The 42,498-nt window shown below is 33.1% G+C and carries 32 protein-coding genes and 1 pseudogene; 14 read left to right on the plus strand and 19 right to left on the minus strand.

Annotated elements, in window-relative coordinates:
• Positions 1–83 precede the first annotated feature (83 nt).
• The 4 genes from FOF46_RS22585 to FOF46_RS22600 all read right to left on the minus strand — a co-directional run bounded on the left by FOF46_RS22585 (position 84) and on the right by FOF46_RS22600 (position 2,030).
• Positions 84–431 carry a glycine-rich domain-containing protein gene (locus FOF46_RS22585; RefSeq protein WP_143918019.1) on the minus strand — a complete coding sequence of 116 codons (348 nt, stop codon included), beginning with the start codon at positions 429–431 and terminating at the stop codon, positions 84–86.
• Positions 432–566: 135 nt separating this feature from the next.
• Positions 567–884: a YbjQ family protein gene (locus tag FOF46_RS22590; RefSeq protein WP_109435680.1), complete on the minus strand. Its 318-nt coding sequence runs from the start codon at positions 882–884 to the stop codon at positions 567–569.
• Between the two features lie 32 nt (positions 885–916).
• Positions 917–1,630, minus strand: coding sequence for a PspA/IM30 family protein (locus FOF46_RS22595; RefSeq protein WP_109435679.1), 714 nt, complete (start codon positions 1,628–1,630; stop codon positions 917–919).
• Between the two features lie 4 nt (positions 1,631–1,634).
• Positions 1,635–2,030, minus strand: a complete 396-nt coding sequence (locus FOF46_RS22600) for a type III secretion system chaperone family protein (protein WP_109435678.1) — start codon at positions 2,028–2,030, stop codon at positions 1,635–1,637.
• Between the two features lie 325 nt (positions 2,031–2,355).
• Here FOF46_RS22600 and FOF46_RS22605 point away from each other — a divergent pair, with 325 nt between their 5' ends.
• Positions 2,356–3,114 (plus strand): helix-turn-helix domain-containing protein, encoded by a 759-nt coding sequence (locus FOF46_RS22605; RefSeq protein WP_109435677.1) that lies wholly within the window; start codon positions 2,356–2,358, stop codon positions 3,112–3,114.
• Between the two features lie 66 nt (positions 3,115–3,180).
• On the opposite strand, the gene FOF46_RS22610 is transcribed toward FOF46_RS22605, so the two are convergent.
• Complete coding sequence (locus FOF46_RS22610; RefSeq protein ID WP_244299719.1) at positions 3,181–5,304, minus strand: cellulase family glycosylhydrolase; 2,124 nt, start codon at positions 5,302–5,304, stop codon at positions 3,181–3,183.
• Between the two features lie 676 nt (positions 5,305–5,980).
• Here FOF46_RS22610 and katG point away from each other — a divergent pair.
• The 8 genes from katG to FOF46_RS22650 all read left to right on the plus strand — a co-directional run bounded on the left by katG (position 5,981) and on the right by FOF46_RS22650 (position 15,534).
• Positions 5,981–8,233: a catalase/peroxidase HPI gene (gene katG, locus FOF46_RS22615; protein ID WP_143918020.1), complete on the plus strand. Its 2,253-nt coding sequence runs from the start codon at positions 5,981–5,983 to the stop codon at positions 8,231–8,233.
• 192 nt (positions 8,234–8,425) lie between these two features.
• Positions 8,426–8,884: an ankyrin repeat domain-containing protein gene (locus FOF46_RS22620; RefSeq protein ID WP_109435674.1), complete on the plus strand. Its 459-nt coding sequence runs from the start codon at positions 8,426–8,428 to the stop codon at positions 8,882–8,884.
• A gap of 5 nt (positions 8,885–8,889) precedes the next feature.
• Positions 8,890–9,471, plus strand: a complete 582-nt coding sequence (locus tag FOF46_RS22625) for a hypothetical protein (RefSeq protein WP_143918021.1) — start codon at positions 8,890–8,892, stop codon at positions 9,469–9,471.
• 926 nt (positions 9,472–10,397) lie between these two features.
• Positions 10,398–11,015 (plus strand): matrixin family metalloprotease, encoded by a 618-nt coding sequence (locus FOF46_RS22630; protein ID WP_109435672.1) that lies wholly within the window; start codon positions 10,398–10,400, stop codon positions 11,013–11,015.
• Positions 11,016–11,216: 201 nt separating this feature from the next.
• Complete coding sequence (locus tag FOF46_RS22635) at positions 11,217–12,671, plus strand: hypothetical protein (RefSeq protein ID WP_109435671.1); 1,455 nt, start codon at positions 11,217–11,219, stop codon at positions 12,669–12,671.
• 91 nt (positions 12,672–12,762) lie between these two features.
• Positions 12,763–13,764 (plus strand): sensor histidine kinase, encoded by a 1,002-nt coding sequence (locus FOF46_RS22640; protein ID WP_167571916.1) that lies wholly within the window; start codon positions 12,763–12,765, stop codon positions 13,762–13,764.
• Entirely contained in the window at positions 13,761–14,795 is a 1,035-nt protein-coding gene (locus tag FOF46_RS22645; protein WP_109435669.1) for a histidine kinase, read from the plus strand. Before FOF46_RS22640 ends, FOF46_RS22645 begins: the two co-directional genes overlap by 4 nt.
• Positions 14,776–15,534, plus strand: coding sequence for a LytR/AlgR family response regulator transcription factor (locus tag FOF46_RS22650; protein ID WP_208746809.1), 759 nt, complete (start codon positions 14,776–14,778; stop codon positions 15,532–15,534). The genes FOF46_RS22645 and FOF46_RS22650 overlap by 20 nt, the downstream gene beginning before the upstream one ends.
• Positions 15,535–15,612: 78 nt before the next feature.
• Here FOF46_RS22650 and asnS read toward each other — a convergent pair whose 3' ends face one another.
• The 9 genes from asnS to rplM form a co-directional block, all read right to left on the minus strand.
• On the minus strand, positions 15,613–17,055 hold the full coding sequence (asnS, locus tag FOF46_RS22655) for an asparagine--tRNA ligase (protein ID WP_143918024.1): 1,443 nt from the start codon (positions 17,053–17,055) through the stop codon (positions 15,613–15,615).
• A gap of 790 nt (positions 17,056–17,845) precedes the next feature.
• The gene (locus tag FOF46_RS22660; RefSeq protein WP_143918025.1) at positions 17,846–20,263 is read right to left on the minus strand and encodes an efflux RND transporter permease subunit; all 2,418 of its coding nucleotides are present in this window, start codon (positions 20,261–20,263) and stop codon (positions 17,846–17,848) included.
• 85 nt (positions 20,264–20,348) lie between these two features.
• A complete protein-coding gene (locus tag FOF46_RS22665; protein WP_143918026.1) occupies positions 20,349–22,790 on the minus strand; it encodes a DUF5686 family protein in 2,442 nt (813 codons plus the stop codon).
• 90 nt (positions 22,791–22,880) lie between these two features.
• The gene (gene frr / locus FOF46_RS22670; RefSeq protein WP_109435664.1) at positions 22,881–23,444 is read right to left on the minus strand and encodes a ribosome recycling factor; all 564 of its coding nucleotides are present in this window, start codon (positions 23,442–23,444) and stop codon (positions 22,881–22,883) included.
• Between the two features lie 46 nt (positions 23,445–23,490).
• Positions 23,491–24,198, minus strand: a complete 708-nt coding sequence (gene pyrH / locus FOF46_RS22675; RefSeq protein WP_109435663.1) for a UMP kinase — start codon at positions 24,196–24,198, stop codon at positions 23,491–23,493.
• 459 nt (positions 24,199–24,657) lie between these two features.
• Positions 24,658–25,623 carry a translation elongation factor Ts gene (tsf, locus tag FOF46_RS22680; protein ID WP_109435662.1) on the minus strand — a complete coding sequence of 322 codons (966 nt, stop codon included), beginning with the start codon at positions 25,621–25,623 and terminating at the stop codon, positions 24,658–24,660.
• 170 nt (positions 25,624–25,793) lie between these two features.
• The gene (rpsB, locus tag FOF46_RS22685) at positions 25,794–26,621 is read right to left on the minus strand and encodes a 30S ribosomal protein S2 (RefSeq protein ID WP_143918027.1); all 828 of its coding nucleotides are present in this window, start codon (positions 26,619–26,621) and stop codon (positions 25,794–25,796) included.
• 128 nt (positions 26,622–26,749) lie between these two features.
• On the minus strand, positions 26,750–27,136 hold the full coding sequence (gene rpsI / locus FOF46_RS22690) for a 30S ribosomal protein S9 (RefSeq protein WP_109435660.1): 387 nt from the start codon (positions 27,134–27,136) through the stop codon (positions 26,750–26,752).
• On the minus strand, positions 27,136–27,591 hold the full coding sequence (gene rplM, locus FOF46_RS22695) for a 50S ribosomal protein L13 (protein ID WP_109435659.1): 456 nt from the start codon (positions 27,589–27,591) through the stop codon (positions 27,136–27,138). Before rplM ends, rpsI begins: the two co-directional genes overlap by 1 nt.
• Before the next feature lie 282 nt (positions 27,592–27,873).
• Here rplM and FOF46_RS22700 point away from each other — a divergent pair, with 282 nt between their 5' ends.
• Positions 27,874–30,567 (plus strand): DUF5916 domain-containing protein, encoded by a 2,694-nt coding sequence (locus FOF46_RS22700; RefSeq protein ID WP_143918028.1) that lies wholly within the window; start codon positions 27,874–27,876, stop codon positions 30,565–30,567.
• Positions 30,568–30,700: 133 nt separating this feature from the next.
• The gene (locus FOF46_RS22705) at positions 30,701–31,891 is read left to right on the plus strand and encodes a serine hydrolase domain-containing protein (protein WP_143918029.1); all 1,191 of its coding nucleotides are present in this window, start codon (positions 30,701–30,703) and stop codon (positions 31,889–31,891) included.
• Between the two features lie 59 nt (positions 31,892–31,950).
• Here FOF46_RS22705 and FOF46_RS22710 read toward each other — a convergent pair whose 3' ends face one another.
• The gene (locus tag FOF46_RS22710) at positions 31,951–32,634 is read right to left on the minus strand and encodes a hypothetical protein (protein WP_143918030.1); all 684 of its coding nucleotides are present in this window, start codon (positions 32,632–32,634) and stop codon (positions 31,951–31,953) included.
• Positions 32,635–32,836: 202 nt separating this feature from the next.
• Between FOF46_RS22710 and FOF46_RS22715 the strand changes: the two genes are divergently transcribed.
• Positions 32,837–33,307 (plus strand): lipocalin family protein, encoded by a 471-nt coding sequence (locus tag FOF46_RS22715; RefSeq protein ID WP_143918031.1) that lies wholly within the window; start codon positions 32,837–32,839, stop codon positions 33,305–33,307.
• 51 nt (positions 33,308–33,358) lie between these two features.
• Here FOF46_RS22715 and polA read toward each other — a convergent pair whose 3' ends face one another.
• Entirely contained in the window at positions 33,359–36,187 is a 2,829-nt protein-coding gene (gene polA, locus FOF46_RS22720; protein WP_143918032.1) for a DNA polymerase I, read from the minus strand.
• A gap of 445 nt (positions 36,188–36,632) precedes the next feature.
• Here polA and FOF46_RS22725 point away from each other — a divergent pair, with 445 nt between their 5' ends.
• Together FOF46_RS22725 and FOF46_RS22730 are read left to right on the plus strand one after the other, a co-directional pair.
• Positions 36,633–37,841, plus strand: a complete 1,209-nt coding sequence (locus tag FOF46_RS22725) for a metallophosphoesterase (RefSeq protein ID WP_244299721.1) — start codon at positions 36,633–36,635, stop codon at positions 37,839–37,841.
• A gap of 84 nt (positions 37,842–37,925) precedes the next feature.
• Complete coding sequence (locus tag FOF46_RS22730) at positions 37,926–38,222, plus strand: thioredoxin family protein (RefSeq protein WP_109435652.1); 297 nt, start codon at positions 37,926–37,928, stop codon at positions 38,220–38,222.
• On the opposite strand, the gene FOF46_RS22735 is transcribed toward FOF46_RS22730, so the two are convergent.
• The 3 genes and pseudogenes from FOF46_RS22735 to FOF46_RS32675 form a co-directional block, all read right to left on the minus strand.
• Positions 38,219–38,872 carry a polysaccharide deacetylase family protein gene (locus FOF46_RS22735; RefSeq protein WP_143918034.1) on the minus strand — a complete coding sequence of 218 codons (654 nt, stop codon included), beginning with the start codon at positions 38,870–38,872 and terminating at the stop codon, positions 38,219–38,221. The two genes, FOF46_RS22730 and FOF46_RS22735, sit on opposite strands and share 4 nt — an antisense overlap.
• Before the next feature lie 52 nt (positions 38,873–38,924).
• The gene (locus tag FOF46_RS22740) at positions 38,925–42,233 is read right to left on the minus strand and encodes a glycosyltransferase family 117 protein (RefSeq protein WP_143918035.1); all 3,309 of its coding nucleotides are present in this window, start codon (positions 42,231–42,233) and stop codon (positions 38,925–38,927) included.
• Positions 42,234–42,386: 153 nt separating this feature from the next.
• Positions 42,387–42,498 (minus strand): annotated as a pseudogene (locus FOF46_RS32675) (IS982 family transposase); the annotation flags it as partial.

The raw sequence follows: 42,498 nt of genomic DNA on the forward strand, positions 1-42,498 counted from the left end.
TTTAAAACCTTGAGTATTTTATCGTAATTTGCTTGAAAGTTGTGCATATGAATTATAGTGTCGTAACTACAATTTACTGCCTTTTAGCAGTTTGCGCAACTTTTTCTAAATGCACAACGGGTTATATATAGTTTAATTGTTCTTTTAAAAACGTTAGCATCTTCCCTTTTACCAGGAGTGTGATGAATAAAACGAGTATAATGTTTTAAACAAAATTGCTCATAAAACCTTGTAAATAAAATGAACTCATGCCATACCAAATTAACAAGGTATGAAGGGCTCAGTTTTTGATCTGTTATGTGAATTAAATCCAAAAAGCGAACTAGTTCAAGAATTAATTCATCAGAAGTCAACTCGTACTGTTTACAGATATTGTCAATCTTATCTATTATTAAAGGAATTTCTCTTTTTATTTCATTGACTTTTTTCACGATCAGTTATTTCGTTTTTCAAAATTTTCTATCTTTTTGATCTTAACTCTTCTTAAAATCAAATAGATAAGAAGTCCTAAGACTACTGCCCAGAATAAAATTTGTATAATTCCCAGTGATGTCATTATAGTCATTTTACAATTTTAATTTTACGGCAGTACCATACGCCAAAATTTCTGAAGCTCCTTGCATTACCATTGATGTCGTAAGTCTAACATTTGTTACCGCATCTGCACCTAATTTTTGTGCATCGTGTACCATTCTTTGCATAGCTTGCTCTCTGGATTGCGCTTGTAATTTTGTGTATTCTTCAATTTCTCCTCCAACAATGTTTTTGAGACCAGCAAAAACATCTCGTCCTATATTTCTTGCTCTTACGGTACTACCCCTGGCAATACCCAGAATTTCTGTTGTTTCCTTGCCAGGGATATTCTCTGTTGTTGAAATTATCATGATTTGACTTTTTTAGTTAAAATGCGTTGACCTTATTCTTTGTCATCGCTCATACCTAACTGCTCTTTGAGTTTTGCAAGGTCATCATCAGCATTAGCTTTGGTTACATCAACAGCTTTATCCAATTCTTCGTCAATTGATTTAGAAGAATTAGCGATATCTCCATAAGCCTCTGCAAGTGCTTCTTCCTGATTCACTTTGTCTTTCATACGCTCTAGCATAGAAACAGTACTTGAACTATCTATTTCTGCCATTTGTTTATTTACATTTTTGGTAGCTGTAGATACTTTTACACGAGCTTTAAGGGTTTTTAGTTCATTCTCCCATTTGCTTATGTTTTGTTTTATCTCCTGAATGCTTTTTTCTAATTGAGCGACAGAAGTATTAAATTTTTCAGATTCACCCTGGCTTCGTGTTTGATGTTGTTGTGATTCTTCTTTTTTGATTAATGCTTCTTTTGCCAATCGATCAGCTTCTGTACTATCCATATCTCCTTTTTGTGCTTTTTTAAGGATTAACATGGCTTTTTGCTGATAATCTTCTGCTTTTGAAGCGTATTCTTCAGTATCATTTTTTGCTCTAATAGCTAATGCCTTTACTTGAGCAAGTGCTTCCAGGCTTTTTTCAAGATCAGTTTTCATATCACGAATCCCTTGTTCGGTCATCTTGATAGGATCTTCCATTTTATCAATTGCAGAATGTGCTTCTGCTTCACCTATTTTAAATAGTCGTCTAAAAAAGTTCATAGTATTAGTATTTTGAATAATTTATAATTTGATCTGAATATTCGCTTAATAACAGCCCTAAGGAGTTTAAAGATCCTTCAAGCTCATTAAGATCCAGATGCTCTACCTGTAATGTGTCCCTAAAAATTACTTTTTCTCCGGTATCGTCCAGAACAAAAGCTCCATGTACGATATCTCGGTTTTTTTGAAGTAAATTGCGATACACTACTTCATTTTTATTTTTGATGTTGAAAATATGTTGCTCCATTATTAAAATAGGCGGGGCTATACCAAGAATCATATTTTTGATCCCTTCATTTTCTTTGCTAATCATAATAATTCCCTCTCTTGTGTTTTCATGTGTTATATTATAATTGAGCTGAAGCAAATAATTTTTTACTAGTTGAAAATGATCTTGCATGTGATGGTTGTTTTGATGGATAATTAAGTGATTTATTTCGTATTGTTTGACTACGTATCAATATTACAAAAAGTCGCATAACTTTTCTACAATATCTACAGCTAAATTAGCTAGATAATATACAATGAGTATCATGGGTATGAATGATTTAAGTTAATGATTACATGTTTTGCTAAAATTTTTAGTATAACCCCCGTTACTTCTTAAGAAAAGAATAAAATACTGAAGTATTTCTACTAAAATTAGCATTTTTAAAAAGTATTAGCTAATATTGTTAGTGTAAATGTACAATAAATTTTTATAATTGCAAATAAAATTAGCAAAAATGTCATTTTTTGGAAAAAATATAAAAAAGATACGAAGCATAAAAGGATTAAGTCAGCAGGCGTTTGCTGAGCTTTTTGAGCTGAAACGAGGGACTTTGGGAGCTTACGAAGAAGGTAGGAGTGAACCTAAGATTGAGACCTTAATAAAAATAGCTAATTATTTTAGCATAGCAATAGATGATCTGCTAACAAATGAACTTACTGTGAATCAGTTATTAAAGTTTAAGGGAGATTTGACTACCTATGCAGAAAACGTTAAACGCGAACAGTTTGCTCTGATCCCTTGTATTACAGAAAGTACTTCGAATGATTATGCCCTTTTATATAATCAAGAATCATTTATAAAGGAACTACCAACCATGCAACTACCTGTAAATCTTACAAAAGATTTTCGTGGTTATACCGTGAGCAACCTAGAAATGTCTTCGCATGATAAAGGCTTTTATCCAAAAGATATTGTAGTAGGAGAAAAAGTTCCTTCGACTGTAATGAAGAAATTAAATAATGGGACGCTCGTTTTTGTGGTTGTTGATGGGAAATTAATTTTTAGAAGATTATATATTACTAAAGACAAAGTAGTGCTAAGAGCCGATCATAAAAATATTGAGGATGCATCTTATCCTTTGTCTGATATAAAAGAAATGTGGAGAGTACGATATGTATTTTGCAGACGTATACCAGAATTTGGAGATGATGTAGAAGATAAATTATTCCTTATTGAACAACAACTTCAGAAAATGAAGGAACGATTAGGATAGGAATTCAGGGGGATGTCAAATCCCCCTGAATTTTAATTATATCATTTTACGATTATCAAAGGTATATTATTCCTTGTTTTTGATAAATCGCATAGATTTATATGTTTCTTTTCCTTTAATTTCTACAAAATAGTTACCGTGAATTAGTGCAGAAACATCAACTGTATCGGTTTTATAATCTGCAGATGTTTTTAATACTACTTTACCTCTTATATCTGTTATTATAACCATAACTTTTTCTGTAAGACCTGATATATTTAATGTTTCAGAGGTAGGAACCGGATAGAGTTTCAACTGTATGTTTCCTTCTGCTTTTATTGCGTTGTTTTTAGTACGAGATGAACAATTAGGAGTAGCATTCGAATTACTAAAATAAATAGTGAATTCTTTGTTTTTTGAAACCATTACAAAATTATCTCCGTCTTTTGTGACCCAATACTCACCATCGAGATTTGTAAAACCGGTACCACTTAAACTAACCCCTGGCATTGCACTGTTAAAGTTATGTGTTGCATTGCTCAGAAGATCATTCCACCAATTGGGGTTTCCATTATTTGTATTTATAGAAAGTTGATATAGTCCATTGTTAGGTGAGTTCCAATTTATTGTAAAATTCGTAAGATTACTTAAATCTGGACCACCTGTACCAATAACATGTGCATTGGTATAAGAACTATTTTCTAGTGTAGGTAGTGAAGTGGATGAAGGGGTTCCATATTTACAATCATTGCCTCCTGTTGGTGGATTAGGATCGGGATTAGAATCTACTGGTGAAATTTGAAACCAATTGATATTAAATTTCCCAGAAAGTGCATATAATTCTATAGTCTTTAATCCTGCGGTAAGGTTTGTGGTAGTGGTAATTGTATCCCAGGTCTGCCATCCCCCGGTTAAAGGTATAGATGTGGTTTTTACTACAGAAGCTCCTTCTTTGAATTGTAATTTTGCAGTGTTTACTATACTGGCTACCCGATACTTTATTTCATAATTACCATTTGCAGGAATATTTACTCTATACCTTATGTAATCTCCATTATCAATATATCCCACATTCATACCACCACCTGTATCTGTTGTGGCTTCAGTCTGAATTCCTTTTTGTGAGCAAAAATCCTCTGCTTGTATGATAGTATTGATTGACACGCCATTTCCAGTACATTCTTCAACGGGAGGATTAGTAATATCTCCTCCCCAATTTTTAATGATATCTTTAATATAGATTCCTGTAGCAGTCAAATTGTTACTAGTAAGTCCAGATACTCCTGTTCCGCTTGTAACTACAGATGCGCCTTCTGCTTTATCACTTACAGACCAGTTCGCATGACTGATATTGTTACTTTTCATAAAATCCAACCATTTTTGAGTTTCTTGTTTATCAGCAGCTCCATCACCAGTCGCCTCTACCGCGCCCCATTCGGTAACAAATAATGCGATACCATTATTCATTGCTCTAATAGCTTCATCTCTTAAGTATTGTCTGTGTGTGCCTGCATAAAAATGTAAGGTATATGCAATGTTACTTTTTGATATAGGATTGTTAGAAGCTTCTTCCACTTTTTGAGACCATTGAGAAGTACCTACAATAATCAGATTGTCAGGGTCTTTGCTTCTAATAGCATCGATGACTGCTTCAGAGTATGATTTTATAGTAGGCCATGATTGTGCTATCGGTTCATTGTATACTTCATAAATTACATGATCATTATTGCCATATAGTTCTGCCATTTCTGTGAAAAAAGTGATGGCTTGTTGTTGGTAGTTTTCTGCATTATGAGAGTGCCAATCGATAATTACATAAATATTATTTGCAATTGCTGCTTCGACGACAGCTTTTACCTTGTTTTTTTCGCGAGTGGGGTTGGTAATATAACCTCCCGGGTTTTCAACTCCCATGGCTGCTCGTACAATACTAGAATTCCAATCTTGAGCTAAGTGATTTACTGTTGCCGCATTATAAAATTTTGCACCTTCGCCAAAATTACTCCAAAAAATACTGTTGCCAGCTAGACTTATGGGTTGGTTGTCTTTGTTAACGACTTGATTTCCTGATACTCTTAATCGACCATTTTTTTCTACAACTGATTGAGATAAAATAGATTGAAGAGGAAAAAAAATAAGAGCTAAAAGGAACAATTTAAATGCAATAGGTTTACTTTTTCTTTCGAATAATTGTCGTTGAGTTTTCATCATTATTTTAGGTTTTAAGGGTTTGAATTAATGAGTGCTCTTGTAAACAACACTCATTTATATGAACGAGTAAATACGATAAATTGTATACGTTTAATATGTCAGTAGTTTTAAGATAGAATACATCCTTGATTCTGCCTTTTTTAAGGACATCCGTATAAAGTAAAAAAGCACAGAATGATGATTATATAGACAAAAGTTTTGGAGATTGGTTTTTTTTGATGAAATAGATTTTACTTATTTTTAGATTGTAACAATCAATTTACCATGTTGATTTTGAATTGAATATAATGTATCTTTAGGTAAAGATAATTCACACAAAACGGTATAACAATGGTAAAGAAAAGATCAGCTTTTTTAAAAGGTACTTCAGTTTCAAATAATACAATATCTATAACCCCAGGAAAAAGAACTTTCATTGTATAGTTAGAAGAAACAGTATTTTTCTAGATATTTCATGATGTTTAATGCTTTTAAAAAGATATGGCTAAAAGCATAAGATCTTCAAAAAATACATCTTATAATTTTTAAGAACCTTGAAAAATCTCTTCTAGTTTATAAGTGCATTAAATAATAAAATAGATTTTATATATCATAATTGTAAAAACAATAAGATAATATTATTGTAGGTTTGAAGTAATTAATAATAAATAATCATTTTAATCTTAATATATCAGCAATGAAAAATAACAATCTCATGGATGAAAAATCTCACGGTTTGGGCTATAATGGTACCGGTGAAGGTATGTGTCCTTTTATGAATGGTTCACTAAAACAAGGAGCAGGAGGAGGAACTTCTAATCGTGATTGGTGGCCAAATCAATTAAAGTTGAATATTCTTCGTCAGCATTCTTCATTATCTAATCCGATGGGAGAAGCATTCAATTATGCTCAGGCATTTAAGGCTTTAGATCTTGAGGCGGTGAAAAAGGATCTTATAGATCTAATGACAGATTCTCAAGAATGGTGGCCTGCTGATTATGGTCATTATGGGCCACTTTTTATTCGCATGGCTTGGCATAGTGCAGGAACATATAGAATTGCAGATGGTAGAGGAGGAGCTGGATCTGGAAATCAACGTTTTGCACCATTAAACAGTTGGCCTGATAATGGAAATCTTGATAAAGCACGTTTATTGTTATGGCCAATTAAACAAAAATATGGTAAGAATATTTCTTGGGCAGACCTTATGATTCTCGCAGGAAACTGTGCACTAGAATCGATGGGGTTCAAAACTTTTGGTTTTGCAGGAGGACGTGAAGATGTATGGGAACCTGAAGAAGATATCTATTGGGGTTCTGAAACAGAATGGTTAGGAGATAAACGTTATGCCGATGGGCGAAAACTTGAAAATCCGCTTGGAGCGGTACAGATGGGATTAATTTATGTGAATCCAGAAGGACCAAATGGTAATCCTGATCCCGTTGCATCTGCCAAAGATATTCGAGAAACTTTTGGGCGTATGGCTATGAATGATGAAGAAACAGTGGCACTGGTTGCTGGAGGTCATACTTTTGGAAAAGCCCATGGGGCAGCAGATCCAGATAAGTATGTGGGTAGAGAACCAGCAGGAGCTGGTATTGAAGAACAGAATTTGGGTTGGAAAAATAGTTTTGGTAGTGGGCATGGAGATGATACGATTACTAGTGGTATAGAAGGGGCATGGACACCAAACCCTATACAATGGGATAATGATTATTTTGATGTTTTATTTGGTTATGAATGGGAATTGACAAAAAGTCCGGCAGGAGCACATCAATGGAAACCTACAGCTGCATCTGCTGCAAGAACAGCTCCTAAAGCTCATGATGCTTCTCAGACACAGGACCTCATGATGACTACCGCAGATATGGGATTAAAAATGGATCCTATCTATGAAAAGATTTCCAGACGTTTTTATGAAAACCCTGATGAGTTTGCAGATGCTTTTGCCCGCGCATGGTTTAAATTAACACATCGTGATATGGGGCCTGTTGCTCGTTATCTTGGTTCAGAAATACCAAAAGAAGAGTTGATTTGGCAAGATCCAATACCAGCAGTAACTCATACTTTAATTGATGATAAGGATATTACTTCTCTGAAGAACAACATACTTTCTTCTGGATTATCGGTTTCTCAATTGGTATCTACAGCATGGGCATCTGCATCAACATTTCGTGGTTCTGATAAACGTGGAGGAGCAAATGGTGCTCGTATTCGCTTAGAACCGCAAAAAAACTGGGACGTTAACAATCCAGCTCAACTCTCCAAGGTTTTGGAGGTTCTTGAGAGCGTTCAACAAGAATTCAATAGTTCTCAATCTGGAGATAAAAAAGCTTCACTTGCAGATATTATTGTTTTAGGAGGTTGTGCAGGTATTGAGAAAGCGGCAAAAAATGCAGGTTATGAAGTTACAGTTCCTTTTACACCAGGGAGAGCTGATGCCTCACAAGAGCAAACGGATATAGAATCCTTTTCTGTTCTTGAACCAAAAGCAGATGGGTTTCGTAATTATATGAAAGGGGAATATGAAATTTCGGGAGAAGAAATGTTAGTTGATCGAGCTCAATTGTTAACTCTTAATGCGCCTGAGATGACAGTACTTGTTGGGGGTATGCGTGTTCTTGGAACTAATTTTGGAGATTCACAACACGGGGTTTTTACTAAGAGTGCAGAATCTTTGACTAATGATTTCTTTGTAAATCTTCTTGATTTAAGTACAACATGGAAAGCGACTTCTGAGTCTGATGATGCATTTGAAGGACGTGATCGTAGAACAGGAGAAATCAAGTGGACCGGTACTCGCGTGGACCTTATATTTGGCTCAAATTCTGAATTAAGAGCACTGGCAGAAGTATATGGTTGTAAAGATTCTCAAAAATTGTTCGTAGATCATTTTATTGCAGCATGGAGTAAAGTTATGGATCTCGATCGCTTTGATCAGGATAATTAGTGGGTTGTATATCCAAATGCTTTATAAACCGGTAATTTGGTGACAAACCACACACTTTTAGTAAGTGTTTGATAATGATAATTATAAATTTTTGTTAATTAGAGTTTAGTCGGGAATCTTTTTTGAAATTTTCAATCAAAGAATCCCGACTAATTTTGTACATTATTTTACAAAAGTTAATTTAAAATTCGCATGGAAGATATTTTTAGTGCTATTCGATCTAAAAACTTAGAAGAGGTAAAAACAATTCTAAAGACTAACCCAGAAGTTGTTAATCAGAAAGATAATAGAGGTTCTACACCTTTATTACTTGCTTCATATTATGGTCTTGAAGATATAACCAGGTTAATATTACAGTACTCTCCAGATATTGATGCAAAAGATGCTGCTGGAAACACTGCTTTAATGGGAGTGTGTTTTAAAGGATATTATGATATTGCAAAATTACTTATTGAGTCAGGAGCCAATATAAATCATAAGAATTTTAATGATGCCACGGCACTTATATATGCTGCTACCTTTGGCCAAAAGGAGATTATCAAATTATTAGTAGATAATCAAGCTGATATAGATGCAAAGGATAATAAAGGGTATACTGCAGAAATGCACGCCAAAAATCAAGGTTTAGAACTTTCAGAATTATTTAAGTAAAACGAGTGAATACTAATAAAGATATAGAGAGTATAAAATCCGTAAATATAAGATCGGTTGGCATTAAAAGACAAGTATTAATGTCTTCTGCTACCGTTGAGATTTTTGAATCTTTTTTAAAAGAAAATATTGGTAGTGAAGTATTAGTTGTTAATACAAATATTGGAATAGGAGTCTATTACTATTCTAAAAATGATTACAGTACTTTTATTCGAGAAAGCGTGTTGTTGTATACTATAACTCATATAGATCAAAAGAAACTAAAGTTTCGTAATAACCTTAACAGAATAGATGTATATCAAAGTTTTTGCGAGGCATTAATTGCATTTTCTCAATATCCACAAATCTTTTTAGCATATGCCAAAAAGTTTATTTACCTAAAAGAGAAAAACAAAACCAGTACATTTGTTATCCCTATTTTAACTGGTTTTTTTGAAGAGGTTCTTAAAGTACTTGATGAAACAGGTAAGATTCCTCATTATGAAAAAATAGAAAGAGCAAAAAATAAGCTTAAGAAATCAGATACTGATAATAAAGTGATTAAAGAACTCATTTCAGAAATCTTATTAAAAAAACACTACAATTAGAATACTATTAAAAAATTTGATATTAGACCTTAATCGTTTATAATTTAGAATTATATAAAAAGGAACTGGCAATTTTTGTGTGGATTTATCCAAGTCACTTTTTTTAAATTAGTCTAATGTTCTGATTATAAAATATCAGAACAGGGGAAAATCCCCCCTATCTCAGGTGTGAAATCCTCAAAATTCCTTCCTTAATTTCTTATTTTTGTAGGATTACACTTACTTGAAAATGTTAAATAAAATTTATTTTTTTATTTAAAGTCTCTATTTATCGATGAAAAGCAAGGCTTCTTGGTAGTTGCGTAAAAATATTGTGGTTTTACCGTATCCGAGTATTCGATAACACTTATTACTTTTACAATGAGTTGATAACTAGCGCATATGATCAATTCAATACAGTAAATTCGTCAAAATGTAAAATAGTCTTCAAAAAGCCCCAGAAGAATGTTTAACATCATTTAAAAGAATAGGGTAATACCTCTCTTTTAAATACTAAATACTTCTATTACCCCGGAAGTGTTCTCAAATCTTAAAAAAATGACGAAACCTATTTTAATTATCATTCCGTATCATAAAAAAAAGAACAAGAAAATTTTTCTACTGTTTTCAAAACGAAAATCTAACACATCATTTTTGTTTACGAATAATAGTGCCTTTGGATAATGAATTAGAGTACTTTCTAATCAGGAAAATCGATCTTCAACTATAAGCACTTGATGAGGGAAATATCAGGGGAAAGCTTAAGTATATAGCCAGAACAAACCATTTGACATCTTTATATTTTACTATATAATTAAGAATGATTTCTTTCTTATAAGTGACTTCTATTGCCCAAATTTATCTGTTCTGCACATTAATCAATTTACCAAAATCAAGTGTTACAAAAAGATTGTAAGAATCAATCAAAAACTTAAAAAGTCTTAATCATGAAAAAATTACTACTTATCATATCAATACTTTCCTTTTTATCTTGTTCTAGTGAAGAAGACCATAGCCCAGAAAATATAATGGACATGATATTTGTTGAAAATCCAGAAAGGACCGTAAAGGTTAATATTATATACGTTGAATCTCAAGATTCTTCTGATAAATCATCTTACAATTTGGACGAAAAAGAATTCATAAACTATTTAAATGGATATTATTTTCACAGATTAGGTATTGGATTAGAGATAGATGAGTCTAAAAAATTGATTAATGACGAACTGTATGATCTAACAGATAATCAAGGTTCAGAACCGAGTACGTTCTTTACGCAATCGCAAGAAACATATGACAAGGATAAAATAAACATCTACATTATCAAAAGATCTAATATACGTGGTATCGCCGGAATGGGAAGAAGTCAAAGGGTATTGCTTACAGATGAGCATTTATTTACTTCAACCAGCCCACATGAAATCGGTCATGCGTTAGGGTTATTTCATACTCATGAGACTGGGAATATCATGAGCACAGAAGAAAAAGCTTTAAGACAATCTTTTAATAAAGAACAAGAAGAGAAAATCAAAAAACGAATTGATCAAATAAATCTAGGTAGCTAATTCTAGCCACTATCATTTTCTTTATATGTATATATCTTTTTGGATATAGGTAATTGAAATCAAGAACAGAAAAAACATTTTTTGACCTTATAAAATGGGATGATGTACAATTCAATACATTTCCGGTACAGTTCAATTCATTTGTTTTTTTAGATATGATATAACGTTCCATCTTTGTGCTTCATCAAAAGACGAACAGTTATGAATCAATTATCAAGGATTATTATAGCAACTATATTTAAGGTCACGTTGCTAATCCTCTCTTTATTCTTTGCATCAGACCTTAATGCACAAAACACATCATATGCTGTAAATTATAATAGGAATAAAACCACTATTAAAGTTCAGGATGGGATGTTTAATAATTTCTCTATCAACTATGAAGGAGAGATAACTTTATCCAATGATGATAAAGATGTTATCGCTATTTCTGATGGTGGCTATTTAGAAATTAAGAAATCTGCTTTTGGAAGTAAGCGTAGGATAGTAATCGAATCCGAAGCTAATGGAAATCTTAATAAAAAGTATTTTGTAGGTTCTTCTAGAAAAGATTTTGCATCTGAAGGAAAGAAGTGGCTTAGTGAAATATTACCAGAAGTTGTAAAAACGACAGCTTTAGGAGCAAAAGGCAGAGTAAATAGATTTTATAGTCAAGGAGGAGCTAATAGTGTATTCAATGAAATTAGAACTTTAAAAAGCGATCATGTAAAATCTAAATATTTTAAACTAGTATTAGAGAAAAATCTATCTTCAAATGAACTCGAATCACTACTTAGAGTTGCGGGTAAAGAAATCAATTCTGATCATTACCTATCAGACCTATTGAAATATAGACAACATAGTTTCTTTGCTTCCAGTTCATTAGTTTCGGCATATATCGATGCTACAAAAAGCATTAATTCAGATCATTATGTTACCTCGGTTTTAAGCACGGCTATAGAAGATGCAAGTTTTTCTGATGATCAAGTCGGAAAATTGTTCGAGATTACAGCAGGAATCAATTCTGATCATTATATGTCACAGGTACTTATGAAAGTGATGAAAAAACGAGAGTTAAACGATGCCAATCTTATGTTGTTAATCAATAATTCAAAGCAAATAGCCTCTGATCACTATAAATCACAAGTATTACTAAAGGCATTAGATTTACCAGAACTTTCTAAGGGAAATTACAATGCTTTTTTGGGGACATTGAGCGATATCCAATCAGATCATTATATCACTGCGGTTTTTTCTAAACTTTTGGATGAGAAATTAGATGCTAGTGAGTTAAGTAAATTAATTCATCTTGCAGGAGAATCTGTTAGTTCAGATCATTATATGGCTCAAGTATTAGGTAAATTAATTAATAAACAAGGTTTGAGTGGGGACAATCTAGATGTATTAATTGGAGCGTTATCAAGTGTGGGTTCTGATCATTACTCTGCTGTAATTCTAAAAAAACTTGCACGAAAGAACCTTAGCGAATCACAATTAGTATCAGTTTTTCGAGGGATGTCGCAGATTAGCTCTGATCATTATCTGTCAGAATCTTTAATTGCTTTTGCGCCTTCAGTGAATGCATCCGGAGACAATGTTAAAGAAGCTTATCGTGATGCTTGTAAAACTATCTCGTCTGAGACATATTATGGGAGAGCACTTCGCGCAATAAAATAATAGCACAATACTTTATCCTACCAATTGGATTGATTATTTTGGTAGGATGAAGTTTAGTTTAGATCACTACTTACATCAATTATCGCCGGTTGTGAAAAAATATTTCACTATTATTTTCGTAGGGTTTGTTTTGGGAATACTTACCTATAGTTTTTTGGGATTCACCCAAGAAAAAGACAATCTAAAATTACTTTGGTTATCAGGGGGGTTAGGGATTATCATTGCGTATATAATTAATGCCTTTAACAAAGGGTTTAACAAACTTGTTTCTTGGAAAAAATATACTGGATTTCGTCTTTTTTTAGGTGTTTTGTTAAATGCGATTATAACTCTTATTTTAATATATGTAGCTTTATACGGATATGTTTTTGTAGGAGATGCCAAAATTGATTTTATAGAAAATTATAATGAGATACTATTAAAATTAGTTATTCTCATATTTTTTGTTTCTCTAGTCTATAATGTAATTTATTTTGCATTACACTCTTATTATCAGTATGCAAAAGGTCAGATCATCTCATTACAATTAGAGCGAAAACAGACCGAGCTACAATTAACTGCTCTAAAATCACAGCTAAGTCCTCATTTTTTATTCAATAGTATAAATACGATATCCTCTTTACTGTTTAGTGATGTTAAAAAAGCTGAACTTTTTATTAGAGAATTAGCAAAGTCATACCAATATATTTTAAATAAATATGAAGATAAATGGCTTACCGTAGCAGAAGAATTGCAATTTGTGAATTCGTATTATTTTTTGCTAAGAACACGATTTAATGATCGTATCCATTTAGAAATCAATTTATCAGATGCAATATTGAAAACCAAAATCCCTCCATTAACACTTCAAATGCTTGTAGAAAATGTAGTAAAGCATAATCAAGTAATACCATCAGAAATAATAAAAATACGCATTGAAGGTGATCAAAATATAATAAGTGTATCAAATAATAAAACTGGCAAACCTAAAAGAGTAGATTCATTTAAAATTGGACTGAGTAATATAAGATCCAGGTATGAACTTATATTTAATGAAACTATAGAAGTGATAGATGATGAACGATTTATAGTTAAACTCCCTATTGTGGTATGAATAAACTATTTATACATCACCCTATCTTTAGAATCATAAGTCCATTATGTAGTGGTATGTTAGTATACTTACTTATCTTATTGGTAAATAATAATGTAACTCAGATACAGGAGGAATTTTTAGGACAGGAGTTATATGTATGTATTGGATTAGCATATGTCATTCAGGAATATTCGAGGTTTTCCTTGTTCTTTTTTGAAAAATTAAAAAGACCAAGTTCCTTATCAGGTAAAATTATACTTCAGGGGCTTATTTCGATAGTTGCATCAGTTATTTTAGTTTCTGGATCTATGTTTCTGTATTTTGATTTGGTATTGGGGTTCACACCTAATATTTCTGAACTTACTATTTTTAACAGTATCTTTTCGGTAATCACTATTATATATCTTTCTGTGTATCTAAGTCATCAGTTTTTGCATAAAGTAAATACTGAGATCATGACAGAGGAATTATCTATAAAAAAAGGAGTAGAGCAGGATTTTCTTCAATTCAAAAAAGGCATAAATCCAATGTTAATGTTTGAAACTCTTGAATCACTAATCGTATTGATGAAAAAAGATACAGAAAACGCAGAGTTTTTGGTTGATCATTTTTCTGCTGTATATCGATACATTCTTTCTAGAAACATAAAAGAATTAGTTCCTATTGAAGAGGAATTGGCTATTCTGGATGAGTTATTACTTTTGTTTGGATATTTGCCATATCGAAAAACAAGATACGGTATTACAGACCGATTAGATACTATGGTTGTGCCTGGTAGTATTATATCGTGCATCGAACAAATTATAAGAAGTACAATTGTTTCTAAAGAGACAGAACTTGTGGTCGATATATCAGAAGATTTAGAGTACATTTTATTAAAATATGTGCATCAGGAAAAGATTAGCTATGCTTTGAGCCAAAATAATATTAAGGACATTTTGAATACTTATCGTTTCTATACTGATAAGGAAATTAAAGTAACTAATACTGATGTTTTTAAAATAATTCATATACCAAAACTTACTGTTGATGAAAGTAGTCATAATTGAAGACGAGCCTTTAGCGGCAGAGAAATTAGAACGTTATCTGCTAAAATATGATTCGGATATTTTGGTTATGAGTAAACTAGTTTCTATTGATGAAGCTGTACTTTGGATAAAATCACATCAAGAAGAAGTAGATCTTTTTTTTATGGATGTCCAACTTACAGATGGTCTAAGTTTTGAGATTTTTGATAAAGTACAAGTAAATAGACCAGTAATTTTTACTACCGCGTTTGATGAATTTGCTATCGATGCTTTTAAAGTAAATAGCATAGATTATCTTTTAAAACCTGTATTGTTTACAGATCTTACGAAAGCACTTAGGAAGCTAGAAACACTAAGATCTCAATTCTCTACAGAAAGTAATGTCAATCAAATCGTAAAACGTATGACTGATACCGTATTTAAAAATAGATTTTTAGTACGTCTGGGGAATCATATTCATTCTGTTAAAAGTGAAAACATTTCTTTTTTCTTTGCAGAAGGAAGGGATGCTTACCTTGTAGCTAATACTAACAAGAAGTATATGATAGAATATAAATTAGAAGAGTTGGAAAAAATGTTAGAACCTAAACTATTTTTTAGAGTGAATCGCACCTTTATTGTCAATATTAATGAGATACAGGATGTATTGGTATATTCTAATAGACGCTTAAAACTAACATTGAATCAAAACCCGGATAAGGAAGTAATTGTAAGCCGAGAGAAGGTCGCTGACTTTAAACAATGGTTTGAGGGGAATTAATAGCTTGATCCAAATAAAAAAATCCCCAATTGATTGCAATTGGGGAAAAGTTATATGTAGTCTTTTAATATAAAAAAATTAGAACTCTGCGTTAAGCGGTGTTCTAGGGTAAGGAATTACATCTCTAATGTTACCCATTCCGGTTACAAAAAGAACTAGGCGTTCGAATCCAAGTCCAAAACCGCTATGTACACAAGTTCCAAAGCGACGCGTGTCTAGATACCACCATAAATCTTCTTCAGGAATATCGAGGGCAGCCATTTTTTCTTTTAGAACATCTAAACGCTCTTCACGTTGTGAACCTCCTACAATCTCACCAATTCCAGGGAATAAAATGTCCATAGCTCTTACCGTTTTTCCATCTTCATTGAGACGCATATAGAAAGATTTGATATCAGCTGGATAATCAAATAAAATTACTGGGCATTTAAAGTGTTTTTCAACAAGAAATCTTTCATGTTCACTTTGTAAATCTGCACCCCATCCATCAATTGGGAATTTGAATTTTTTCTTTTTATTAGGTTTAGAGTTTTTAAGAATCTCAATTGCTTCGGTATAACTTACTCGCTTAAAATTATTTTCTAATACAAACTTTAATTTATCACGAAGAGACATTTCTGCTCGTTCTGCCTGTGGTTTTTGTTTGTCCTCTTGTATCAGACGATTTTCTAAAAATTCGAGATCATCCTGGCAATTTTCGAGAACAAACTGAATTACATACTTTATAAAATCTTCTGCCAGATCCATATTTCCATCCAGATCACAAAAAGCCACCTCTGGTTCTACCATCCAGAATTCTGCAAGATGACGAGAGGTGTTTGAGTTCTCTGCTCTAAAAGTTGGACCAAAAGTGTATACCTGACCCAATCCCATAGCGTAAGTTTCGGCTTCTAATTGGCCAGAAACGGTTAGATTGGTTTCACCCCCAAAGAAATCTTCTTTGTAGTTTACGCCCCCGTTTTCATCTTTAGGAACATTATTAAGATCAAAATTAGTTACTTTAAAAGCTTCACCGGCACCTTCAGCATCACTCTTTGTGATTACTGGTGTGTGTACATAATAAAAATCATTCTTTTGAAAATATTCGTGTATCGCAAAAGATAATTTTGAACGAACGCGCATTATTGCACCAAAGGTATTAGTGCGAACTCTAAGGTGAGCTTGCTCTCTTAATTTTTCAAGGCTATGACGTTTGGGAGATAATATAGTTAATTTTAATTCTTCGGGATCAGCGTCTCCTTCAATTTCAACACTCGATACGAGAATCTCAACACGTTGTCCTTTTCCTTGACTTTCTGCCAAAGTACCATTGATAACCACAGCCGCACCAATATTAATTCTATCGATAATTGCAGCGTCTATTGTATTGTCTTCTAGAACACACTGAATATTATTAATAGTCGATCCATCGTTAACCGCTATAAAACGGTCATTTCTGAAGGAACGAACCCAACCTTTAATAACTACAGGTTGTAATAGTTTATCGCTTTGTAGTACTTCTACCACCTTGGTATGTTTCATCTGTCGTGTTTTTTGTTTTTAATAGTCAGATGTAATTCGTCTAGCAGTAATTATAATCATATTCAAAATCTACTACTAAATTCATTTCATTATATCCTGTTTTATAAATATCAATTTTACACTTTTTTAGAATATGTAAACATATAAATCATTTAGTCGTGTAAAATTTTAAGGTAGCAAAGATAATTTTTTAATCTGATTGAAAGTAATCTTATGAATTCAAAAAGCGTCTCTCGCAGAAATATAGTCTGGTATTCTTTTTGATATTCAATAAATGGTATGGTAAAAACATTGTAATCTGACGTTTTCTTAAGGGGTGATTATGCGTAAAAACCATAATCCTTGGAGTTTTTGACTTAAAAATGTGTTTTTTTTGATTTTTTTTAATCAAAAAACGACATTAATCATTAATTGAAAAAAGAAGTTAAAGTATTGTTTTTCAATTACTTATTATTTTGTTGTTAATGATTTTTATAACTGAGTTGTGTTAAAGTTGAAGTTGTTTATAAAAAAAGGGGATTTTTCCCCCCTAGTGGGTATTTCAAAATATAAAAAGGGGCAGTATCTTGCATATGCAATTATGACGATTGTGTTTACGTTAAGTTTAGTTCGATAGGTTTTGGGGTAATCTATCTTACAGAAGTCCCGTTAGTTTCTAACGGGGCTTTTTTTATTCTAAAAATTTTGAATAAAAGAAGCATTATAAGATATAGACCCTTTATCAGCTATACTGTATAGATGAATATATTCTTAAATCAAATAAAAAATAAAAGTAAGATGGCTTAAATTTTTATTCTTCTTCTTGAAGAGTTTCTTCAGCCTCTTCTTCATTATCATTAGGAGGGATAATTTTAAAGGTAGGCTCTTTTAAAGTCTTTTTATTTGCAATACTTCGTTCTAATGAAAGTAACAGAGAAGGGAGCAATAAAAGATTTGCCAGCATAGCAAACAATAAAGTTGTAGATACTAATCCACCTAATGCTTTGGTTCCACCAAAACTAGAGATCATAAAAACAGAGAATCCAAAAAATAAAACGGTTGAAGTATAGAACATGCTCACTCCGGTTTCTCTTAAAGAAGCCAGTACAGATTTTTTAATCCTCCAATGATTAGATTTTAATTCCTGTCTATATTTTGCAAGAAAATGTATTGTGTCATCCACAGAAATACCAAAGGCAATACTAAACACTAGGATCGTAGATGGTTTTATGGGTACTCCCAAATATCCCATTAATCCTGCTGTCATTAGTAATGGTAATAAATTAGGAATAAGAGAAATAACAATCATTTTCCAGGATCTAAACATCCAGGCCATAAATAATGCAATTAATACAACAGCCAAGGTTAGTGAAAAAGTTAGATTCCATACTAAGTACTTGGTGCCTTTTTGAAAAATAAGAGCTTTGCCTGTAAAAGAAACATTATAGCGATCTTTGGGAAATATTTTTTCTAATTTTGGTGCTAGAGTTGCTTCAATGCGATCCATTTCTTCTGTTCCCACATCTTTCATAAAAGTAGTGATTCTGGCATATTGCCCTGTAGAATCTACATAACTTTTCATTACCCCAGATTTGGATTCAAAACTTTTAGCATATGGCAGAATAAAGTTTCGTTCCTGACTGGTTGGGATTTGATAATATTTTGGATTCCCATTATAAAATGCCTGCTTAGAATACTTTACCAAACTCACAATAGAGATAGGTTTTGAAAGCTGTGGAGTCTCCTCAAGAAGTTCTTGAAGCTGTTCCATACGTTTTAGAGTAGAAAGCTTTAAAACACCTTGTTTACGCTTAGTGTCGACTAATATTTCTAATGGCATAATACCATCAAACTCGTCTTCAAAAAATTCTATATCTTTATAGAAGCCAGCAGATTTTGGCATGTCTTCTAGTAAGCTTCCCGAAACTTTTATGGTATAAATACCAATAATACTTACGATTAAAATAATTACAGAAGAAAAATAAATGGTAACCCTTCTGGTTTTTACCATATTTTCCATCCAATCCATTAGTTTTTCAATCCATCCTTTCCCCAGATGCTTTAAGTGCCTTTCTTTGGGTTGTGGCATGTAACTATAAATTATAGTTATGACTAATAAACAAAGTATGAATAGAGCAATTATATTTATAGAGGCTACAATACCAAACTCTTTTAATAATTTACTTTCAGTTAAAGCAAAGGTTGCAAATCCTGAAGCTGTGGTAACATTAGTCATTAGAGTGGCATTACCAACTTTGGTAATTACTCGTTGTAACGATTTGGCTTTGTTACCATGTTTTTTTATTTCCTGTTGGTATTTATTAATTAGAAAAATACAATTAGGAATACCAATTACAATTACCAAAGGAGGTATGATAGCCGTAAGTACTGTTATTTCATATTCTAGAATACCCAAAAGCCCAAAAGCCCACATTACCCCAATAATTACGGCAGTCATAGAGATAAGAGTCGCTCTTAGAGATCTAAAGAAGAAAAAGAAAATTAGAGAAGTAACTAATAAAGCAGCAAGAATAAATACTGAGATTTCATCCATGATATTCTGCGAATTCATGGTTCTAATGTATGGCATTCCGGATATTTTTATATCCATGTCATACTCTTTTTCAAAAGCTTCTACTGCCGGCTGAAGCACATCTATAATAAACTTTTTTCTGATTTTGGTGTTTACAATATCTTTTTTGAGGTAAAGTGCACTTTGAACAGTTTGAGATTTTTTACTGTATACTAAACCTTCGTAGAAAGGAAGTTTATTAAATAGTTCGTCTTTATAAGAAGTAACCTGTTTTTCTGTGTAACTAGAATCTTTTATAAAAGGAATTAGCTCAAATCGAGCAGGATTATCCTTCTTTGTTAATTTTTTAAGGTCGGCAATAGAAATTACGAGGTCTATTTCTTCATATTCCTTAAAAGAATTATTAAAATCATTCCAGGCTTTAAGCTTTGTAGGAGTAAAAAGACTACTGTCTTTTACTGCCATAACAATCAGATTACCTTCTTCTCCAAATTTTTCTAAAAATTTTTGATATTCTATATTTACCTCATGATCATCAGGAAGCATATTTGCTTCTGAATGTGAGAATCTCATGTTTTTCCATTGAAAACCCATGAAAACTGTGATCCCTATAATTGTTATGAATATTATAGCTCTATTACGGAGTATAATTCCAGCCAGTGCATTCCAAAACCCGAAACTGAATAATTTTGCCATTCTTTACTTTCCTGGTGCAAATGTAAGGATTGAAGAGGTATTATTTAACAATTTCTTTAAAGAAAATTAGGTATTATTTTGAGCATTAAAGTTTTAAATAAAAAGTGAACTTGAATGATATATTATCTTCAATTCTTGGAAGGTGATATGCTCCATATCGATATGCAAAGCTAAGTCCAAAACCAGCAAATAGCTTATTGATTTCGAAACCAGATTCTTGGTAACCCTGTTGCAAAGAAGAAAAACTTACGCCTTGGTGGTTTTCAATATTTTCTACATCTCCGATAGCATACCGACTTATAAGAACTAATTCTGGTTTAAACCAACTCGTAATCTTAATTGGTTTTATTCTGTGTTTTACTTGTAATGTAGCTAGTTTGTCACTAAAAAATTCTCCAAAGAACATGGTTTCAAAAGTCCTTCTTCCGGCAACAGAAAAACGCTGAAAGACAGTTTCTTTTGTAGGAGCATTAGGATATGCATGATATAAATGTGTAAGAGGAATATCGCCAGTTGCCAAATCGGCTTCGAATAAAAGGCTGGTTTGGGATTGATTGATACGATTAATAACATATTCTGCTTTAAGCCCTATTTTACTGTATGTGAAATTGCTATCAAATACTCCTTTGAAACTTTGGGTATATTGCGCTGTGATTTTAGGGTATCCATCATGAATCTCTTTATAGCCATTAGGCGTTTTTAGAAATTTACTAAATGGACTCCAACGAAGTGCTATTGTAGATTCTGAAGTTTTATAATTTGAAAACAGGTTTCCATCATTAAGATATCGATATCCACCTGTCTGACCTATATTACTTGTTGAAAATTGAGTTTCAGAAACAAGTTTTGGAAAAATTTGATATTGTAAACTGGTGCTCCAGGTTCTGTGTTTATAATAGAAATCGATATTTACCAAACGAGGTTCAAATAAAGAATAGACCCTTCTGTCTGTGAGATAAAAGAAACTACCTACTTCTTTAATATCATCTGTGTAATTTACATTTAACCAAGAATCTGAGTTCTTATTTAATAATACACCTCCTCCAACTCCATATTTAGATTTTGAGTCTCTAAAACCATATACCAGATACCCTTCTAATCTAAATCGATTAGAAAACTTAGCGTTTGTTTTACCACCTAATCCAAGTCTTAATCCTTCATAATTATTATATTTTATGGGATATGTAAGATCAAAATTAAAAAAACCAACAGGGTAATACCCTATATTAAAACTTTGTATCACATCAATTTTGCGTTCAATGTTTTGAGCTTTTACAATACTGTCTACAACTGGAAATGAATTTAAATCTTTCTCAGTAATAGCGCTTGTGCGATTTTTTTGCCAATAACTTTCGTCTCTTACATTGGCCTCTGGGTCTATCTGTATGGTAGCCTGGCTCTGATTTACATTTTGTTTGGTATTTAATTCAATGTCATATAAATCAGTTTTGGAGATTAGAAAATCGTTATTTCCCGAAAAGGTTTTTTTATTATTTCCTAGTCTTCCGACCGAGATTTGTCCACCAAAGAGACTAACCTTTTGTCTTCCATCTCCTGGTCGTATAGTAATTTCCTGACTTTCTGGAAACCAAATTTTTTCTTCTGGAAAATATTCAAAAGTATGAGTGGCCATTACATTGAGTTCTCCTCTTAATTCGATAATAGCTTTTTGAATCGCTAATGTCTTTATATCGATATATAAAACGCCTTCTAAACGAGCAAAATTTTTAGATTTACGAGGTTGAAAAAGAATGACAAAGGCTGGGTTTTTATCCTGTGTAGTGTCAAGAATTTTATAATAATAATTCCTAAGTGCTCTATTGGATAGTGGACCTATATATTTATTGTTAAAAATCGTGTAATCTTCATTGTAAAGTGAATTAGATTGTATTTTAATACCTAATACATTATAAACAGGTTCCTTAAAACCAGTCATCCTAGTAGCTAAAACAGTTTCTTTTTCTTCAATACCTTTTTTAAATTGATGTAAACTTACCTTTTCTGATAAAAAAGAATGAGTGTCATTAAATAAACGCTCCATGTCAACTTTTGTAGTGTCAGAGGTATTTAATGTGGCTTGATTATCTTCAGTGATTTTAAGTTTATTGTAGCTTTTGTAACTAAAAGTTTTAAGTAGTTTTTTTGAGTTGTTTTGATTTTTTCTACGAATCGCTTCTGCAATAATTTTTGCAGCTACATTTTCAGTAACATCTAGTTTTACAGTGGCAAGATTTTCTTCTTTAAGATTGAGTTTAATTTCTATCTTTTCAGAATTTTTAGATTCAATTGCAATCACTTTGGTCTGGTACCCCAAATAGCTTATGGTTAGGTTAACAGGATATGCGTTAGATCTAATCATGAATTCTCCGTCAACAGAGGTCAAAGCATACGAGGATGTATTTGTCTTTACTGTAGCAAAAGGTAAGGGTCGATTAGTACTTTGGTCAATGACAATGCCATTGATGCTAACTTGAGAAATTAAAACAAAGTGAGTAAAAAATAATAAACAAAAAAATTTGTTCTGCATTATACCAAATAGGTTCAAAAAAACGAATATACAAAAAAGCGTTTCCAATAAGAAAACGCTTTAGCTATAATTAACGTTCATTATGAAATATTAAACAGTCATAATTTCTTTTTCTTTTATACTTAACATTTCATCTATCTTTTTTATGTAGCTATCGGTTAATGTCTGAATGTCAACCTCAGTATTTTTAGCTAAATCTTCAGACAATCCTTCTTTTTCCAGTTTTTTTATTTCATTGTTAGCATTTTTGCGATCATTACGCACGCCAACTTTAGAGTCTTCTGCTTCAGATTTGGCTTGTTTTACTAAATCTCTACGACGTTCTTCTGTAAGAGGAGGAACACTTATAATAACACTTTCACCATTGTTCATAGGATTGAAACCAAGATTGGCAACTTGAATACCTTTTTCAATCTCAGGAATTACGGATTTATCAAAGGGTTGAATAGAAATCGTTCTAGCATCTGGAGTTGATACATTCCCTACCTGATTTAATGGTGTAGGAGAACCGTAATATTCTACCATAACATTACCTAGCATTGCAGGTGATGCTTTACCAGCTCTAATGTTAAGTAATTTTTTTTCTAAATGTGCAATTGCAGCTTGCATTGACTCTTTTGTCGAATCGATAATAAAATTTATTTCTTCGTTCATTTTTTACTTCTTTTCTTTTGACTAATCAAAAAATAAGCCAATATAATTAAAGATTTACTTGAGTTCCAATAGATTCGCCAGAAACAACTTTTAGTAAATTTCCTGTTTTATTCATATCAAAAACAACTATTGGTAGTTCATTTTCCTGACTTAATGTAAATGCTGTAGTGTCCATTACCTTTAGTCCTTTTCTTAAAACATCATCAAAGGATATAAAATCAAATTTTGTTGCATCTGCATTTTTCTCAGGATCAGAGGTGTATATGCCATCTACTCTGGTGCCTTTTAGAATAACATCTGCATTAATTTCAATTGCTCTTAATACTGCTGCAGAGTCCGTAGTGAAATAAGGGTTTCCTGTTCCTCCTCCAAAAATAACAACTCTTCCTTTTTCAAGATGGCGCATTGCTCTTCTTCGTATAAATGGTTCTGCTACTTCATTAATTTTTACCGCAGATTGTAATCGAGTAGGTATTTCGGCATCTTCAAGGGCGCTTTGCAATGCTAGTCCGTTAATAACAGTAGCAAGCATTCCCATATGGTCAGCCTGGACTCTATCCATTCCTTTACTAGCGCCTGCAACACCTCTAAAAATATTACCCCCTCCAATTACAACAGCAACCTGTACACCTCTATCGGTGATCTGTTTGATTTCGTCAGCATATTCTGCTAATCTTTTAGGATCAATTCCATATTGGCGATCACCCATTAAAGCTTCGCCAGATAATTTAAGTAATATTCTTTTGTATTTCATTGTGAGATTTAACTGTGGTGCAAATATAATGATATTCTTAATTTAGGAAATAGTTTAGCTTATAAAGGTAATTTTTTGAATTTAATACCTAAATGTTAAAATTTAACTCAATTATAAAAAAGGGTGGTTTTCCCCTATAAAGGGTATTGGTTAGTGTCAAATTATGTTATAGGTTTGCCTCAGGGAAAACAAAAAAAATGTGGGGGACGAGAAATATTTTTGGAAGAGTATTTAGATATTTAAAACGCATAAATATCATTGATATTGATGCAATATAAACTGATTGGGGAGTCTGTTTGTATAATTGGGGGATAAGCGCTCAAGGAAACTTGAAGCTTATATAAATATCTTGAATCTAGAAAAAAAATATTTTTTAAATATGATGAAGAAAAAACCGCTTCTATATAGAAGCGGTTTTTGTTTTTTTTAGATCTAACTCTAAAAATATGTGATTTGTAATTATCCTAAGGCTATTCTTTCAAAATTAACCACAGATACATCACCTAATGATTGTACATAATCAGCTACAGTCTTCTTTTCATCTTTGATGAAGTTTTGGTCAAGAAGACATTGTTCTTGATCTAATGTAGTATTATCAGATATAAATCTTTCTAATTTACCAGGAAGAATTCTATCCCATATTTGCTCAGGCTTTCCTTCTGCTTTAAGCTCAGCTTTTAATTTTTCTTCTGCCTGTGCAATTATTTCATCAGTCAATTGAGATCTTGAAATAAATTGAGGGACGTTTTTTAACGTTTTTCCTAATCGACCAAGTTCGATATTTTCTTTTTCGATTGCAGCAATTCTTGCTTGAGTTTCTGAAGCAACATATTCTGGATCAAAATCTTTATAAGATAATGTGGTAGCTCCCATAGAAGCTACTTGCATAGAAATGTCTTTAGCAAGACTTTCTGCGCTTTCTATAGCAGTGGATAATCCTGTTAAAGCACCAATTTTATTTCCATGAATATAAGACCCGACAAAAGGAGCTTCTAATATTTTAAAATCTCCAATTTCGATTTTTTCTCCAATAACACCAGTTTGTTCAGTAAGTTTTTCCTGAACAGTCATACCATTAAAATCTGAAGCTAAAAACTCTTCTTTAGAGGAAGTGTTAAGTGCTACTTCAGCTAATTCTTTTGCTAAAGAGACGAAAGATTCATTTTTTCCAACAAAGTCAGTTTCACAATTAAGAGAAACGATTACTCCTTTATTTTTTGTGTCGTTAACTTTTGCAATAACCGCACCTTCTGCAGATTCTCTATCTGCTCTTTTATCAGCAATTTTTTGTCCTTTTTCTCTTAGGATTTTAATTGCTGCGTCAAAATCTCCTTCAGCTTCAACAAGTGCTTTTTTGCAGTCCATCATTCCGGCACCTGTAGCTTTACGTAATTTACTTACGTCGGCTGCTGTAATATTTGCCATATCTTTAAATATTTAATGTGTAAATGTGTTGTTTATGTAAAAAACAAGTCGTTTAGTTAGTACTGCAAAAGTAAAGAACCAAACGACTTATTAATTTTATGCTAAAGTTAAGTTTACCTTAAAGATAAAACCCTAACCTAGAATTTTAATAGATTGAGTAATCAATCTGTTTATTCTTCTTCTTGCTTAGCAGCTTCAGTTACTACTGGTGCTTCTACTACCGCTGCAGCTTCAACTTTTGCAGGAGCTTCTTTTACAGGTGCAGCTTCTTTTGCAGGAGCATCCTTTTTAGGAGCATCTTTTGAAGCTTTTCTTTCACTTAAGCCTTCGATAACAGCATCACTAACATAAGTCATTACTTTGTCAATAGATTTAGAAGCATCATCATTTGCAGGAATTACATACTGTACTTGACGAGGGTCAGAGTTAGTATCAACCATTGCGAAAATAGGAATGTTTAATTTTTGAGCTTCTTTTACCGCGATATGTTCACGAGTAATATCTACAACAAATAACGCTCCTGGTAGACGAGTCATATCAGAAATAGAACCTAAGTTCTTTTCTAATTTAGCTCTTAAACGATCTACTTGTAAACGTTCTTTTTTAGATAATGTGTTAAAAGTACCATCTTTCTTCATTCTATCGATAGCAGCCATTTTTTTAACGGCTTTACGAATTGTAACAAAGTTGGTAAGCATACCACCAGGCCATCTTTCAGTGATGTAAGGTTGGTTAGCTTTAGCTGCTTTTTCAGCAACAATTTCTTTAGCTTGTTTTTTGGTAGCGACAAAAAGGATTTTTCTGCCAGATGCTGCGATTTTTTTTAAAGCTTCACTAGCTTCATCAATTTTTGCAGCAGTTTTATATAAGTTAATGATGTGAATACCATTGCGCTCCATATATATATATGGTGCCATGTTTGGATCCCATCTTCTTGTCAGGTGACCAAAGTGTACACCCGCATCAAGTAATTCTTTTACTTCGATATTGTTTGCCATTTTTGTAATAGTTTACGTTCTGTTGAATTAGCAATGCTCAAGTGGCTACTTTTGTATGGCCTTGGGCATTTAGATGCTAAACTAACCCCTCATATAGATGAGGTAACAACAAATACTGTTTTAATAAATTAACGTTTAGAGAACTGGAATTTCTTACGAGCCTTCTTCTGACCGAATTTCTTACGTTCTACCATTCTTGGATCTCTTGTCAATAAACCTTCTGGTTTAAGGATTGATCTGTTTTCCTCGTCCAGCTCACATACCGCTCTTGATATAGCTAAACGTACAGCTTCTGCCTGACCAGTGATTCCTCCACCATATACGTTTACATTTACATCGTATTTATCCTCGTTACTTGTTAAAGTTAAAGGTTGGTTTACTTTGTATTGTAAAGTAGCGGTAGTGAAATAGTCAGCAAGATCTTTTTTGTTAACCGTAATTTTTCCAGAACCATCTTTAAGATAAATTCTAGCTACAGCCGTCTTTCTACGACCAATTTTGTGAATAACTTCCATTACTTAAATTCTTTTAAGTTAACAGTTTTAGGCTGCTGAGCGTCCTGACCGTGGTCTGCTCCTGCATATACCTTTAAATTACGGAATAAAGCTGCTCCTAATTTGTTCTTAGGTAACATTCCTTTTACCGCTTTTTCGATTAAACGCTCTGGATTTTTGTCATACAATTCCTGAGCAGTAAGACTTCTTTGCCCTCCAGGGTATCCAGTGTGACGGATATAAGATTTATCTGTCCACTTTTTTCCTGTTAAGTTGATTTTTTCGGCATTGGTAATGATAACATTATCACCGCAATCAACGTGTGGGGTAAAGCTAGGTTTGTGCTTACCTCTAAGTAGTATTGCTACTACAGAAGAAAGACGACCTAAAGTCTGTCCTTCAGCATCTACATGCAACCATTCTTTAGTAACGGTAGCTTTGTTTGCAGATACTGTTTTGTAACTTAATGTGTCCACACTAATTATTTTTTACTTAATTAAACATTCCTTTTCCTATATAAAATAGGGGTGCAAATGTACAATTATATATTTATATAGCAAACTGGTAGTTGATATTATTTTTAAAGTATGATGCATTGGTTTTCAGCGATGTTGAGGTAATTACCGTAGAGCTCGTTTATTTTATGCTTTCCAGGTGTCATCCTCTGTTAATTTTTTACTAAAAAACAACGGTATGTGTGACAAACTAGAATAATTTCTGTCATCTTAGTTATATCAATCATCAAACTTCTAATCATCATGAAATGTTATACCTGTCTTTTGGTACTCTTTTTATTTCCAATAATTATCTTTGCGCAAGATTCTACTAGCACAGTTAAAAAAAGAATTTATACTACAAAACCTTTGCAGGGAGCAGAAGCTCCAACAATCGATGGGTTAATTAATGAATCGGGTTGGGACCTGGTAGAATGGACCGGTGATTTTACAGAAAATCAACCAGATGAGAATACTCCTCCTAGCCAAAAAACAAAATTTAAAATAGTATACGATCAAAAATACCTATATATAGCATATCGTTGTTATGATGACGAACCTGATAAAATTGAGAAAAGACTATCCCGAAGAGATGGTTTTGCAGGTGACTGGGTAGAGATTAATCTTGATACTTATCATGATAAGAGGACCGGTTTTTCATTTAGTATTACTGCTGCCGGTGTAAAAGGAGACGAATTTATCTCTCAGAATGGAGATAATTGGGATAGTAGTTGGAATCCAATTTGGTATACAGCTACAAATATTGATGAAGAGGGATGGACAGCCGAAGTGAAAATTCCCTTAAGTCAGGTAAAATTTGGTAAAAGTAAAGAGCAAATATGGGGATTGCAGGTTAATCGTAGGTTGTTTAGAAAAGAAGAACGCTCTGTATGGCAACGTATCCCGCAGGATGCACCTGGTTGGGTAAGTGAGTTTGGAGAGCTACATGGATTAATTGATATTGAACCACAAAAACAATTAGAAATCCAACCTTTTGCTGTGACTCAATTAGATACATATCCAAAAGAAGAAGGGAATCCTTTTAGAGATGGTGATGATTTTGAGTTGAATGGCGGTTTGGATGCAAAAATAGGGATTACAAATGATCTTACTTTGGATTTGACAGTGAATCCAGATTTCGGGCAAGTAGAAGCTGACCCTGCAGCCATTGCATTAGATGGATTTCAGATTTTCTTCAGGGAACAACGACCTTTTTTTGTAGAAAATAAGAACATATTCGATTATCGCTTCGCTAATAATCAGGATAATGTATTTTATTCTCGTAGAATAGGAAGAAATCCAAAGGGGTCAATTTCGGGAATTGATAACGAATTTATAGACAGGCCCACAAATACTACAATTCTTGGCGCAGCAAAATTTAGCGGAAAAACCAAAGATGGCTGGTCTATTGGCATCTTAGAGAGTGTAACTTCTAGAGAGATTGCAAAAATTGAAGATGAAAATGGAAATAAAAGGGAGGCTATTGTAGAACCTTTAACGAATTATATGGTGGGTAGAGTCCAAAAAGATTTCAATAAACGTAATTCTTTTATTGGAGGGATCATTACAGCTACCAATCGAGATCTTGGAGATACATTTAATATAGATGAAGAAGATCCTGATACAGATGAAACATCTGAAGTGGCAGGTACAAGGGAAAATAACCTTAATCTTCTTAGGAAATCTGCATATTCGGCAGGATTAGATTTTAAACATAATTGGAAAGACAGAAAATACTTCTTAGAAGGCAATATTGTAGCTAGTCATGTAGAAGGTTCTAAAGAAGCTATTGAAGAAACTCAAAATGAATTAACTCATCTTTTTCAACGAGTAGATGCAGGGCATGTAGAAGTAGATCCTAATAGAACTTCATTAACCGGAACTGGAGGTAAGTTAACCGGAGGTAAATCTGGAGGAGGAAATTGGAGATATAGTGCAGGGGTATTTTGGCGCTCTCCAGAATTGGAGTTAAATGATATAGGATTTTTACGTCAAGCAGATGAAATCAGACAGTTCAGTAGTGCGCGTTATCTTTTCTTAAAACCAACAAAGTTGTATAGAAGAGCAAATATTAATTTTAATCAATTTGCTACATTCGATTTTGACGGAAATTATAATCGCATTCAATATCGATTAGAAGGCTTTATTAATTATAAAAATAACTGGTGGACAGAAGCTGGTTTTGGTCATAAGCCTCGTATTTTTACCAACACCTTTTTGAGAGGTGGGCCTCGCTGGCGTTTCTCTGATGAGAATTTTGCTTATTTGTTTTTCGGTTCAGATCGAAGAAAGAAATTTAATTTTACTGTTGGATATGATGGATCCAGAGCAGCGCAAAACAGTTTTTCATTCAATCGATATGTGATTCGATTGAGATACCAACCTTTTAATTCTTTTAGTATGTCTCTTAATCCACAGTTTCGACAAAATCCTAATAAAACTCAATATGTAACAGAGGCAGATTTTAATGGAACGGCACGTTATATTACAGCAGATATAGATCAACAAACATTGAGTGCAAGTATTAGATTGAATTATAATATTAATCCAAACTTGACGATACAGTATTATGGAGAGCCTTTTATATCGAGAGGGAGATATAAAGACTTTAATTATGTAAATAATGCGGTAGCCAAAAACCTTGGTGAACGAGTAACGCTATATAATCAAGATCAGATTTCGTTAGTGGATGATCAATACGAGATAGACGAAAATAGAGATGGGACGGTTGATTATACAATTGATAATCCTGATTTCGCATTTGTGCAATTTCGTTCTAATTTGGTTTTGCGTTGGGAATATATTCCAGGTTCAGAGATATTTTTAGTTTGGTCACAGGGGGTTACCGGAGATGGGAACCCTGGAGATCATCTTTTTAGAAGTTTAAAAAATCAAATTTTGGATCAGCAACCTGAGAATACTTTCTTAATTAAAGCTACATATAGATTTGTACTTTAAATTCTTGATGTACTTAATTTCTGAAAAGATGCTTTTCAAGTTGTTTATTATGGGATAGCCATTGTTATTGTAAAAAACTTTTTCAGGCTTAGTATTTTACCTTTATTTTGCAGCATTATTAGAATATGACTATATGAAATACCTTTATGCTGTATGTATTGCTGTTTTTTTAGTGTCTTGTAACACTTCAAAAGTGGAGAAAGAAGTGAAAATAATTGAAGAAAAACCTGAGGTTTCAGAACAAGAATCTTTAACCTTATTTTTAGAACATTATGAAAAGTTTTTTGCTACTAATTTTAATGTTTCTGAATGCCCTGGTGCGGCAGTGGTGATTGTAAAAGACTCAACAATTATTTATAAAAGAGGGTTTGGAGTAAAAGAAATTCATACACAGGATTCTGTAGACGTTGAATCTGTTTTTAGGATTGCAAGTTTGTCTAAAGGTGTAACTGCAGTTCTTGCAGGAAATATGGTTGATCATGGAGAACTACAATGGAATCAGAATGTAAAAGAGTCTTTACAATCATTTGATCTTAAGGATAGACAACAGGCAGATAGACTTAAAGTGAATCATTTGCTATCTCAGACTACAGGATTGTATCCTTATACGTATACAAGGTTAATACAACAAGGTTTATCTTTGGATCAAATCATTAGAAGTTTTAGAAGAAAAGGGGTTGTGGCTAGAGAAGGAGTAGAGTATGGCTATCAAAATGCCATATTTTCTGTGATCGAAAAAATTATGGAAAATGGCTCAAAAAAATCTTTTGAAACATTACTTAAAGAACGGATTTTTGATCCGGCAGGAATGTATAGTGCTTCAAGTACATATACTGCTATAAAAAACACTGATAATGTAGCGCTACCACATTCGTACAATCATTATTCAAAAAAATACAGATTAGATAAACTTCATAAAAACTATTATAATGTAGCTGCAGCCGGTGGTGTGAATGCATCAATTTCTGATATGGGAGAATATCTAAAAGTTCTGCTTGGATATCGTCCTGATATTATTTCGAAGGAAAGTCTTAGTGATATTTTTAATCCTGTTATATGTACAAGTAATGAAGATACTTACGTTAATTTATGGGATGGAGTAACAGATTCATACTATGCAAAGGGTTGGCGTGTTTTGGATTATCGAGGTAGAAGAATCATCTATCATGGAGGGAATGTAAATCAATATAAAACACAACTGCTTGTTGATCCTGATAATGATATTGCTATGTGTGTGCTTTTTAATGCTCCTAATTCTTTTAATGGGCCGGTAATACCGACTTTTCTTAATTATTATGATTTTTATCTGGATGTAAAAAAGTAAAACCCTGCAGGTTGATCCAACAGGGTTAAAGGATATATTAAGTGATATGTTTTTATCCGTTATCGAGTGCTTACAGCTGGAACTTCTTCTAAGACAATAACATCAACTTCTCCAGAAATAGAAAGGTTGTTTCCTGTTTCATTACTGTCTGAAGCGATATCCATAGAGAAAGAGAATACCAGGTTATTTGTTTCTTCATTAAAACTATAGTTGGTAATGCTAAAATTAGACACACCCATATCTGTATTGCTAAATTCACCATCATCGATTACAAAATATTTATTGTCGTTTGAAATGATAGCATAATCATCAACTTCTAAATCGAACGATATCGTTTGATCGTCTTGTCCTGGGTTGGTGATATCCAAATCAATGGCTGCTAAAGTTTCCTGGTATGAGTCATCTGGAGTGCTTAAAAATCGAATCAATTCGAAATTGATTTCAGAATCCTGAATAGTTACCGAAGAATTCTCATCAAGTTGATCACCTTCGATAGCTGTAAATTTAAATGCTACAGTATCTGTAAAAGTTACATCATCAGGTCGCGTTCCTTCAAAAGAAAGAGTAATACTACCAAATTGAGTAAGTTCATCAAAACCAACTCCATTCTGCCCATTTTCTCCATTCACACCGTCTATTCCATTTGCTCCATTTAGTCCATTCATTCCATCTTCTCCTTCACAATTAGAAAGGAAGATCCCTAAGCAGCAAATTAAGATAGTTTTTAAGTACATTTTTTTCATTCTTTTTTGTTTTAAGTAATTTATTGCAATTCTGACTAAAAAATTAAGAGTGCAAATGTAGAAGGTCTTATGAGGTGATGAAATACGTGGCGCTACTTATTTATATGATTTCATTTACTGCTGACTTGTTAAAATTGATTATGATTTTTATAATGGTATGGTAGTTGTTTCTTCTTCGCATAACCATAAATTATTAAAACACATGAAAAAATCATTTTTACACATTTTGGCTTTAGGGTTGGTATTTGTATCGTGCTCAAATGACGACGATAACAGTGCTACGGATTTTAAGGGTATAACATATAAGTTGATTGAAGTCAATGTAGAGACTCCACAAGACGTCAATGGAGATGGAAAAGCAAATAGAAACGAAATGCTAGAAACAGATTGTTATCAGAATACCCAAATCGTTTTAGAAAGTCCAACAGATTTTTATAACGTAACTCAAAAGTTTGGTCATTTGGATAGGGGCCTTGAAGTTTCTACTTCATGTCAAAGTAATGATTATAACGGAACCTATGAATTATCAGAAAAACAATTGGTGTTAAAGGATAAAGATCAAAAGGAAGAAACTTTTCAAATTGTTGGAGATCAGCTAAAAGTCTCTTATGATTGGACTTTTTTTGATGGAGATCTAACAAAAAAAGTAGAATTTGTTTACCAAAAACAATAAAATAAGATTAAAAATAAAAAGCCCTATGCCAGAGCATAGGGCTTTTTATTTTTAATGAGCCTCTAACCAGTTGTCTCCTAGTCCAAGATCTACATCTAATGGGACAGCTAAAGTGTAGGCGTTTTCCATTTCTGTTTGGATGAGTTCTTTAATGGTGTCTAATTCTGGTTTAAAAACATCAAATACCAATTCATCATGTACCTGCAGAAGCATTTTGGTTTTGTAATTACCTTCTTTTAGTTTTTTATGAATGTTGATCATTGCAATTTTAATGATATCAGCAGCACTACCCTGGATAGGCGCATTTACTGCATTTCGTTCTGCAGCACCTCGTACGATAGCATTCGCAGAGTTAATGTCTTTGAGGTATCTACGTCTTCCTAAAACCGTTTGGACATAACCATTTTCTCTTGCAAAATCAACCTGCTCGCTCATGTAGTTACGCAGTTTGGGATATGTTTTATAATAGGTTTCTATCAGTTCTTTGGCTTCGCTTCGGGAAAGGCTGGTTTGGTTACTTAATCCAAAAGCCGAAACCCCATAAATAATACCAAAATTCACGGTCTTGGCATTGCTACGCTGTTCTCTGGTAACCTCTTCAAGAGAAACATTAAATACTTTTGCAGCAGTAGAAGCGTGGATATCTTCTCCATTTTTAAATGCTTCTATCATAGTTTCCTCCTCACTTAATGCGGCAATAATCCGTAATTCTATTTGAGAGTAATCGGCGGCTAGTAATGTATAGTCTTCACTACGTGGGATAAAAGCCTTTCTCACCTGTCTTCCTCTTTCAGTACGAATTGGGATGTTCTGTAAATTAGGGTTGTTAGAACTTAGTCGCCCAGTTGCAGCTACAGTTTGCATATAGTCGGTGTGAACATGACCAGAATTTTCATTAACCTGTGTTGGTAGTGCATCGACATAGGTGCTTTTTAGTTTAGATAAACCACGAAAATCCAATATATTCTGAATAATCTCATGATCCTTTGCTAAATATGATAATACATCCTCTGCCGTAGAATATTGCCCGGTTTTCGTCTTTTTAGGTTTGTCTACCAATTTCATTTTCTCAAATAAAATAACACCTAGTTGTTTCGGGGAAGCAATATTAAATTCTTCTCCAGCTTCAGTATAAATCTTCTCTTCTAATTGCTTAATGTCATTGTCTAATTCTTCAGAAAGAGATTGTAAGAAACCTTTGTCAAGATTTATTCCCTCGATTTCCATATCTGCCAGTACTCTAAGTAATGGAATCTCAATATCTTCAAATAAAGAAACCGTTTTAGCTTCTGTAAGTTCAGGAGCAAAGTGTTCTTTAAGTTGAAAAGTTATATCTGCATCTTCAACAGCGTATTCAGTCTGTTTGTCAATAGGTACTTGTCTGAATGATAATTGGTTTTTACCTTTTTTACCTATTAATTCGGTTATCGAAACCGGAGTGTAATTAAGGTAGGTTTCAGAAAGCACATCCATATTATGCCTCATATCAGGATTGATAAGATAATGCGCAAGCATGGTGTCAAAAAGTTTTCCTTTTACTTCTATATTATATTTTGCCAGAACTTTTATATCATACTTGAGGTTCTGACCAATTTTTGTATTATGTTCTGCTTCAAAGAAGGGTCTTAATTGTTCGATTAACTCTTGTGCTTCTTCACGGTCTTCAGGAAATGGAATATAAAAACCTTTTCCGGCTTCCCATGAAAATGCTATTCCAACTAATTCTGCAACCAGAGGATTCAGACCTGTGGTTTCGGTATCAAAACAAACATAATCCTGTTTTAATAAATTTTGCAGAAATAGTTTCATGGCCATCCCGGGAGCAATACTTTGATAAAAATGCTCGGTATTTGCGATTGTTTTCCTGGTTGAAAAAGAAGCCGCTTCCGATGATTCTTCAGTCCCTCCAAATAATGAAAACTGACCCGCTCCAGCTTGTGTTCCTTTTTTCTTTGTGGTTGTGGGTTTATCACCCTGAGCTGCAGTTGTGTCTTCTCCAGAAAATATTTTCATGAACTGATCAGTGAGCCTCCTAAACTCTAATTCCTGAAAGATTTCATGTACTTTCTTAGCATCGGGTTCTGTGAGTTCATAGTCATTGGCATTAAAAGTTACATCACAATCCAGAATTATAGTAGCAAGCTTTTTAGACAGTAAACCTAACTCTGCATTAGCTTCTACTTTTTCTTTCATTTTTCCCTTTAGCTTATCTGTATTGGCTAATAGCCCTTCCATAGAGCCGTACTCGGCAATGAATTTTTTGGCGGTTTTATCTCCAACTCCAGGTAATCCAGGAATATTGTCAACGGCATCACCCATCATACCCAAATAGTCAATGACTTGTTCTGGACGTTCTACTTCAAATCTTTTTTGCACTTCTGGAATTCCCCATATTTCAATCCCGTTACCCATTCTAGCCGGACGATACATAAAAATATTTTCAGATACCAATTGGGCATAATCTTTATCTGGGGTTACCATATATGTTTTGTATCCTTCTTTTTCTGCTTGCTTGGCAATAGTCCCAATTAAATCATCAGCTTCTACACCTGCACGTTCTATAATTGGAATATGCATAGCTTTTAGTATTTCCTGGATAATGGGTACAGCAATTCTGATTGCCTCTGGTGTCTCATCACGATTTGCTTTGTATTCAGGAAAAATCTCTAGTCGATCTTTACTTCCTTGCTTATCAAAAGCTACAGCCAAATGATCTGGTTTTTCTCTTTTGATAACATCAAATAGAGAATTTACAAATCCCAAAATAGCTGATGTATCCTGACCCTTGGAGTTAATCCTGGGGTTTTTAATGAGTGCATAGTATCCTCTAAAGATAAGAGCGAAAGCATCTAAAAGAAAAAGACGTTTTTGTGACATGATATGAGTTAAATTTTTTTAGAAATGCAATATAAAAAGAAGATTAATCAAAATCCCTTCAAAAAACAGAATATGTGATAAAAAAACAAAAAGAAATGCCGTCAAAAACTGACGGCATTTCGCCCCAAAATAAAATTGATAACAATGTATCAACTGCTATAAATACGATAGTAATTGTTTATTATATAGTATATGATTTTTTTTATTGTAATTAAGCCCTAAAGGAAATTATAAAACGAAGTTACAAATAAAAATCTTACTTCTGAAAGAAATCATTAAGATTTATGATAGATAAGATGATGATTTTAACGCTTTTTAGTGCTAAAAATTTATTTATCGTTAATTTTTACTTAAAAAACAGTGTCGAACTAAAAAGGAGAGATAGTTTTGTTTGGTAATTGAAATACAAAAATAAACTATGCGTTGGTTGATCCCCATTTTCATATATATGCTTATAGAAGTGTATTCTTATCAAGCTATTAAGACCATTACAAAAAATAATTGGGTACAAATAGGATATTTTGTTGTGTCGTTATGTATTTTAGGATATGTGATTTATATTTTTGCAAATTATGATAGAAGTGTAGGGCCAACAAAATATACTTTAAGGGCTAGTGCTTTATTATTACTAACCCTGGTCCCGAAGCTCATTCTGGTGTTATTTCTATTTGGAGAAGATATTATTAGATCTTGTGTAGCAGGATATAATTATTTGACAAATACCTTTTTTGAAGGCACAGCAACTCAGTATCTGCCTGATCGAAGAAAATTCATAAGTCAGCTAGCGCTTGGTGTAGCGGCAATTCCTTTTGCTGGATTATTACATGGGATTTTTAAAGGAAAATATAACTTTAAAGTAATACGCCATGTATTATACTTTGAAGATCTTCCTAAAGCGTTTGATGGATTTAGGATTACCCAAATTTCTGATATTCATTCAGGAAGTTTTGATGATCCTGCCAAAATTGAATATGCTGTGGATTTGATCAATGAGCAAAATGCCGATCTTCTTTTATTTACAGGTGATATTGTTAATACTATGGCGAAGGAAATGGATGATTGGATTGATACGTTTAAGCGCATAAAAACACCTCAATATGGAAAATACTCTGTTCTGGGAAATCATGATTATGGCGAATATGTTACCTGGGATAGTGAGGAAGAAAAAGATGCGAATTTTCAGGCGATAAAAGATATTCATAATAAAATCGATTTTAATCTGTTACTAAATGATAGTGCTTTTGTTGAGAAGGATGGAGAACGAATTGCTGTCATAGGAGTAGAGAATTGGGGACATAATTTTAAAAAAGCAGGTGATTTGAATAAAGCTTCTGAAAAAGTGGTTAAAGAAGATTTTAAAGTGTTATTAAGTCATGACCCTTCGCATTGGGAATATGAAGTAAAGAAACATTCTGATCATTATCATCTTACATTAAGTGGTCATACCCATGGATTTCAATTTGGAATCGAAATTCCGGGATTTGTGAGATGGAGTCCCGTGCAATATGTGTATAAACAATGGGCAGGAATGTATAACGAGACCGGGCGTTATCTTAACGTAAATAGAGGTTTTGGTTTTCATGCTTTTCCTGGAAGAGTGGGTATATGGCCCGAGATTACGGTAATTGAATTGAGAAAAGGTTCTAAGCCCGCTTAATTCGTAGAAAGTGTTATATTTACAATTGTTTATAAGTCTGTTTTTAATAAAATATAGAGACTTGAAACATTAAAGTTTTTGGACATGTCAAAGTTTGGAGATATAATAGGTATTGAAGTTCCGGTTCTGTTGGACTTTTATACAGAGTGGAATGAACCCTCTCTTGCAATGCACCCTGTGTTAAAAGATGTGGCTGCTGCTCTTGGTGATAAAGGAAAGGTTGTAAAGATAGATGTAGATAAGAATGAAGAATTAGCTACAGCTTTACGTATTAAAGGGCTTCCTACATTAATGATTTATAAAGAAGGGGAGATGGTTTGGCGACAAAGTGGTGAGCAGGATGCAAATACACTTATTGGGCTTATGAAAGAGTATGTTTAAAACTCAATAGCCTCAAAAACAAACCCTCTATTTGTAAAATATTCCAGTACTTTTGGAAGTGTAACTGTAAGATTTTTTGATGCTTTTATGCTATCGTGAAATACGATGATACTTCCCGGCCTTACACTTTCTATTACATTTTGGTAACATTCTTCAGGAGATGTGCTTAATTCCCAATCTTTTGATAGGACATCCCAGAGGATTGTTTGATAGCCTAAGTTTTCTAATGTTTTAAATTTAGAATGACTTATTTGTCCATAAGGAGGTCTAAATAACTTTTGTGTATTTTGATTAGATGTACTGTGTTTCTTTATGATTTCTTCACATTCAATAACGTTTTGAATATATGTGTCATGATCACTTTTCCAGGCTTTAAGGTGATTTGTGGTATGATTTCCAATAGCATGTCCTTGAGATAAGATAGAATTGAAAACTTTAGGGTGTTTTTTTATGTTGTCTCCAATACAGAAAAAAGTAGCCTTAGCATTATAGCGGTTCAATTGTTCTAACACAAATTCGGTAATCACGGGTATTGGTCCATCATCAAAGGTGAGATAGATTTTATTTTCACTAATATGACAAAAGTCCCATATGTACTTAGGGAAAATTTTTTTGACGAGCCGAGGTGTTTTGTTGGGAATTTTTGGCACCGATTATATTGAATAAAAAAGTGAGCTTTTTAAAAAGCTCACTTTTAATAATTTAGTCTGATATACTATCTCTATCTAAGGAGTCTAAAGGTTTTTCTTGATTTTGAAGTTCCTTTATGAGTTCTTCTTCTTGTCTGCGGATAGCTTCATCATCATCGTATTTTTCATCTTCAGAATACAATCTTGTAAATAGATCAAGGTATTTATTAAACTCATCCGCTTTTTCTTCAATCATTTCTCTGTCTCGATTCATCAGTAATAAATCAACAACACTACGATAACGTTCTACATTTGTTACTATATCTTCTGCGTAACGGTATTGATCTTTAAGCTCAAGGCTCCCAAAATAAGTGAGTTGCTCCTGGTATTTTTTTGCTAATTTTTCCCAAAGATCACGAGCTTTTTGTTTTTCTCCTATCTCGTAGTATCCACTAATATAGGGTTCTACAAGAGTATAGTATTCATAATACTCGATAGGCATTTTGTCCATTGCCAGATCTATAATTTCTTTGGCTTTGTCCTTTTTGTCTTCTCGAATTAATGCTTCTACCAATCTTGCTAAATTACTTCTATACGTAATCGCGTTTTTTCTAGTTTCAGGATCATGATATATATTCGGGTCATTGCTATTTCCCCAATCCCAGCTAGTAACATTTTTATACATTAATTCTGTGTCAATACGTCCCATTTCAAATGGGTTACGAGGATCTACCTTGGTGCGTATGGGTACAAGTTTAAAAGTTACACCATCTAGTTGCAGGTAATCTTTCATCCATAAAAAATCATCATCTCCATAACTTCCACCTGTAAAGTAAATTGGTCTTTCCCAATTATTATTAGCAAGCATGTCTAACATTAATAAACGATTCTTGAAGAGTAGATCTCCTTTTAGATGGATGTCGATATAAGGAACAATAAGATCTGCATCCTCTGGAGCTACAATTCCATTTTTGAGAACGGCTTCCTTATCTACAGGGATTCTTATATGTTTTGTAGGAAATGTATTTACTTTTTTTCCGCTTTGTAAATCTCCTTTGGTTCTGGGGTCATCTGTTTCTATCCATCTCATCCAGTTTTTGATAAGCATAGTATCATTTGTCACTGGTTTGTAATAAATAGCATCATTGTTACCAAACCTATAAAATTCATGGGTAAGTTGGGATGGTATTGGTTTTCCTTCGTAAGCGGCCCTTTTCATCTGATCGATATACCAATCTGTTGCAAATAAACTTGTGTTTACTGTCCGTACATCGGTGCGATAACCTTCAATATCTTGCGCATACCATAGTGCAAAAGTATCGTTATCCCCAATTGTAAATAATATAGCATCTTTTTGACAAGATTGCAGGTACATCTTAGCCATAGCTTGTGCTGTATATCTATTAGAGCGGTCATGATCATCCCAGTTCTGAGCAGCTAAAAGAACCGGTACCGCTAATAGACAAATTGCTGTAACGGCAGGAGCGAGTATTTTTGGTTTTAAATAACTTTTGAGTAAATCAAATAATGCGTATACCCCGAATCCTATCCAAATTGCAAATACATAAAATGATCCAACTAAAGCATAGTCCCTTTCTCTGGGTTCAAAAGGTCTTTCGTTTAGGTATATTTTTAGTGCTAATCCAGTAAATAAGAAAAAGACCAGTAAGACCCAGAATTTTTTCTTGTCACGCTGTAGCATGAATACAAATCCTATTAACCCTAATAACAAGGGTAAAAAGTAATATGTATTTCGAGCTTTATTTTTAAGAGCATCCCCTGGTAAGTTGTCCTGGGATCCTAATCGAAGCTCGTCGATAAATTTAATTCCACTAAGCCAATTCCCTTCTAAATCTGTTAGCTTACCTTGATTGTCATCTTGCCTTCCAACAAAATTCCACATAAAATAACGCCAATACATATACCCCATTTGATAGTCAAACAGGTAATATAGATTATCTTTGAATGAAGGTTTTTCTACATTAATATAATTCCCAAATGATTGCAAGAATTTATTGTAATCATCATTGTCTAATTTTCCAGTAGCATACTCTCTTTTAAACTCTGTTACTGCTTTTAGTAATTCTTCTTCCCCTTGGTATTCTGGTTTTATAGTAAATTTAATAGGACCAGAATATTCCATATAGTTGCTAATGTGTTCGGTGCTCCACATTCTTGGTAAAAAGGCTTTATGCGCATCGTCAAGATTTTGTTTTGCATTTTTCCAATCATTGACAATAATGTATTTTCCTGTCTTAATATCCTTTTCGTATTTAGGTTTACCATCCTCGTATGGGTTGATTTCGTCTAAGCCAGCATAGATTTCCGTAAATTGCGGACCATAAAAAAGATGTGTTTCTGGGTATTGCTCAAGATTATAGTAGGCTAGAAGTTCCCTAGCATTATTGGGGTTATTCTCGTTAATTACAGTTCCTGCATTTGCTCGAATGGGTAACATGATCCAGCTCGAGAATCCAACAAGAATAAAGACAACGCACAGTAATAAAGTATTTAATTTCACATAATTTTTCTTGCGTGTATATTTTATAGCAAAGTAAAAAGCCGTTGCTATGATGAGTCCGGCAATGATGGTTCCAGAATTAAAAGGAAGTCCAATCGAATTTACAAAAAAGACTTCTGCTGCACCAAAAAACTTAAGTGTTGAGGGTAATAAAAGTTTGAAAATAAATAATAGTATGGCAACAACAACAATGTTGGCTATGATAAAGTTTTTTATGGTGATTTCTTTGTAATTTTTGAAGTAGTACAATAAGCCAATTGCAGGGATAGATAATAGTCCCATAAAGTGAACTCCAAATGATAAACCAACAATAAAAGAAATTAGAATAAGCCATTTATTTCCTCTTGGGGTGTGCATATCTCGTTCCCATAATAGCCCAAGGTAAAAAAGAACAGATAAAATACAAGTGGCCATTGCATATACTTCAGCTTCAACAGCATTAAACCAGAAACTATCAGTAAATGTAAATGCTAATGAGCCTACCAATGCACTACCTAATATCGCTATTGCTTTGCCTTGTGTGAACTCTTCATCTTTTACGATTACTTTTTTGAGCAGTATAGTTATTGACCAAAACATAAAAAGTATGGTAAAGGCACTGGCAAATGCTGAGGTCATATTTACCATTAGAGCAATTTGCGTAGGGTCTGAAGCAAAAACTGAAGCAAAAGCTCCAATCATTTGAAATAGAGGCGCTCCTGGAGGATGCCCAACTTGTAATTTGGAAGCGGTGGCAATATATTCTCCTGCATCCCAAAAACTAGCGGTCGGTTCTACTGTCATTGCGTAAACGCATAATGCGATAGCAAAAACTATCCATCCAGATATTTTATTCCACTTGGTAAAGTTGAATGTACTCATAAGATTTATTCGGTTATATAACGTGTGGCGAATTTAGTAATAAAAATACTTTCACCTTGGTTTTTTTAGCAAACGCTTAACAGAAGTTTATATTTTGATCAATTGTAATTGAATTAAAAAGAGAAATATAATTTAATATAACCCGTTGTGCATTTAGTTAATATTAATTTTTAGGTTGTTTATATTTCTGTTGAATTCAAACCTATTGATATATTGAATAATGGTCATTGCTGTGATCTTTGATAAGATTCTATTTTTAAATCCC

The organism is Aquimarina algiphila (genome assembly GCF_007489275.1).
GTDB lineage: Bacteria > Bacteroidota > Bacteroidia > Flavobacteriales > Flavobacteriaceae > Aquimarina > Aquimarina algiphila.

What these genes read in the sequence shown, in the direction of transcription:
- FOF46_RS22660 (WP_143918025.1), bottom strand. Translation starts at nt 20,263, where the DNA reads ATGGCAAAATTATTCAGTTTCGGGTTTTGGAATGCACTGGCTGGAATT.
- FOF46_RS22700 (WP_143918028.1), top strand. Translation starts at nt 27,874, where the DNA reads ATGAAATGTTATACCTGTCTTTTGGTACTCTTTTTATTTCCAATAATT.
- FOF46_RS22650 (WP_208746809.1), top strand. Translation starts at nt 14,776, where the DNA reads ATGAAAGTAGTCATAATTGAAGACGAGCCTTTAGCGGCAGAGAAATTA.
- FOF46_RS22635 (WP_109435671.1), top strand. Translation starts at nt 11,217, where the DNA reads ATGAATCAATTATCAAGGATTATTATAGCAACTATATTTAAGGTCACG.
- FOF46_RS22710 (WP_143918030.1), bottom strand. Translation starts at nt 32,634, where the DNA reads ATGAAAAAAATGTACTTAAAAACTATCTTAATTTGCTGCTTAGGGATC.
- tsf (WP_109435662.1), bottom strand. Translation starts at nt 25,623, where the DNA reads ATGGCAAATATTACAGCAGCCGACGTAAGTAAATTACGTAAAGCTACA.
- FOF46_RS22630 (WP_109435672.1), top strand. Translation starts at nt 10,398, where the DNA reads ATGAAAAAATTACTACTTATCATATCAATACTTTCCTTTTTATCTTGT.
- FOF46_RS22645 (WP_109435669.1), top strand. Translation starts at nt 13,761, where the DNA reads ATGAATAAACTATTTATACATCACCCTATCTTTAGAATCATAAGTCCA.
- frr (WP_109435664.1), bottom strand. Translation starts at nt 23,444, where the DNA reads ATGAACGAAGAAATAAATTTTATTATCGATTCGACAAAAGAGTCAATG.
- asnS (WP_143918024.1), bottom strand. Translation starts at nt 17,055, where the DNA reads ATGAAACATACCAAGGTGGTAGAAGTACTACAAAGCGATAAACTATTA.
- pyrH (WP_109435663.1), bottom strand. Translation starts at nt 24,198, where the DNA reads ATGAAATACAAAAGAATATTACTTAAATTATCTGGCGAAGCTTTAATG.
- FOF46_RS22715 (WP_143918031.1), top strand. Translation starts at nt 32,837, where the DNA reads ATGAAAAAATCATTTTTACACATTTTGGCTTTAGGGTTGGTATTTGTA.
- FOF46_RS22665 (WP_143918026.1), bottom strand. Translation starts at nt 22,790, where the DNA reads ATGCAGAACAAATTTTTTTGTTTATTATTTTTTACTCACTTTGTTTTA.
- katG (WP_143918020.1), top strand. Translation starts at nt 5,981, where the DNA reads ATGAAAAATAACAATCTCATGGATGAAAAATCTCACGGTTTGGGCTAT.
- FOF46_RS22730 (WP_109435652.1), top strand. Translation starts at nt 37,926, where the DNA reads ATGTCAAAGTTTGGAGATATAATAGGTATTGAAGTTCCGGTTCTGTTG.
- FOF46_RS22595 (WP_109435679.1), bottom strand. Translation starts at nt 1,630, where the DNA reads ATGAACTTTTTTAGACGACTATTTAAAATAGGTGAAGCAGAAGCACAT.
- FOF46_RS22740 (WP_143918035.1), bottom strand. Translation starts at nt 42,233, where the DNA reads ATGAGTACATTCAACTTTACCAAGTGGAATAAAATATCTGGATGGATA.
- rpsI (WP_109435660.1), bottom strand. Translation starts at nt 27,136, where the DNA reads ATGGAAGTTATTCACAAAATTGGTCGTAGAAAGACGGCTGTAGCTAGA.
- FOF46_RS22590 (WP_109435680.1), bottom strand. Translation starts at nt 884, where the DNA reads ATGATAATTTCAACAACAGAGAATATCCCTGGCAAGGAAACAACAGAA.
- FOF46_RS22600 (WP_109435678.1), bottom strand. Translation starts at nt 2,030, where the DNA reads ATGCAAGATCATTTTCAACTAGTAAAAAATTATTTGCTTCAGCTCAAT.
- FOF46_RS22610 (WP_244299719.1), bottom strand. Translation starts at nt 5,304, where the DNA reads ATGATGAAAACTCAACGACAATTATTCGAAAGAAAAAGTAAACCTATT.
- FOF46_RS22705 (WP_143918029.1), top strand. Translation starts at nt 30,701, where the DNA reads ATGAAATACCTTTATGCTGTATGTATTGCTGTTTTTTTAGTGTCTTGT.
- rpsB (WP_143918027.1), bottom strand. Translation starts at nt 26,621, where the DNA reads ATGGCAAACAATATCGAAGTAAAAGAATTACTTGATGCGGGTGTACAC.
- FOF46_RS22605 (WP_109435677.1), top strand. Translation starts at nt 2,356, where the DNA reads ATGTCATTTTTTGGAAAAAATATAAAAAAGATACGAAGCATAAAAGGA.
- FOF46_RS22725 (WP_244299721.1), top strand. Translation starts at nt 36,633, where the DNA reads ATGCTTATAGAAGTGTATTCTTATCAAGCTATTAAGACCATTACAAAA.
- FOF46_RS22620 (WP_109435674.1), top strand. Translation starts at nt 8,426, where the DNA reads ATGGAAGATATTTTTAGTGCTATTCGATCTAAAAACTTAGAAGAGGTA.